The following is a 57,671-nucleotide window of genomic DNA, read 5'->3' as shown; positions in this document are numbered from 1 at the left end:
TGCGGAGACTAGACTCCTGCGGGAAATGGGAGATCGGTAAGACCTTAGCAGTGCGAAGGCGCGAGGAGGCTTACCACTCCCCCGCGGAAAGCGAGCGGACTGGAGCGAAATCGCGCACCGTCCTCATGACCAGAAATTTTATATTTTCTTTTCTTTTTAAAAAAGGAGCCATAAAAGCAAACCGCTTTTATGGCTCTTTGGCTCTTCCCTGTCATCCCTTAAAAAGGGCGATGTGGTGGACAGGGCGGACAGGGCGGGCAAGGAATAGGGGTACAATTGACATCAGAACAGCTTGATGTTTCAACAAAAGATTCTGTGTGTGGATAATAGTGCTCATGAGTATAATGCGTATGCTTGACATGTGTTGTGTGTGAGCGATGAACATGAGGAATAACAATGTTTTCATAATAATTTTTTTGCCATTCCTGAGCAGGATCATACATAGCCGGCATGGTTTTGTTTACAGGTGGATCGGCACAAACCACTGTTGGTGGGCAGGGCATAGGATGATGTTTAAAATGCTCATGATGCATTGGATGATGTTTAAAGGGATCGTGATGCATATGATGCATTTTATGTGGCTTGTTCTCCTTGTTCATGGTGTTCATGTTATTCATACTGTTCATCATGTTCATAGGGTTCATCGCATTCATGTTATTCATATTATTAACCATATCAGACATCTAAAGGATACCTCCTCAACTATTTAACTATACTTTCGTAAATATCCTATGATATATCCCTAATGTCTGAAATGGACAATGACCTAATTCCCAATAAAATCTTACTTAACCGGAAAGACATTGCTGATAACTCGACTTGTCTATGGACACTAAATGAGGAAGCCCCTACACGCCTACTCCCCATTACCTTCCAACACTTTCTGCAAGCAGACGCTCATGAAGCTTCTGCCTTACTCTCGATTTTGGATTCCAACAATCAAATTGATAGGAAGGGTGAGTATCAAAGCCCAGACGCTTGCATATGGGTATCTTTTTTTCTTGTTCTTCACGAAAGGCGAAATGCTGACATGTTGCACAATGATGATAATGCTCGACAATTTCTCTGAAACTTTCCATCCTTGCTTTCACCTCGGCTTACCCTCATTTCTCCCTATCTTCCATTCTTCGCGCCATTTCCTCTTTTGTGTAGATAATACGCATGGGGTTCCCACCAACAAAACTGCCTTCTGGAACATCCTTATGCACGAGCGTTCCCGCTGAGACCACCGCCCGTTTTCCAATACTCACACCAGGTAAAATGGTGCAATTGGCCCCGATCATCACCTCATCGGCAATGCTGATGTCTCCCAGACGGTATTCATCAACCAAATATTCATGTGCTAACAACGTCGTATTATAACCAATCACACAGTTTCGGCCAACCGAGATTTTCTCAGGAAACATAATATCCAGCATCACCATGAGTGCAAACGACGTATTCTCCCCGACCTTCATTTTAAGGCAGCGTCTATACAGCATATTTTTAACACTTAAAAAGGGCATGTAACGCGCAGCTTGAATGACTACAAAATTCTTGACAACTTTAAGAAAAGGCACGGTTTTATACACATGCCAAAGAGCATTTGCACCTTCTACACGATACCTCGTCGTTCGCCTGGCCATGCCTGCTGCCCCTTCCTTTTTCAAACCCTTCTCACTTGCAAATGGTTAAAATATCTCTGATATCCTCTAGAATAAAATCAGGCTGTGCCTGCTTTAACAATTCCACACCTTTAAGACTCCATGCCACCCCAGCAGTTTTTGTTTCGGCATTTTTTCCTGCTTCAATATCTGAAACACTATCTCCAACCATCACCGCTTCTGAAGGCTTGGCATGTAACGCCTTGAGCGCTCTCAAGACAGGCTCCGCATCTGGCTTCGGTTTTTCAATATCATCAATAGCAACCACCACGTCAAAAAAAGCATCCAGCCTAGATAGCTTTAAACCCATTTTAACCGTTTTCCAGCGTTTCGAAGTCACAATGGCCAATTTGTATCCATCGCGATGCAGGGCTTCTATCGTTGTATAGACGTTTGGAAATTCAGTGACAAGCTGATCATGCATACGGACATTGTATTCTCGATACCGCTTCACCATATCCTCTACACGCTCAGAGTCGACCTTAGAAAAGCTGATCTCTAAAGGCTCCCCTATAAAATCAATGATATCCGCACGGGTGTATTTATTAGGATAGTAATGTTCAAGCGTATGTAAAAAGGATGCAATAATAAGTTCATTGGTATTGATCAAGGTTCCATCCAAATCAAATAATAATGTATTAATCACAGTGTTGTTTGCCTCTTTCTTTCTATAGTTTTTCGTACGGCTATTCGCCAAACCATGCCCACCAGCCAAGTCATAAAAATGGCAACACATAGACGCAGACATAATAGGGGCCAAAGTGAGATGCCCAATGGAGCAAAGATAATGGTATCTTCAACAACCGCATGGCATCCGACTAAAAAAATAAAAGCAAGGTAAAGGCTGCGACGATCAAGATCATCATCTTTAACAGCCTGAATCATAACCCCTGCACCATAAGTTAACCCTAATATTAATCCAGATGCTAAAGTCGTTGAGCCCTTGGGACTGATGCCTAGAAAACGGGTCACGGGTGTCATCCATTTTGCAAAGACAGCCATCCATTGAAGATCCTTAAGAACTTGGATAATGACCATGAGAGGAATAACGATAATTGCCAATTGACCAATACCTAGCAAAGCTTTTTCAAACCCATCTTCTACAATGCCGAGCCATGAATGAGGCTGAGAGGTTTGTGCCTGTAAAAAGCCGTACACCGCCTGTGCATCCCCTCCGTGCCACAAGTGGCCAATGGCCACTGCTGAAAGCAATGCTAATCCGAGTCGAACAACGATCATCACCCATACTTTCACACCGACTCGCGAAGCGACACCACATTCAATCAGGAGATTATGAGAAAAGGACATCATGACAGCCAAGATAAAGACACTTTTCACAGTTAAATCCATGGATAGGATAGCCCCAATCCCAGCATATAAGTTGAGAAGATTACCAAAGACAAGGGGAACTGCTGCCTCTCCTGGCAAGCCGAGCCACCCCATAACAGGAGCAATCCAGTGGATCAACGTATCGAAAACAGTCGTGTAGCTCAATACAGTTACGATTAAGGTAACAGGAAAAATAACTTTGCCTAATGACCACGTCGTACTTAAGCCATTTATAAAGCCCTTCCTTAACGTTGTCAACATGCCAGAACCTCCATTGCGCGGTCATTCAAAGAAAACGAAACTCTCACTCAGCTTTTCAAGTTGTCATCTAATCGCTTAGAAAATTCTTGAGCTGCATTAATCCCCATGCGTTTAAGTCTGAAATTCATCGCAGCAACCTCAACAATAACGGCCAGGTTTCTTCCTGGTCTGACAGGAATCGTGAGCTTGGGGATCGTTGTACCAAGAAGCTGTGTGCGATCCTCGTCTAGGCCCAAGCGATCATACATTTTTTTGGGATCCCATGACTCAAGATGAATGGTAAAGGAGATCTTTTTATAATTGCGCACCGCACCAGCTCCAAATAGTGTCATGACATCAATAATCCCTAATCCGCGAATTTCTAAAAGATGCTGGATAAGCTCAGGCGGGTTGCCAACAAGCTCATCTTCACCAGTTTGACGAATCTCGACCGAATCATCGGCAACGAGACGATGCCCCCGCTTGACGAGCTCCAGCGCCGTTTCGCTCTTACCGACACCACTGTCACCTGTTAACAGCACACCGATACCATAAATATCAACCAAAACACCATGGACTGAAATCATTCTGGCTAATAGCGTTTCTAAAAAATTTGTAATTTTACTGCTTGCATGTGTGGTTTTTAAAGGGGTCTTGAGAACAGGAATACCGCTCTTCATCGCGGCATCAATCAATTCCTCTGGTACTTCTAAACCACGAGATACCAAGACACAAGGGGTTTCAACTGAACAAAGCTTCTCCATACGAATCATGCGTTCCTCTTTGGGTAACGAATGAAAAAACGAAAGCTCTGTACGTCCTAATAACTGCAAGCGTTCCGCTGGATAATATGTAAAAAAGCCGGCCATTTCAAGCCCCGGTCGTGAGATGTCACTCGTCGTAATGCCTCGATCAATGAACGCCTCGCCAGCAACGAGCTCTAAATTAAATTGTTTAATCAATTGTCTTACGGTTACTTGTACCAATGTACTGCACCTACCTTTTTCTTTAACAAACCTTCACTTATCTCTCTATAGTTTTGACGACCTAGGAGACTTAGAAACACTGAAATATCAAAACATTTTTCATATAAATCCATTTCACAATAGAAAATTGTGAGGCTTAATCCGAATACTATTGCATTGAAATTCGTTGCAGGTGGCCACTTTCCGCGGCCACGTCCTTTGACGCGCAGAAGGCACTAGCTTCGGCGTTGTCATATGAATGTGACGGACTTAGAGCCGAAGTGCCTTAATGGATGTGACAGCTTTAACCGAAGCCCCTCGAAGATGTGACGGTTTTAGCCACTCGTCTTTAGGGGTCTGGGTCTCTGCTCAGTTTGGAATGAATGATGCGTGTGCCCAGTTCCCTGTTCCTGCAGGACTCTCATATCACATCGTGACTCCTACGGGAAATGGGAGATGGGTAAAACCCCGCAAAAGCAAGCAGCCTGGAGCGGAAACGTGCACTTTCCACTCCATTAGTACCCAAACTTTTATACTTCTTATTATTTTAAAAATAACCATCAACAGATGATTATTTTTTTGTCAATGGTCTTACGATAAAGTTTTGGATCAGCATATTTAAAATGGATATGATCAGTGATGCAAATAGCGCTGTTCCGAAGTTTGAAATATTGAAGGCATCACCCATAAATTGCGCAGTCAACGACAAGGTCATCGCATTGATCACGACTAAAAAAAAGCCAAGGGTCAATACCGTAACCGGCAATGTCAAAATGATAAGTATGGGTTTCACAATAGCATTCAATAAGGACAGGATGATGCTGGCTTCGATGGCCGCTCCAACTCCTGCCAGCTGAAAGCTATCTATATAGCCTGCAACTGTCATTAAAACAATCGTAATAACCACAATATTAATAATCCAATTTTTTAAAACAGAACTCAATAGTTATCTTCTCCCGGAATGATGAAATATAGAATGAAATAGAGTAATACCAATGGAAAAAAGGCACTGATCACAAGTAATACAACATAGATTACGCGAATGATCGTCGCATCAATATTTAACATTTCCGCAATGCCACCAAGGATGCCGGCCAGCATTCTATTCTTTCGTGAACGATAGAGACGTTTCACTACGTCACCTCCATGAATAAAGCTTTTAATGCGTATTAGAAGACTGTTTAAGTGCTTAGTATGCTAGTTTCCCCAATACATTCATTAAAAACATGACTTTTAAAGTTCACCATTAATCAATACTTCCATCATACACTACGGTTTATACTGGGTAAAGGAAGAAAAAGATGACGGGGCATCACTTCATTCCCCATCCTATTCGTCCTTTTTTAAATGCCTATTTTAAGTCACTCGCAAGTATGAATGGTTAGTGGAATTCATCTTGTTATTCCAATCTCCATACCAGCTTTCCTTCTGTTAGTTATTACTAGAAGGTCCTGGCCTGCACGATTCGTTGAGTCCGCCTAACGCGTAACATATAAATCATACATTAAGAGTATCAACGCATCCTTAAACACTAGATCAAAGCATGAGCATAGCATTCTCCTTACTCAAAAAGAGAAAAAGCCCCCTATGTATGCAATCCTGCTCCCATAAGAGGCTTTCTATGATTAAGAGACGGTCTCTGCTTGTTTTTGAATCCGACTTTCCATTCGTTTTTTATCTCTTTCCAAAATTGGCTTGAGATACTTGCCAGTATAAGACGTCTTTACCTCACAGATCTCTTCTGGCGTTCCGGTCGCGACAATTGTTCCCCCACCATTGCCTCCTTCAGGCCCAAGATCAATCATATAATCCGCAGTCTTAATCACATCCAAATTGTGCTCGATGACGAGGACAGAATCCCCATTATCTACAAGCTGCTGAAGAACATCAAGGAGCCGAGCGATATCATCCACATGTAAGCCTGTCGTTGGCTCATCTAGAATGTAAAGGGCTCTCCCTTTTGTTCGCCGGTAAAGCTGCGAAGCGAGCTTCACACGCTGGGCTTCACCACCGGATAACGTCGTTGCGGGCTGACCTAATTTGATATAGCTCAAGCCGACTGAATGTAAAGGCTCCAGTCTCCGTTTTATCCTTGGAATATTTTCAAAGAACTTCAATGCTTCTTCAACAGTCATCTCTAAGACATCAGCGATGGTTTTGCCTTTATAGGTAACCTCTAATGTTTCACGATTGTACCGCTTGCCGTGACACACTTCACAAGGGACATAAACATCAGGTAAAAAATGCATTTCAATTTTAATAATCCCATCTCCACGACATGCTTCACAGCGGCCACCCTTTACATTAAAGCTGAAACGTCCCTTTTTGTAACCACGCATCTTGGCCTCATTGGTTTGTGCATAGACCTCACGAATCATATCAAATACCCCTGTATAGGTTGCCGGGTTAGAGCGCGGCGTTCTTCCAATAGGAGATTGATCAATATCAATGACACGGTCGAGCTCTTCGATGCCCTGAATCGACTTAAATTGCCCGGGCTTTTCCTTACGCCCATGTAATTTTTGTGAAAGCGCCTTGAAGAGAATCTCATTTACTAGCGTACTTTTTCCTGATCCGGAGACCCCTGTCACACAGGTTAGCGTTCCTAATGGGAATTTGACTGTCACATTTTTTAAATTATTCTCTGATGCGCCCTTAATGGTAATGAAGCGATTGTCAGGTTGACGCCGTTCCACAGGAATAGGAATGAACTTCTTCCCAGATAAATACTGTCCAGTTAAAGAGTTAGGGTCCTTCATTAACTCCTCAGGCGTTCCTTGAGCCGTAATGGTTCCCCCATGGGCGCCGGCTCCTGGACCAATATCGATAATGCGATCCGCTGCCAGCATGGTATCCTCATCGTGTTCAACAACAAGAAGCGTATTGCCCAAATCACGCATGCTTAATAGCGTTTCAATTAAGCGATCATTATCACGCTGATGTAGGCCGATTGATGGTTCATCTAATATATACAAAACACCCATTAAACGCGAGCCTACTTGCGTAGCCAGACGAATGCGCTGGGCTTCACCACCGGATAATGTTCCCGCAGCGCGACTTAAGGTTAAATAATCCAAGCCAACATTGACAAGAAAGCCCGTTCGCTCAATAATCTCTCGGAGAATCAGCCTTGCGATGGTTTGTTCCTTCTCTGTCAGCTCCAGATGATCAAAAAATTTCCGCGCCTCACGTATCGAATAAGCGGTCACGTCACCGATGTTTTTCCCATTGATTAGAACGGCTAATGCTTCCTTTTTAAGACGTTTCCCCTCACAGGTTGGACAGGCCTTTTGGATCATGTACTCTTCCATTTGCTCACGTATGAAGTCCGATCCCGTTTCTTTATAACGACGCGAGATATTATTGATAACCCCTTCGAAATAGATCATGTTTTCTTTCATGACGCCATTGTCAGTGGCATATCTGAATAAAATGCGCTCCTTGCCACTGCCATATAAAATCTTGTCCATCTGTGCTTTAGGGATATTTTTAACTGGAACATCCATATCAATACCATAATGCTCACAAACGCTTTGCAGGAGCTGAGGATAATACTGTGAGCTCGTCGGTTCCCAGGCGGCGATAGCATTATCACGCAAAGTGCGGTCCCAATCGGGAATAACGAGATCCACATCGACTTCCAGCTTTGAACCAATTCCGTCACACGCTGGACAAGCGCCAAATGGACTATTGAAGGAAAATAATCTCGGTTCCAATTCATCAATGGAAAACCCGCAATATGGACAGGCATGATGCTCGCTAAACAACAATTCTTCCCCATCAATCACATCGACAAGGACACGACCATCAGAAAGGCGGGCAGCCGTTTCCATCGAATCTGCTAGTCGTGAACGAATGCCATCCTTGATGACAACACGATCAATCACCACTTCGATCGTATGCTTTTTATTTTTCTCTAATTTTATCTCCTCAGAAACCTCACGCATCTCGCCATTGATACGGACACGGACGTAGCCCTGCTTTTTGATGCTTTCAAGTGTTTTAACGTGCTCGCCTTTACGCCCTGAAACGATAGGAGAGAGGATCTGCATTTTTGTCCGCTCTGGATACGCCAAAAGACGGTCGACCATTTCCTCAATCGTTTGCGAAGTAATTTCCACACCATGGATAGGGCATACAGGACGACCAATACGGGCAAACAACAGCCGAAGATAATCATAGATCTCTGTAACCGTTCCAACGGTTGAACGCGGATTGCGACTCGTCGTCTTCTGGTCAATTGAAATGGCAGGGGATAAGCCTTCTATCATATCGACATCTGGCTTATCCATCTGTCCAAGAAATTGTCTCGCGTAAGCCGATAAAGACTCTACGTAGCGCCGCTGGCCTTCAGCATAGATCGTATCAAAGGCTAACGATGATTTCCCGGAGCCAGATAAGCCCGTCAATACAATGAGTTTATCTCTTGGTATGGTTACATCAACATTTTTAAGATTATGTTCTCGAGCACCTTTTACAACTATATTTTCAAGAGCCATGCACCGTCATCCTTCCGCTTTGAGTTCCAAAATAATATCGCGTAATTCCGCCGCTCTTTCGAAATCAAGATCCTTGGCAGCCTGCTTCATTTCTTTTTCCATATTTGCAATGGTTTGTTCGCGTTCCTTCTTGCTCATTTGATTAAAGACCGGTTGGGTCTCTGTATACTCTTCAACCTCTTCTGCCGCATGCGTTGCCTTGATGATGTCATAAATATCCTTTTGAATCGTCTGAGGTGTAATCCCATGCTTTTTGTTATATGCTTCCTGAATTTCACGGCGTCGTTTTGTCTCATCAATGGCGAGCTCCATTGATGCTGTGATGCGATCAGCATACATAATCACATGACCATTGGCATTCCGTGCAGCCCGACCAATCGTCTGAATGAGCGAGCGCTCTGAACGCAGAAAGCCTTCCTTATCCGCATCTAATATTGTGACAAGTGAAACCTCTGGAATGTCCAGGCCTTCCCTCAGTAGGTTAATCCCCACCAGAACATCGAATACGCCTCTGCGCAGGTCGCGAATGATTTCAATGCGTTCAAGTGTCTTAATTTCAGAGTGTAAATAGCGCACTTTTACCCCTGCTTCTTCCAAATAGTCCGTCAAATCCTCTGCCATTTTCTTCGTCAAAGTTGTGACAAGCACGCGTTCTTTCTTTTCGACACGGTCATGGATTTCTTCAAGTAGATCATCGATTTGTCCTTTGGTTGGACGAACATCAATGGTTGGGTCCAACAGCCCGGTTGGTCGAATGATTTGCTCAATAGCCTCAGGACAGTGCTCTTCTTCGTAGGGACCTGGGGTCGCAGAAACGTAAAGAATCTGGTTGATATGCTTTTCAAATTCCTCGAATTGTAATGGCCGATTATCCTTGGCCGATGGTAAACGAAAACCATGCTCAACAAGCACATTTTTACGTGCTTGATCCCCATTATACATCGCACGAATTTGTGGCACGGTGACATGAGATTCATCCACTATGATAAGAAAATCCTTTGGAAAATAATCTAATAGAGTATAAGGTGTTGCCCCTGCCTCTCTCAATGTCAAGTGCCGTGAATAGTTCTCGATACCAGAGCAAAACCCCATCTCTTCCATCATTTCCAAATCATAGCGTGTCCGTTGCTCTAAACGTTGAGCTTCAAGCAGTTTGTCTTGAGCGCGCAATTCCTTTAACCGTTCTTCTAGTTCTTCCTGAATCCGTTTGATCGCTATCTTCATCTTTTCTTCACCTGTGACAAAGTGAGAAGCTGGAAAAATGGCGACATGTTCACGCGTTCCAATGATTTCTCCTGTTAAAGCATCGATCTCCGTAATACGATCAATTTCATCGCCAAAAAATTCAACACGTAAGCAATGCTCATCGCGAGAGGCTGGAAAGATTTCAACAATATCGCCATGCACGCGAAATTTACCACGTACAAAGTTAATATCATTGCGTTCATATTGGTTGTCAACAAGCTCGTGAAGCAATTGGTCTCTATCCTTTTCCATGCCTGTACGTAAGGAAATAACATGGGCACCATATTCCTCTGGTGAACCCAATCCATAAATGCAAGAAACACTGGCAACGATAATTACATCATCACGCTCAAACAAGGAACTTGTTGCCGAATGTCTTAGCTTATCGATCTCATCATTAATACTGGCATCCTTTTCAATGAAGGTGTCAGTTTGTGGAATATACGCTTCAGGTTGATAATAATCGTAATAACTCACAAAGTATTCCACGGCATTGTTTGGAAAAAATTCCTTGAATTCACTGTATAACTGTCCAGCAAGTGTTTTATTATGGGCGATGATCAATGTTGGCTTATTGACCTGTTGAATGACATTGGACATCGTAAAGGTCTTTCCTGTACCGGTTGCTCCCAATAGGGTCTGATGCTTTTTCCCTTGATTCAGGCCGGCAACAATCTCTTTGATAGCCTGTGGTTGATCGCCAGCAGGTTGATATTTTGAAACGAGCTTAAACGCCATCGATAGTCCCTCCTACCGCTGCTCGATAAATTTTAAAATGCATTGAATTTCTGAATTTCGCAAGTCAAAATCGCTAATTTCTGCTCAATCCCGACATTTTTACCCTAAATATTGGTAAAAAACATCTCAGATTTTCGAATTTCTACAAATGCATGAGACTTTGACTTTATTTATAGTAAACATTATAGCATATGAGCAGAGGAATAACAGCAAAAATGCAAACAAATATTCGTTTATGTTCATAGCTATTTTAATGGACCTTGCGATTCTCCATTTGTGAGGTCCCCTCATCCTTAGGTCATGATTGATTCCTCATCATCATGGACCTCCAACACTTTCTTGATCCATTTGATTCCCCATCAAATGGATCAGGCCCCTCTATTTCTCCGAGCTTGGCCATCACCCCTTGATGACCAAGCTCCCTTATCTGTCGCCTATTCATAGTATTGACACATTTACCACTAATGAGAAGTCCATTCTATCATTATCTCTTATCTAATCCTTTAAAAGACCACTGCCCCTTTATAACGCGCAAGAGTCTCTCTCCCCCCTATAAAAGTGAAAAACCCACAAAAATGTGGGTTTCATCTTTACGAACCGCTCTTAATGCTTTATTATTTTGCCTTTTCCATAACACGCCTTGAGGGCTCTAAAAAAAGGAAGCCAATATTATGAAAGTCATTTTCATAAACAGGACCTTTGACAAAACGGACCTCTTCTTCATAATTAAGAATATCCAGCTTGCAATAGGCCGCATTAATTTGTAGCGCCTGATAGAATTCTTCCTCCGAACGCACCTGACGTCCATTGGCTTTATCAACAATTTCACCGATTTTTATGTTCATATGATCGGCTGGTGAGTTCGGTATAATACCAACAACCATCAGCCCATTCCCCTTATTGGTAAAAAAGAACGGATAAACATGGTGTGCTCTATAGTGTCGTAAAATAAGTGCAAGCCGACTAAGGACGGCAATAGCTGCAGCGGCCAACAAGCACCCATTCGTAAAGTAGAAAAAGCTAACCCCTGTTAGTATTCCTACCAATATGGCGGTTCCTAATAACCATCTCCCCGATTGGCGTATTGCGGGAAGTGGGAGAGAATGGCTAATGAGCTGCTGAAAACCAATGCCCATCGGCAACAAATAGAGGCCAAAACTCTGACCTGATGAAAAGGGCCACCAACTGATAGCGTCGAATCCATTTGTAGCCGGGATTAACAGAAAGATCGGAGCTATCCAAAGCTGGTAGGCTTCATGAGCACCTACTTTTTTACCTCTATTACTATTAATCAACCTCGGTGACGTTTGGCGCCCACCCCAAATAAGAACACTGACAGCCTCCAATAAGGTGACTAATGTTAGAACGATTCCAATGTCCCGCAAAGACGCATTTCTTATATCCGCCAGCCATTGATTTAAAAAGCCAATTGGCGTTGAAAAATCAGGTAGAAAATAAGCAATAATCAAGGTGAGTCCAACGGCAATAATCGGAGAAAGAAACCGCAATTGCACCGTACAAAAGGTAAGAAAATAACAGATAGTAATCAAAGCAATGATACCAATGGGCAACGCGATACCCACTCCAACCAAAATGATGGTGCCAATCAAACCCATGAGTAAACTTGGCACAACCATCGCCATGACACTATTAAAAACACCGTACACCTTCAAACCAAATGAACGGCGTTCTCGGCGCACACGCTGCCAACCAAATAAAAAAAAGCCAGCAATTAAAAAATAAAGAACAGGGTTACAAAAAAAGTAGAGTATCCCCTTTAAAATAACTATTATACTATCGTGTACCATCACTTATCCTCCAAAACTACCAACTTGTTTACCAAGGTATATGGATATCGCCTCTATTTATAACGTTTCGTAAAACCTCGTACTCTTTAGTTTACGCTTAAAGTTCTAGTTTCGACAAGCCCTAAAAATCTTCCTGCTTTCAAAACAATAAATTCATTTTATATTTATATAATTAGGCAGCTAAAGCATTGGCGTGATGGATAGGCCTCCTTTTAGCTGCCTTAGACCTTTTGTTATTTTATGGTTGTTTTTTGTTAAAATGGGCAGGCCTCTTGTTATTTTGAAATCGGCTTTTGTTATTTTGACTCTCCCTTTTGTCGCCCTCACCCGCGGATTCGGAAACTCCCCTCGTGGATTTGTTCTCTTTTCGGAAACTTCGCGGTTGATTTGTTATTTTGGCTGGAGCTTTTGTTAACATGGACTTGCCTTTTGTTGCTTTGAAGCCGGCTTTTGTTCTTTTGACTCTCCCTTTTGTCGCGCTCACCCACGGATTCGGAAACTCCCCTCGCGGATTTGTTCTCTTTTCGGAAACTTCGAGCTTTACTTGTTATTTTGGACGAGCCTTTTGTTAAAGTGACTTCGTCATTTGTTACGCTCGTCCTTTGATTTGGAACGTATAGCAATCTTGGAGTTTTATGCATCCTCTTATTTTATATAAAAGCCAATTTTAATGTAAAAAGCCACAACCTGATTTTTCATAGGGCTGTGGCTTCTTTAAACGTGCGGATTTTCTCTTTTTATTTATCTAATTTCTTATCGATGAGATGGAATGCCGCTTGCAATTGAAGGTCATTTTTAGGATTTTCTACTGCTGCAACGACTTTGTCTTCAATCTTTGCTGCGGTTGGGGCATCAATCTCACCATTAACTTCCAACTTGTTTGCCTTTTGGAAGGCGCGAACAGCAGTCTGAGTATCTTGGTCAAAGTACCCATCGGTGCGGCCCGGATTGTAGCCAATACCTTGAAGCATCTTCTGAGCATTGGCAATTTGCTCATTGTTCATATCAAATTTTAATGGTTTATTCTTCTCTACAGTCATAGGTGATGTAAAGAAATAATCCGGTTGTTCAACTTTAACGGTGGGCTGAATTCCTTTTTTGTGAATCCAATGTCCATCAGGTGTCAACCATTTATACATTGTTAATTTTAACTCACTTTTACCTTCCTTACCTTTGATATCAACAGCCTGTTGGACGGTGCCTTTACCGAAGGATTTAACACCAACCAATGGGTAGCCGCCCGCTTCCTTCAAAGCGCCGGATAAGATTTCCGCAGCAGAGGCACTTCCACTATCAATTAAACCAACAATAGGATAAGGTTTTTTCTTTTTCAAATCCGAATGGAAGGCTTCAACGACCTTGCCGTTGCGATCTTGAATCTGGACAAGTGGTTTTTTACTTGAAATAATGGCATCTGCCATCTTTTCTACTTGATCCAAGAAACCACCTGGATTCCCACGCACGTCAATCACCAAGCCAGCAATATTTTTACCTTCCACCTTACTCATAGCATCAGTGAATTCTTTACTCGTATTTTCATTAAACGACTTAATATCAATATAACCGATGGTATGGCCATCTTGTTGATAGGTTTTCGAATCGACTGTTTTAAGAGGAATTTCTTTTCGTGTAATATTAAATTTCAAAGGACTGCCCACGCCTTTTCTTTTGACGGTAAGATGTGCAACGGTCCCTTCTTTTCCTTTGATTTTCGCAACAGCTTCATCAAGTCCCATGCCCTCTAGAGACGTTCCATTCACTTCTAAAATTTGATCGTGTGGGCGCAAGCCAGCCTTTTCTGCTGGAGAGCCTTTGATTGGAGATACAACTGTGACGATGTTATTCTCTAGCTGGACCTCAGCGCCAATGCCTTGGAAGGAAGAGGATAAAGACTGTGTAAATTGCTTCGCCGTATTTGGATCCATATATGAGGAGAACGGATCGTTTAGCGATTCAATCATGCCCTGTATCGCCCCATTCGTCAATTTATCATCGCTTACCTTCTGAAAATAATTTTTCTCAATAAATTGATAGACAGACTCAATCTTTTCATAATTGCTATTGCTGAGATTGCCATTTCCTGAACTTAAGGGAAGCGCCTGCTCCTTTGAACCAAATACCGCTGTTGCTCCATAGGTTCCCGCTGCGCCTACAATTAAGGCCGCGATGACAAGAAGCGCCACCATTTTACCGCTAAACTTCATTCATACCCACCTCTTCTAATCAATCTGTGTCTCATGAGAAAGGACTTCTTAAACCTCTTTGCTGCTCTTTATAGTCACATTATTTTAGGCCGCTCGCAAGAAATTAGACTTGCTAAAATGCCTACTGTCAACATTTTTCTGTCCTTCGCCTCTTTCGAACGCCTAATAAAAGCGCCTCTTCTTCTCACCTTTAATCCTTGAGTCACGAGCCCTCTCAAATCGTTGAAAAAGCATCACACCAAATCGATGCGATGCTTTGTAACCACATCATCCTCAAGCCCCTTAGGTCTCTACGGATTATTATACTATATGTTACAGTGTCCAAGCATATGCCTGAAACTCTCTCACCTTATAACCTTGAGATTAATTAAGATAGTTTAATGGATTTACAGACCCTGGATGACGTGTGCTGCCATCATCAGGCTGCCATGGACCATTATAAAGTTCAAAATGCAGATGCACACCTTCAGCTTCGCCTGACGCTCCCATATAACCAATGACATCACCGCGATGCACCACTTGATTTTGTGACACGATATATTGTGCCATATGTGCATAGACGCTTGTCATCATTTTACCATTGACATAGCTTGTCAGAAAAACACAGTTTCCATAGCTTGTAGAATGATAGGCCCGCGCGATGACACCATCTGCAACGGCATGAATGGGTGTCCCTGCCCCCTTGCCAATATCTATGCCATCGTGAAATTCCTGACTGCCACCAAGGTTTCTCCAACCATATCCCGACGTCACATAGCCACCTTCTACAGGCCAGCCAATGACACCACTACCACCAGAGCTAGTTTGTTGTGAATAGTGTGATGGAGTGCCTGAAGCGCTTGAGGATGATGAGCTTTGCTGTTGTGCCTTTTTCTCAGCCGCTTTTCTTGCCGCTTCTTCCTCTTTACGTTTCTTTTCTTCTTCCTGCCAAAGTTGGTAGGCTTTTTCCGCCGCCTGCTTCTGAGCAGTTAAGACTTCTGCTTGCTCTTTTTTATCCATGACTTTGTCCTCAAGCTCAGCACCTTGCTTTTCGAGCTCAGCCATCATGCTTTTTTGCTTCGCCTTTTTGTCGCTTAATTGCTGTTTCAACGTTTGTAAATCTGAAAGATTCGCCTTGACCTCGTCAAGCTTTTGATTTTGTTCAGCCTTTTCTTGATCAAGCTTCACCTTATCGGCCTTTTGTTCGTTAAGAATATCGGTATCATGGTCTGCTAGCGTCTTCAAGGCGACAACACGATTGATAAAGTTACCAAAGCTTTTTGAGCCTAGCAGAACCTCTATGTAATCGATCGATCCTCCGTGAAGATACATCGTTTGAATCCGTTTTTTCAGAACCTCATCTCGGGCCTTGATGCGTTTTAATGTATCAGCAATCGATGCTTTTAGCTTGTCAATTTCCGCATGGGTCTGATCCACTTGCTTTTGCTTACTGTTTATTTTTGTTGTCAACGTCTTGATTTCCGAATCCACTTGCTCAATCTGTTTGGAAAGATCCTCTTGCTGATCTTTGTTCTGGTCAAGTTGACCTTGAGTCTTGTTCAGATCATTCTTATTATTTTTTTGCTTCTCTTCAATATGATTAATCTTGTCCTTCAATTCATTCCCAGACGCCGCCAGTGCACTGCTTGAGAAACCGAATGACAAAGCAATCGCACCGCTTAAACCTATAGCCACTATAGAATAGGTTTTTCTTCCCTTCATTTTCCTCCCCCTAATAAGAAACTTGGCTAGGATCATATAATGAAATGATGCTAGCCAAAGTCAACATGTTCGGAACCAATGAGCGTCCGTAAAAAGTCTATTAGACTCTCAAATACTTGCGAATAGAAGTCAAACTTCCCCATACGCCAATCACAGCGCCAATAATGATTAGAAGCGCACTGAGATAAAGCGACATTTTGCTAAATGGAATGAGCCGGATAAATAAATAAGTTTGATAACTATTGCGAATAAAGTAGTTATACAATTCATGATAGGCGGTGAGCAATAATATCACAGGTATTAAAGCACCAATCACACCTAAGAAGAGACCCTCGAGAAAATATGGCCATCGAACAAACGAATTGGTGGCCCCAACAAGCTTCATGATCTCAATTTCCGTACTTCGTGCAACAATTGTTAATTTAATCGTGTTCGCAATTAAGAAAATGGCGGTAAACAACAAGCCTAAGATGAGCACAATACCTACATTGCGTGCAATGTCAACAACCTTGAAGAGCTTTTTAACATAACCCTTTCCATAGCTGACATCTGATACATTATCAAGCTTGGAAACTTTGTTAGCGACCGCCTCGGTCTGCTTTGGTTTTTGCGTTTTGATCTCGAAGGCATCATTCAGCGGATTCTGATCCCCTTGGTAAGGCTTGATAACATCCGCATCCTTACCAAAATCCTTCATGAGCTCTTTTAAGCCCTCTGCTCGCGAAATATACTTGATGCTTTTCACATCTTTAATTTGTTGAATTTGCTTCTTCAAGGCATCCTGTTCCTGGCTGTTAGCTGTGCGATCAATATAAACGCGAACCTCAACATCATTTTCAATGTGATTCGCAATTTGATTCAAGTTAAGCATGACGGTTAAAAACAGCCCAACGATCATCAAAGCCACTGCGACGGCACTGATAGAGGCAACGGTCATCCAACCATTCCGTCCGAGATTCTTGATGCTTTCCTTAAAATGACGGAAAAGTGTTCTAGCCTTCATATCCAAAGTCACCCCTCTTGTCGTCACGGACAATCATGCCACTTTCAATGGCAATGACCCGCCTTTTCATGCGATCCACAATATCTTTGTTATGTGTCGCCATGACAACGGTTGTCCCATTATCATTAATGCGTTCAAAAACCTCCATAATCCCCCAAGCATTTTCAGGATCGAGGTTCCCTGTTGGTTCATCAGCAACCACAACACTGGGATTATTCACAATGGATCGGGCAATAGAAACGCGTTGCTGTTCTCCCCCAGATAGCTCCGATGGTAAAAACCGTGCTCTGTGTTTGAGCTTAACAAGATCCAATACCTGCATGACTTTTTTGCGGATCTGCCTTGGTGATTCCTCAATAACTTCCAGCGCAAAGGCCACATTTTCATAGACTGTAAGCTTCGGTAATAGTTTGAAGTCCTGGAACACCACGCCCATTTTCCGTCTTAAAAAGGGAATTTCTTTATTTTTCAAATCAGCAATATTCGTACCATCTACTAATATTTTACCTCTTGTAGGTCTTTCTTCACGATACATGAGTTTGATAAAGGTTGATTTTCCAGAACCACTTTGGCCAACCACATAGACAAACTCACCTTTTTCTATCTTCACGCTTATACCATTAACAGCCATTACGCCATTGGCATAAGATTTCCATACATCCTGCATTTCGATCACAAAAGATCACATCCTACCTCAAGCTCGTCATTTTGCTGTAAGTACACATTTAAACTACAAAATTTGGAAAGTCGAGTGATTCTTCAACTTGACTCTCTTCGATTTGATTTTATACATTCAAATCTAACCAATAGCACACACACTACACTACCGCTGAAAGTTTTGGATGATTGTGGCACAGAAGTCTTCCCAGCTTTCTGTATATATTAAGCAGTCTTTACCTAAACGAAGAATCATCCGTCAATGTCACTGTGGAAAATTAGAGGAGTTTGACACCATTCGACAAGAAGGCTATCAAATTCACGCACTAACTGAGAGATTTTTATCTACTAAAACATTACTAGTGCTATTATAACACCTGAATCCGACAAGTTAAGACACATTTTTATTACAATTTCATTTCAAAGGTAAATTTTTGAAATTGACAATGGACACAATCAAGCCTCATTCCTTTTCCTTAAACTATGTTTTATCATTATCCAATGCAAAAACTGAGTTGAATAGAAACTTTCCAGTTGTGCACATTAAAGGTAATAGTACCAATAAGAGCGATAAGGAATGTATAACATTGCCAAAAAAAGCAAAGTCCAAGCAAAATCAAAACGGCAAAAAAGATACCATTTCAATTCCAGAAAAACCGACAGATTTTGAGCTTGAAATTTTTAAGACGCTCGATAAAAACATTAAAAATTTCAAAAAAATGATGGATTCTCCTGCGGATCTTGTTTGTAAAGAAATACAAGTCGGGGGGACATCCTCTCATTGTGCGATAGTGTTTATTGATGGACTCTCCAACGGGCAATACATCGCTGAACAGGTGATCAACACTATCTTAACCTTTGATTTAAAAAGCAATCAAATTAACCCTAGCCCTCAGCAGATCCTTACCGAGCTTCAGTACAAGGTATTGCCTACGGCGGATGACATCAGTGTCAAAGCAAGTTTGGATGAAGTTTCCCTCGATGTCTTAAGTGGCAATACCGCCATATTCATCGATGGCTCTGATCAAGCTCTTGTTATCAGTTCTAAAGAAGTCAATCAACGCAGCCTGGAAGAGCCCATTACCGAGGCGTTGATTCGCGGCCCACGCATCGGGTTTATCGAGGATATTCGGACAAATACCACACTCGTCCGCCGCGGCATACGCGATCCCAATTTAAGAATCAAATCATTAAAGCTAGGAAGACGTTCAAAATCAGATGCTGCCATTATGTACATAGAAGGAATCGCCAATACTGAGCTTGTTAAAGAAGTGGTTCGCCGTCTGGAATCCATTGATACGGATGATGTGCCAGAAACAGGATTTATCGAACAATGGATAGAAGACAGCTTTCTTTCCCCTTTTCCACAGGTTCAACATACAGAAAGGCCGGACCGCGTGCGTGCTGCTCTTATCCAAGGCCGTGTAGCCATTCTATTGGATAACACGCCTTTCGTTTTAATTGTGCCGGTAACCATCGGACAGCACTTTCATACGCCTGAAGACTACTATGAGCGCTGGCTCTTATCTACTCTCGTCCGTGTTTTGAGATACGTTGCTGCATTTATTTCTGTATTTTTGCCAGGACTCTATGTTGCACTTGTCTCCTATCAACCTGGCATGATCCCAACCGCCCTTGCCCTGTCGATTGCTGGGAGTCGCGAAGGCGTACCCTTTCCGGCTACATTAGAAGCCATTCTCATGGGGATGACGATGGAAATCCTGCAAGAGGCTGGATTACGTCTCCCTAAGCCCATTGGACAAACAGTAGGCGTTGTTGGTGGTCTTGTTATCGGTGATGCTGCTGTCGCCGCTGGCATTGTTAGTCCGATCATGGTGATTGTCATCGCCTTGACGGCTATCGCTTCTTTTGCGCTTCCTTCGTACAGTATTGCAATTTCCTTACGCATCCTTCGTTTTGCTAATATGTTTGCTGCCTCCTTATTTGGCATCTACGGGCTGATCATGGTGTACATCATGATTAATGTCCACTTTGTCAATCTCAAAAGCTTCGGTGTGCCTTATTCAACACCTTATGGCCCATTGATTCCTAAAGACATGAAGGATCTCGTGCTTAAAGTGCCAATGACCTTTATGAAATATCGCCCGCATATGTTCCAACCAGGTGATAAAAAACGCATGGGTAATCCAAAACGCAAAGGGAGCCAATAATCAATGAAATCATTTGAATATGGAGACTGGGAAATTGGATTAAAAGAAATAGGCTTCGCTGTAAGTGCCATGGTGATTGGAGTCGGCCTGTTAAGCTTGCCTCGCGACGTTGATTTGGTGACCTATGTCGCTGATGGCTGGATCTCGATCTTAATTGGTGGCGCTGCTGCAGCCCTATTTGCCTATATTTGTGCGAAGTTAGCCTCGCGTTTTCCTAAGCAAACCTTTTATACGTATGCCTCACGACTTGTCCCTAAGCCTATTGCCTTAGGGATTACCGTCATTCTTATCTGTCATTTTCTATTTATTTGTATCTATGAAGTTCGCGTGATCTCCGATGTCGCCAAGCTCTATATTTTTTTTAAAACACCTGTTGAAATCATTTCATTGATTTTTTTACTTGTGGTGGTATATGCCGTTAGAGGACAAAGTGTGGGTATTCTACGCCTGAACATGATGTTTCTGCCGATCATCTTATTCATTGTGCTCTTTGTCTACACATTAAGTGTCAATACATTCGATATCAATAACTTATTACCGTTTTTTGTCACGCCCCCCCTTAACCTTCTTAAAGGCGCGCAAAAGGCCTATTTATCCTTTGCTGGGTTTGAGATTGTGCTGTTCTATATAAGCTTCATGAATAAACCGGACAAAGCCCCTCGTGCAGTGGTGATCGGTATGCTTTTCCCTATTGTTTTAGCACTGTTAATTTTTATCTTTTCAATCGCTGTCTTTTCCGTGACAACTCGGGAAATTCTCTACCCCACCATCGAAATGGCTAAGGAAATCTTTGCAGATATTGGCTTCTTCGAACGCATTGAAGCAGTCTTTTTTACCATTTGGATTATGACGATTTACAATACGGCTGCCATGGCCTTTGATGTAGCGGTAATCGCGACAAAAAGCATTTATCCTAAGCTGAAAAAGATGCACTATGTCCTCATCTTTACTCCGCTCATTTATTTGGTTGCCATGATTCCCCAAAGCTATGATGCCATTGAAAAGTATGGAAGGGTTTTGAACATTTCATGTCTCGTCTTTGAATCCATCATTCCTACTGTCCTTCTCTTTACCTCTATTGTAAGGAGGATTAAAGGTGAAAATAAGAAAGATAAGACGCTACCAAAAGAAGCTTAAGCTTGCCCTTCTCAGTCTTTGCGCTTTATTTACCTTGACCGGTTGCTGGGATCGCGTTGATATTGAGGATCGCGGCTTTGTCATTGCCATGGCAATCGATATGGATGAGAATGGAAGATATGTACTCACTGAACAAATCGCCATTCCAGGCAGTCAATCGACAAGTGGAAACGGGAATACTGGTGGCGGCTCTCAAAATGAGGCCTTCTTTAATGTGGTCGGTAAAGGACATTCCATCATGGATATCATTCGGGAATCGACAGCTAAAACAAGTCGCACCCCTTATTATGAACACGTGAAGGTCATCATTGTCTCCAAAAAGGTCGCTCAATCTCCTGCATTTGATGATTCTATTGATTATTTCATCCGCTCCCCGGAAATGCGTCGTGGGACTAAAGTGATGATTACGAATAAAATTGCTGGAAAAATTCTCAACAATACACCTCCGGGAGCCACCATCCCTGGCTTATATATTGACCAAATCACTCAAAATCCTTATCGGAATGAACGTGTCATCCCAGCAACTCGGATCGGCGATGTGAATGAATCACTCTACCGTGAAAATAGTTTTATGATTCAATATATCAGCGCCGATCAAAATATTTTAAATATCGAAGGCGCCGCCGTATTTCATGGAAACACCACAGAGCTAGCCAGCCTTTTAACACCCAGACAAACCGCTGGAATAAATTATCTAAAAGGTGAGGCACGTGGGGGAACGATTTCTAGTAAATATCAGGGACACGAGGTTTCTTTACTCGTAAAGAATTCAGAAAGAAAAATCCAATTATTGGATGCAAAGGATCCCACTCACATGTCATTTAAAATTACCATGAACATTGATGGTCTTTTACTTGAGACGGGAACATCTTTAAATTTTATCAACGGTCATTCGCGAGACAATATTCAAAGGCGTCTGGAACGAACCGTAGATGCTAATAATAGAAGAACCCTCCATGTTTTGCAGCAGGATCTCAACGCCGATGTCATCGGTCTATCCGATTATTTACGGATCCACAACTGGGACTTATGGCAAAAGATTCAAAACCACTGGGATAGTGGGGGGACATATTTTAAAAATGCGGATATTCAATTAGAAACCCATCTCTTCATCCGCAATACGGGCACAATTAATCGAACAAAAAAGCAAAACTAAGCAAATTAAAGCGGAGTTGATGATATGGAGCACACACAAGTATTTGGTGGGATCACTTCTTCACTGGTGATCTATTGTACTGTTATTTCCTTTTTAACGCCTCTAACGCTATGGAGAATCAATGAGATTCTTCATCAAAAAGGAGATCCACCTTGGAAAAAGGAAGACAAGGCATTAGAAAGAAAACAAAGTCACACGAAAGAACGTTCTTAAAATCATGGGCACATATTCAAGCGGGTGAGAATATACTAAAAATAGGGAAACTGTACAATACTGTGAATAATGGAGGGATACTATGAAAAAACCCAACCGAAAGACTTACGGACATATAGAGGCGGAACTGCCCTTTGATACCGCCCTCAACCCAGCCAGCACGTTCATCAACCTTCCCCCTATTTCTGAGGACCAAGACATAAAATCAATCACTAACGAAGTCACGCCAGATGAAGAGTCACTTACTTAAACAACTGATAGGGACATCAAACTAAGCGAGCGTAAAAGAAATGCCGCTTCTCAATCAACCGTATAATACAGATTAAAGCTGAAATTTCAGTGCATTTTTAGGCTGATTCAGCGATTTTGCCTATCGCTTTGGGCCCTAACACCTATTCTCTAAACACCAAAAAGGGTAGCCCTCTCATCCCTTTTTAAATTGGGTGACCGTTTTATTAATAGTGGCCAGCCTTTTGTTATTTTAGAGCTGGCTTTTTATAAAATGGTCACGACATTGTTATTTTGTGACCCACTTTTGTTAGTTTTCTGCTTTTTGTTCCCCTTACAGCCTCATTTGAATTTTATCTTCTTCGCTTTTATATGACATCAACTAACCTCAAGATATGTTAAGCTTAGGACTAAAAAACGCCTTAAGTCAAATCATGTTCATTGACTCAAGACGTTATTAATGAGGCAGTAGCTTTTTAACGGTTATGTTTAAAGCCTTCTCCTAATACTTCTGTTGCATTCGTTACGATCACAAAGGCTGTGGGGTCAATCACTTTTACGAGTTGCTTCAATTTCGTTATTTCATTTTGTGAAACGACGCATAATAGCGTCGGTCGGTTGTCATCTGTGTATCCGCCCTTGGCTTCTAATCGGGTGACACCTCGATCAACTTCTTTTAAAATCGTTGTCCGCAGTTTTTCTTGTTCATTCGAGATAATAATCGCCATTTTAGAATTACTAAATCCCATTTGAACGACATCGATCATCTTACCCGTTAGATACATACCAATTAACGCATACAAAGCACTTTCTAAGGAGAGGGCTACAGCTGAGCTAAGGACAATCAATCCATCAATAATGGCAACGCATGTCCCTAACGATGCCCCGGTATACTTATGTATAATTTGAGCAGCCAGGTCTGTTCCTCCCGTTGAAGCATTCCCTCTAAAAACAATACCCAAGCCCAAACCAACACCTATTCCACCAAATAGCGCTGCCAGCAATGGATTAGTGGTTGCCGGCGACCAGTCGTTTGTCAAAAATACAACAAATGGCAAAAATATTGTTCCAACTAATGTCTTGAGAGCATATTGTAAGTAACCAAGACTGGAACCTAAAAAGAGCACCCCTGCAATAAATAAAGGGATGTTAAGTGCCCATTGGACATAAGAAGGCTCTATCCCAATAGTCCAGTGAAGAATGGTGCTTATGCCACTGACACCACCAGAAGCGATTTTATTCGGCAATAAAAACACATTAAAAGTAATCCCCACAATACTGGACCCAATGAGGACATAGAGGTAATCAAGAATAAGATGTGATTTTAAGTAATACGGAGTACTCCGTCGTTTTCTAACCAACTTAACACCAGCTTTCTAGTAAAAAAATCCTGCCATTCAACACCTATCATTACTTTTCCAAAATCCCCTACTTATTATAAGGATGATGGCTCCATTCGACAACAGCATCCCTTCAAAGCAAAACGACATTAAATGAATATCAAGTTAATACGTTAAAGCGACATGCATCTATGTTCTCCTTTTATTAATTCCAAGCTCTATTTGTTATTTTGTGGCTGGCTTTTGTTAAAATGGCCAGGCCTTTTGTTCCTTTGCAACCGGCTTTTGTTCTCTTACCTCCGCCTTTTGTTGCGCTCACCCTCGGATTCGGAAACTTCCCCCTTGGTTTTGTTCTCTTTTTGGAAACTTCGGCTTAGTTTTGTTCCGTTGCGACATGTATTTGTTAAAATGACCACTCTATTTGTTGCGCTTGCATCGACATTTGTTGCGTGCGGTCGCACCTTGATTCGGGGGCTTCCTTTATATTGCTCTTTTCAAATAAGGAGAACTTGGATATTGAAGGGTATTGACCTATTTGCGACCATTATACTAAAAACCCCTAGCTCACTATTTGTAAGTTAGGGGTCAGTTTATTAGTGTGTAAGTTGTAGGCGGAGGTAGGCGTCAATAAAGGAGTCGATATCGCCGTCCATCACGCTTTGTACATTGCCTGTTTCGACATTCGTGCGGTGGTCTTTCACCATGGAATAAGGATGGAAGACATAGGAGCGAATTTGACTGCCCCAGCCGATTTCTTTTTGCTCCCCGCGAATTTCATCGAGCTCGGCTTGCTGTTTTTCTAATTCTAATTGATAAAGCTTGGCCTTGAGCATTTTCATCGCTTGTTCACGATTTTTGATTTGGGAACGCTCTGACTGACAAGTAACAACTGTATTGGTTGGTAAATGGGTGATCCGAACCGCTGAATCGGTTGTGTTGACATGCTGTCCGCCTGCACCGCTTGAGCGATACGTATCAATTTTTAAATCCTCTGAACGGATCTCAATATCGACATCGTCGTCCATTTCTGGTACAACTTCACAAGAGACGAAGGACGTGTGGCGCCGTCCCGAAGCATCAAAAGGCGATATTCGCACTAAACGATGCACACCTTTTTCCGTTTTTAAATAGCCATAGGCATTATGTCCCTTGATTAATAAAGTAACACTTTTAACGCCGGCCTCATCACCTGCTAAATAATCTAAGGTTTCAACGGAATAGCCCTTATCCTCAGCCCAGCGCGTATACATGCGCAAGAGCATTGAAGCCCAGTCCTGAGATTCCGTGCCACCCGCACCAGGATGAAGCTCCAGAATTGCATTGTTTTTATCCAAAGGATCATTCAATAGCATTTCCAATTCAAATTCTTCAAACTGTTTACGGACTTCAACGAAACTAGTTTCTAAATCCTTCCTTAGATCGTCGTCGTCTTCTTCTTTTAAAAGTTCATAGGAGAGCGAAAGACTCTCATACCCCTCTTCCATACTCTTAAAACCATTCACCTTGTCTTTTAAAGCATTGACTTCATTGATGACCGTCTGAGCTTTCTCTTGGTTATCCCAAAATCCTGGCATCGCCATTTGTTCTTCTAAAACTTGAATGCGTTCCTCTTTGGAAGCTAAGTCAAAGAGACCCCCTATATTCATCTAGTTTTTCAACCATGTATTCAAGTCCTGATTTAATTTCTGTTAAATCCATTGCTTCATTCCTACTTTCATCACAAGTGTTTGTTTTATACTTATACGTGCCACGAGCCTTAGGGTTGCGTTTTTCTCATAGAGAAATCCGAAATTGATTCAAATTCTATTTGAATCATTCGGATTTCCATGTTACATAAAGGAGCAACAAAACGCTCCATCAAAATTTTTCGCTTCTCACACAACCCGCCGCGCAAGATATGCTAGCTTCGGCGGTGTTATCTCATGGAGGTGACGGTTTTAATCGACGTTTCTTTTGTAGCTTCCTAGTGGAGGCTTCGGATCAGTGCTATTCCTTGAAGATCTCCGTATTTTAGAGACGCTGCACGTCTTCTAATCTCTTCTTATCGTTTGTTCATGTCATCCTAGCCCGCTTGTCACCAAAATAAGCTATTCATTTTTGCCGTGACAATTTTTATATTTTTTACCGCTGCCGCATGGACAGGGATCATTACGTCCTACCTTTTCTCCTTTGCGGATGGGTTGTTTTTTCTTTGGTTGTTCTTCATCACTGCCTCCAGGATGAACAGCTTCACCTTCTGCTACTTTTTCACGCTCCATGTTTTGTTCCACTTGTGCCCTCATAATATAGGTCACAACTTCTTCTTCAATGGAGGCGACCATTTCCTCAAACATTTGGAAGCCTTCCAGCTGATATTCACGGAAAGGATCAACTTGACCATAGGCACGAAGATGAATACCTTCGCGCAATTGTTCCATCGCATCAATGTGATCCATCCACTTCATATCCACCGCGCGCAGCATGATCACCCGTTCAAACTCACTCATTTGCTCTGGAGTAAATTCCTGCTCTTTGGCATCTAAAGCCGCCACCGCTTTTTCATGAATCAGCTCAACCATTTCCTCAGGATCTTTTCCTTTAAGCTCATTCTCCGATACCGCTGGCTTATCGAACAACGTATTATTCACATAGTCCGTAATAGCTTTAAGATCCCAGTCCTCTTCGACCTCATCATCCGGTGTATGCGCCTGAACATGACGTTCAATGACTGTTTTCATCATCTCTTTGATTTCGTCGTGAAGGTTTTCAGATTTTAATACTTCAGAGCGCTGTTTATAAATGATTTCCCGTTGCTGACGCATGACGTCATCAAATTGTAGGAGCTGTTTACGGGCATCAAAGTTATTGCCCTCTACCCGTTTTTGAGCAGACTCTACAGAACGTGAAACGAGCTTGCTTTCAATCGGTTGATCATCCGCCATCCCGAGGCGTTCCATCATGGATTGCATGCGTTCGGAGCCGAAACGACGCATCAGCTCGTCCTCCATTGAAAGGTAGAACTGTGATACCCCAGGATCCCCCTGACGCCCAGACCGTCCACGCAGCTGATTATCTATCCGCCTTGATTCATGACGTTCCGTTCCGATGATATATAATCCACCTAATTCCTTGACGCCTTCACCAAGTTTAATATCCGTACCACGTCCAGCCATGTTCGTTGCGATCGTCACAGCGCCATATTGGCCAGCATTTTCAATGATTTCCGCTTCACGCGCATGGTTTTTAGCATTTAATACGTTGTGTGGAATCCCTTTTTTCTTAAGCAGTTTTGAGATTAGCTCAGAAGTTTCAACGGCAACTGTCCCTACTAGCACAGGCTGACCCGTTTGATGAGCACGGCTGATCTCATTCACAACAGCATTAAACTTACCATTCATGGTTTTATAAATGAGATCGGGCTTATCGTCACGCACAACAGGACGGTTTGTCGGAATCACAATAACATCCATGTTGTAAATGCTTTGGAATTCCTCTTCCTCCGTCTTCGCCGTCCCTGTCATACCGGAAAGCTTGTTATACATCCGAAAATAGTTTTGAAAGGTGATCGTCGCTAACGTTTTGGACTCACGCTGAATTTGAAGACCTTCTTTCGCCTCAATCGCTTGGTGCAAGCCTTCACTATAACGACGTCCAGCCATCAAACGCCCCGTAAATTGATCGACGATGACAATCTCGCCATCCTTTACGACATAATCCGTATCAAGATGCATGATTGCATGAGCCTTTAAAGCTTGATGGACATGGTGATTGAGCTGGACATTTTTATTATCAAAGAGATTGTCTATTTTAAAGAAGTTCTCAGCCTTTGTAATTCCTTCTTCAGTCAATTGGGCTGACTTTGTCTTCAAATCAATGGTATAATCTTCTTCTTCCTTCAACAAGCGGGCAAACTGATTGGCTTGCGTATAGAGAATGGTTGATTTTTCAGCTGAACCAGAAATAATCAAAGGAGTTCGTGCTTCATCAATGAGCACAGAGTCAACTTCATCGATGATCGCAAAGTTAAGACCACGCTGCACCATTTCTTCCTCATAAAGCACCATGTTATCACGAAGATAATCGAAACCAAATTCATTATTCGTTCCATAAGTAATATCTGCGCGATAAGCTTCTTGCTTCTCATCATGAGACATACCTGCCACATTCAAGCCGACAGAAAGACCGAGAAAATTGAATAATTCGCCCATTGTCTCAGCATCACGAGCAGCCAAGTATTCGTTGACCGTTACAAGATGAACGCCCTTGCCTTCAAGTGCATTTAAATAAAGCGGCATTGTTGCCACAAGGGTTTTACCTTCACCCGTTTTCATTTCTGCAATATTGCCCTCGTGAAGAGCAATTGCACCAAGAAGCTGCACATAATACGGTGTCATTCCTAAGACACGTGTTGAGGCTTCGCGAACGACAGCAAACGCTTCAGGAAGGATATCATCTAAAGTTTCCCCTTCACTCAGGCGCTTTTTAAAGGCATCTGTCTTTTCCCTCAGCTCTGCATCACTCAATGATTTAAAATCATCTGCAAGTGCATCAATTTCCTTAGCCACTTTTTCCATCTTGCTCAGTTGGCGTTGGCTAGGGTCACCTACAATTTTCTTCAGTATTCCCATCATATTCTAAACACCTCATTTATGATAAAAGAAAAAGCATTTGCTTCATTCAAAGCAATGCAACACATCAAAAACCGTCAAGCGCTTAGAGCAATTTCATTGTTGTTAAGTCCTGAGGGCTATGATTAAAGTGAGCTCCTACGCACATCACTTCGCCAAAAATACTTTCCCTACTATTTTAACAAAATTATGAAACCGCCGCAATCAAGTCCCCATTCCCGTCCTTTCGAGAAGCTTTTTGTGTCTCTAACGCCTGCTGGCAAAACGCGTCAAAATCGCAAGCTTTTATTTAAGCAATGGGCCATTTTCCTAATTATGTAAATTTATATTTGCAGACATTTCCTAGGAAATAGTGAACAGACCTTTTTTATTTTCCCCATTCCCATTGAGTGCATTCATTGAGCATCAAGTCTCCCCTTTGACATCACTCTAATCCATCATCATAGCGCATGACCTAAAAAGCGTTCAATAAGATGTATAGTGCTATGGCTATAGGTCTTCAGTAGGCGGATAATGCTTGTATGACTAAAGGACGGTATTTTTTTCTAGTTGCATTCGCTAAACTATCGATCCCCTTTATTACTTTTCTACCAGCATTGGCTCAGCCTCGGATGCATGAATCCACCTCTGCCATTTGCTCTGCTCGCCCTCAATTTAGCAGCTTCTTCTTTGTACACAGAGCAGGACTACGCGGTGGGTCAGAAGCTTATGTTAAAAGGCATCTTCTAACATTTCATCCAGCACATGTTCTGTCATGGTGAGTTCTTCACCCCTTTGTATTTTAATGGATAGGGCTTGGCATACAGGCCGCATAATGTGTTCGACCTCTTCACTCTCTACAATCACCTCACGAGGGATTTGCTCTAGCCTATTGATCATGGTTAAAAAAGCCTTCTGCAGCTCAGCTTCAAGAGCATCGGGTTTTATCAGATCATTATAAAGAATCATGCCTTGCTTTTGCTCAATAGCAAGAAGCATTCTTGGGAAATAGGGACGCTCATATGTCTGATCTTGTGTAGGCACAGGTAGGAATTTTGCTGAAAATTCAACAGGGATATTAAAATGAGATAAGGTCTTTTTAGCCTGCCGCAATTCTAATTCTGAGATAACCAGTGGAGCTTGCTGGGCGCTTGTATTTTTTTGCTCTGTCATCTCAGGGCTCATAAAGTCATTCTCCCACTTCAGCCGCTTCCCTACTTTCACAGAAGAGCGAGTATACCATTTTTCCGCAGAGGCCACAGGTATCTCTAGGGCCTTCGCCTTCACTTGATTCACCGCCTCTATAACTTGTTTTAAAATGAGAGTAAGTGGTTTAATGTCTTCCTGATCCAAAAGCCATGGCACATAGCCTGGTTTGAAGCTCCGAAGCATGGGCCATTGATTTCTGCCATGATAGCGAAATCCAAGACCCTTAATAAGTTGGTAATCGTCATCCGCAAGCTCTTCTCGATCGACAAAGGAGAGATGCAGCCCGTGATAGGTTGTTATAAGATCACGATTGATGTCTGTTCCATGTAAAAGTTGCTGAAGCAGACGCAAACCACTATTCCCTAAATATATCCCGAGGCCAAAGTCCTCACCGGCAGCACCGAGAACTGAGCAATAGGCTGTGCCCAGAATATCGGGAAGCTGAATCACAAGGATTTGATCGTCAGCGAGTACCTCCCATGGTTTTATCTTCTTGTATGTATTAATCGCATTGAAAAGCTCTTCCCAAAGGGTTTGATCTTCCAATAGACGATTTCTCTGATCATCTTCTAGTGTAAAATCCACCTTAGAAAGCGTAGCGCCCCAGATCTCCTCAAATTGTGCATTAATCTCAGCGATTAGTGCCTGTGAGTCAACAGGAATTTCTGATTCATCCCACACGCCTCTTACTCCTTCTAAACAGTGCGGGACAAGTGTTCCGTCATAAGGAAGGATTTTCTCAAGCACGATACGATGGCGCCAATCATCTCCAAAATCATATGTATAAACTGCACTGTCCTTTTCAGCAAAGAAGAACTGGTCCAATCGCACTTCGGATTCATCAATTATGGCGTCATTGGACATCAACTCAGTTTCTTCAATAATAGGACCTATGACAAATTGCTCGCTTGTAGCAGATTGAAAGCCTAAAAGGCTGCGCAGCCTCTTTCATTATCTTCTTATACACATCGCGATTTTTCACGTGGACACGGATGCGAAAGTCATGGAGATGTACATCCATCCATTGAAAAGCGATCTGTATCACTTCATGTAATTCTTCAAAAGAAGCACGACTATCTATTTGAACGGTTCGCCAAATCGGCGGTTCAGCATGCATTAAGGTTATTTTAAACTGATAAATCATTGAAGCATTACTCCTTTATAAAAAATTCTACGTCCTTTGTTCGGGAAAGCCCAATCTCACAGCACTCACTTTCATCTAAAAATCATTTTCTCTATAGCTTGCCTACCAGCAAATCCCTTAGCCTGCAGGGGAAATGGATTGAATTGGCGCACAGAGGCTTAAAAGCAGCGAGCGCCTTAACATCATTGTAAAAACCGGTCAGCGCCTCATGCTGACCGGTAGAATGATTTTTATGTGTGACTAGCTTTCTTGCTCAATGAGACCGTACTTCCCATCCTTTCGTTTATAAACGACGTTAGTTGAGCCGGTTTCTGAGTCTGAGAAGACGAAGAAGTTATGCCCGAGCATATCCATTTGTAAAATGGCTTCTTCTGCATCCATAGGTTTTAAATTAAAGCGTTTGGTTCTTACAATGTCGAATTCACTTTCCTCTTCATCGACATCTGTATACGTGACCGTGTTGCCTTGTACTGTTGTAGAATGAGCCATTCGTTTGACTTCACTTACCTGCCTATTCTTGCGATTTACCTTTGTCTTATACTTGCGAATTTGCCGTTCTAGCTTTTCAATGACAAGGTCAATTGCTGCATACATGTCAGAGTGAGATTCTTCTGCTCTTAAGAGAAGTTCTTGCATCGGTACCGTCACCTCAATGACCTGTTCATTGTTGTGAACATGTAAATTGACGTGCACCTCTGAATCAATTTGTGAATCAAAGTACCGTTCAAGCTTGGAGATCTTCCGTTCGATGTACTCTCGTAAAGAAGTCGTCACCGTCAAGTTTTCACCACGAATGTTAAAATTCATTGGAACTCCTCCTTATGCATTTGCAGGGTCTACACACTATTTACAGTTTATAAATAATAGTATTCGACACATCACGTACATATCCCTTTTATACAAACTAAATTTTTAAAAAATTTAAAAGGGAATACCGTAGAAAGCGCCAAACCCTTGAGAATATAATAATTAATAGCTCTATTAACTATTATTTCTCTTACTCTATTATTGCACATTTTAGGCAAAAGTTAAACATAAAAAGAGGAAGGAATGTGTCCAAAAAATAACAACCCACCTTAAATGATGAGTTGTTTTGACATTTTTCGACCTTGATATTTTAATCGATGTTTTATCACTTACGCTTGTCTAAAAAGGCGCCATCAAAAGGCATTGAAGCATAAGGATTTCGATATTTTTCTCGAGAATAAATTTTACTTTTAATTAATTGTCGGCTCGCTTTTATATCTGCAAAAATCTTTTGCAAGCAGACCTTTATTTTTGGTTCCATGGCCAGAATCTCAGCGTTGAGCGTAGGATGGCTTTTCAGCTCAGCCTCTGAATAATGCTGAAGCTGCTGAATCAGCCCCTCCCGCTCATCTAAGTGCCTTTGAAGCTCGGCAATCAAATCCTCCCGCTCACTCGTTTTGCCATCATAAGCTTCCAGAAGAGCCAATAGTGCTTGAGACAGACGCGATAAGGCCTGTAAATCTTGCATACAGTTCGTCGGCGTATTCATGATCTATACACGCCCAACAGCTTGTTTTTGCGTGTTATTATTCTGCCGAGTGATTTGTAGCGCTTGCTTCCAGGAATCGCGTATCCCCGACAGCATCTCTTCGACTTCATCAAGCATTTCCACACTTTGTTTGATATTCGCTTCAATCAGTCGGCGATTGATATAGTCATAAAGAGGCAGCAATTGTTTGGACAACTCAATGTCCATATTCAAGGTTGTCATCAATTCCATGATGATTTTTTGCGCCTTTTGTAGATTGGTATTTTTGTCTTGAATGTTTTTAGACATGATGGCAGCTTTTCCCTGTTTGATGAATTTTAAACAGCCGTTATATAACATCAACGTTAATTCACCAGGGCTTGCCGTCGTCACCGAGTTCTGCTGATAGGCCTGATAGGGATTTGCCATAAAAATGGCCTCCTTTTTAAATCTTAGTTACCGCTTATAGTCATCATCCACCACTCAGCATATTGGTCAATGCTGAGGATTGAGTATTCGCTTGTTCAATCGCTTGCTCCATTGCAGTAAACTGTGAATAATAGCGTTGCTGGACGTCTGCTAAATGATCCTTCATCGCATCGATTTGGTCATCGTAATCCTGAATATTTTTTCCTAAGAAAAACTGATCATTTGAGCTGCCAGCTGACCCCGCTTTTTGAGTCACCTTACTCATCGTATTAGAAATTGTATCATTGAGACGCTTCATGATCCCTTCACTGTTATAATCATCACCCGATTGTGTAAAGAGCTTCATGACAGCTTCTGGATTCGCAGCAATGGCTTGCTTTAGCTTCGTTTCATCAACAACAAGCTTCCCATTATCGGTATAATCAGAGGATGTTGTAATCCCGATCTCTGACAATTGATCGAAGTCACTATCCACGCCATCAACCTTTGTATAGAGCGCTGTGCGCATCTGAGTGAGCCCCTCGGGTAAAATGGTATCTTCTGATAGCATCCCGCTCTGAGCTTTTTCGTTCCAAAGCTGGATTTGATTATCCGTCATCTGTTGCTGCTGTTGGTCAGTGAGTGGTGCATAATCACGGTTGCGCTTCTCGCTAACTTTATCATTTATAGCTTTGATCGTATCATTGTATTTATCGATCCAGCTTGTAATTTTATCAAAAATTTGATTATCATCGTCATCAATATTGACGCTCACATCTGACGTAATATCTTTTTTAATGTTAAAGGTCACACCATTAAGCGTTACCGTATTCGAATGACTGGTTACCGTCGTGCCATTAATCGTCATACTAGCATCTGTTCCTGAAGCGCTATCGGGCATGCCAAATAAAGAAGAAAAAAGCTCTCCGCTCATTTCTAAATCATTATCACTGCCTGAAGCTAAATGCCCCGTTTGCGTTCCAGATATTGAAACCTCTTGACTTCCATTCCCATAGAATGCCGAGACATTGGCTTTAGAGGCACTAATTTTACTCATAATAGTATTAATACTTTGAGTAGCATCAAAACTAAAAGAGTAGCTCTTCATATTTCCATCGGCGTCAGGCGTTTTGATGGTTCCAGATAATAGATCCTTATCTACGGTACCGTACGAATAGGTTGCCGATGCACTTTTGACTGTCTTATTAAAAGTCAGCTGCCCTGTATCAGGATTAACGAGCACTTTATTTTCCGCTTTAGAATTGTCAAAGCTTTTTTGGTCAAAAAAGATATTGCTGGAGTCATAGGTCACGGTATCGCCAGAGTCCGTAGTTGCGGTGATCGATATGGCAGATTTGTCATCGATCAGCTTATGACTCAAACTCGCTGTCTTACCGTCCGAATTGATCTTCACGTTGTCTGCATTGCTTGAATCTATAGCAGTGGTTTGATAGTCAAACCCAGCGAGGTAATCCCTGTTCGCCCATAAGCTTTTTGTTGGATCAATTTCAGAACCGTCAACACCTGATTTGGCAATACTATCAGTGCTTTTTGCACTGGCCGCTTTTGCAGTGGTAGCCCCAGTAATTGTATATGAAGCTTTTGCCGCATTAGAAGAGGCCGTCGCCGTGATTGCTGATTCATCAGAGGACGTTGCCGTTCGAGCAAGATAAGTTCCCTGTAACGCCATCGTTTGCGTCAGACTACTCAAATCTAGCAGTTTGCTATTCATATCACGATAATCATCCTGCTGCCATTCTAAAAGCTGCTTTTGCTGTTCTAATTGTGTTAACGGGACTTGCTCAGCTTCCATGAGTTTATTGACCATGGAATCGATATCCAAACCACTCGCTAAACCAAACATACGGTTGGAGCCATCATTGATTAAAAAGCTATTTGAACTTGAACCTCCACTACTGCCACTACTGCTTAATGGATCAACCATTGTAAAAGCCTCCTCTTACAAAAATTGAGATGCGACTAAATTTTATCATCAACCAACAACCCCATGTGTTGAAGCATTGATGCATAAATATCTAATATTTTTTTAGGTGGAATTTCTCTTAACACCTGTTGCGAATCCTCATCGACCACTTGTACATAATAAGTATCTAATTTGTCATGCAAAACAAAATGCAGCTCTGTATGATGTATTTGGATCATTTGATTTAATTGATCGACAGCTTTCCCCAACAGATGCTTCTGTTGCTGTCCCTGTGTATGATCCGTCTCTTGTAATCCAGCAGCTTGGTGATGACCACCCACATATTCCAGATTACTAGATGATGACTGAACTAGAGCGCCTGAAGCCACAGTTAACTCCATACTCATTATCGTCCGCCTCCGTTATTAAGTTGTCTTTATTCTATTTATCGACGGAATAACGACATTTGTTTAGGCTATAAAGACCCTTTTGATTTTTAATAATGAATTCAATCTTAAAATGTTTTGTTATTTCCTCTTTAAAAACTCAATATTACAATAGATCAGGAGTTAGAGGTGTTCCTTTTTCCACAGCCTTTTTTACCTTTTTACCTAAAATAAATTCTTTATATTTAGGAGGCATTCCATATCCTGGCCTTATCACCTTTAAATTTCTTTCTGTAAATGTATCTCCTTCATTCATATCCTCTGCGATATATAATGACCTTTTAAATTTCAAGGAATTCAATTCTGCTGAAGATGGGCCATAGGTCACTTTTCCTAGTGATAACCAAGCTCTTTCAGTCTCTTGAACAAGATTTTTCATCTCCTCTGGTTCCATAGAGAATGCAGAATCAACACCTCCATCTGTTCTTCTTAAAGTAAAATGTTTTTCAATTACCGTTGCTCCAAGGGCTACACTTGCTACAGCTACACCTGTTCCCATTGTATGATCCGACAGGCCAACTTGTACATTAAACAATTCCTTCATATGTGGGATTGTGGAAACATTCGTATTTTCCGGAGAAGCTGGATAAGTACTTGTACACTTTAATAAAATAATATCTTTACACCCAGCTTTCCTTGCTGCCGAAACAGCATCATCTAGTTCAGCAATGGATGCCATTCCCGTCGAAATTATCATTGGCTTTCCAGTAGAAGCAACTTTCTTAATGAGAGGGATATCATTATTTTCAAACGAAGCAATTTTATACATTGGCACATTTAATTCTTCTAGAAAATCAACAGCAGTAGCATCAAATGGTGTGCTAAATGCTATCATCCCTAACTCTCTTGCTCGATCAAAGATAGGCTTATGCCATTCCCAAGGGGTATACGCTTCATTGTATAGATCATATAGATTCCGTCCTCTCCATAAGTTCTCATCATCAGAAATCATAAAATCCGGATTATCTACATTAACTGTCATTGTATCAGCTGTATAAGTCTGCAATTTTAACGCATGGACTCCTGATTTCGCAGCCTCCTCTACAATTTTCAATGCTCTTTCTAATGATTGGTTATGGTTTCCAGACATTTCTGCTATTATAAATGGAGAATAGGTATTTCCAATATATCGATCTGTAACTTTTATTTCTTTCAAAATTAATTCAACCCTTTTATAAAAAATTTTAGTTTTCCAAAATCCACAATTTATATTTGAAGATTATAACCTTTTAAATAGACTATATTATCCAATCCACTTATTAAAGATCATATTTCAAAAGATGAATGTATTTGTATTCCCTTTGAAGTGAATAATTCTAAAAAATCCTTCCTTTTATGACGCCATTCTTCATTAAATAATGCATATCTAATAACATCACAAAATTCCCCTTGTTTATTTATATGATTTTTAAAATATCCTTCTTGATTAAACCCAAAGCTCTCATGAAATTTTATACTTTTCTCGTTACCTGTTAAAACTTCACCGTAAACTTTATTTAGTTTTAATTGATTAAATGCATATTCGAGCCCCAAATATCCCAGTATTTTACCAAAACCTTTTGAAGACTGTGTCCCAATGTAAAAACCCCAAAATGTAAAAGCATTTACATAACTGGTCTGATTAAATGACATAACACCTAAAGGCATTTGATCACAAAAAAACAAAAAAATGGAAAAATCCGATTTTAAATTAACCGTTTCAAACCATTTCTTGTGTTCATCCATAGATATAATATCTTCTGTAAACATAGCCCTTCTGATTCTTAAAGAATTACGCCACTCTAATATCGTTGTTAAATACTTTTCTTCTATAGGTTTTAAGTAGCATATCAATTTATACACTCCTATTTTCTATTTCCTTTATTATATCTTTACGCCTATTTTTTCCTATTAATCTTATAGAGGATTGACTCAAGCACTTTACTTTCTCCCGATTTAGTAAGAAATTTTTTAACTCAAAATAAATTTGATTTGATGTGATTTTTTCTTTTGGACCAAGATATTTAATTACTCCTAGTTTATCCAGAGCGTGTGCTATTTTCTCTTGATTTGATGCAATTGAAATAACAATCGTAGGGAGTCCCAAATAACATCTCTCCCAAGTAGTTATTCCTCCTGCTCCAATCGATAAATCAGCATAATTCATTAAAGAAGCTATATTATCAACCTGATAATAATAATTAAAAAAAGAGTATTTTTCACACATCCTATGTATCATTTGTTTATTCAGGTTTGAAGCCCCTACAACTACATTGACTGAGAAATTAATGTGTCTAAATTTTAATATTGCTTCCATAGCCTTTTTAGTTTCATTGGTAGGATCTGATCCTCCAAAAAAGATCAATATATTTTTTATATTTCCATCTCTAACATACTGATCCTGTAAAAAAAACTCATCTCTTAAAAGTACATAATCAGGTCCCAATAACTTTTTGCTATTAAAAGGTATTAAAGAGTCATAGCGTTTTTGATAATTAGAACTTAAATTCTGATCTAAAATAATATCACACATATGCTGTCTATTTGCTAAGTCATCAATAACCATTAGAACTTTAACCTTAGGCTTTAAAACTTTTTCCCATTTTGCATCTAAATAATAATGATCTACAATCAAACAATCGACTTCTTTATAATGTTCTTCAATGATTATTTTCGTAGCAATAGCGTCCTCAAGTTGAGAGAATTTAAGCGGTTCATTTTTGTTATATGGTAGACTATGAACAATATATCCCTGTTTTTTTATTATTTCACATAAATCTCCTGGTCCCTTTCTACAAATAAACAAAATGGAATGGCCACATTTTTTTAATAGCCCCGCCAAGGTTAAACAACGCATCACATGTCCTGTCCCTATATTTACTGAAGCATCCACTCTAATAAAAATTTCCACTTTTTATCACTCATTCAACTTTTTTGTTCAATATGAGAGTTAATCTTTAGCCATCTCGGATATTCCTTCAAAATATTAATTATATCTATTAGTTTAAATCCTTGGTTAATAGGATATAATCTTTCAATTATTAATTTGATTAATTCAAAGTCTTCAATTGTATCAACAGTTAAACGATATTGACTCAAATTTATATTATTTTCAACATTTCCTAATTTGAACTCATTTGTTGTTCTATAAATATATGTTGTAACATGTTCTCTATAAAATCTCTCAGCAGCTGATTCATATACTTTTTTTAAAGCTTGAATTGAGAATACTTCAGTATCCAAACCTCTTGGATATGTTCGTTTCATAGTATTGGATACATAGTCATAATCTATATAATTATTTAAATAAAAGTTTATAACCTTATCAATAACTTCAGGATCAATAACAGGACAATCTGATGTTAGACGAACAACAATATCAGCATTAAATTGTTTTGCAGCCTCATAATACCTAGAGAGAACATCATCTTCTGATCCACGATAAAAAGGAATAGATAAAGAATTACATAATTCTACTATCGGATCGTCGCTAGTATTTCTAGTTGTTGCAATTATGATTTCATCAATATTAGTTGCCCTTTTTACCCTTTCAATCTGATATTCAAGTAACGTCTTATTTAAAACTTTTTTCAGCACTTTACCAGGCAGCCGAGTCGAGTTCATCCGTGCTTGAATAATTGCTGTAGTTTTCATCAGATTGCCTCCCTCTTATAAAAGTCAATTACTTTATAAACGCCTTTGATAACATCATTTACATCTGAATCTGACATTGTTGGAAAGAGGGGAATGGTGATAATGTCTTCATATAATTTCTCAGCTAAAGGACAGGTTCCCTTTTTATAGCCTAGATTTCGGTAGTAAGGCATTAAATAAACAGGAATATAATGCACATTAACGCCTATATTTTCAGCTTGTAATGTCTCAAATATTTCTCTTCTATTTCCAGTTAATTGTTCCGCATTTAACTTTAAAACATAGAGATGCCAAGAAGACTCACTTTGCTTACTTTGATAAGGAATTGTTAGTTGTTTGATATCCTGAAACGCTTTATTGTAGATATTTGCTATCTCTCTTCTTCTTTTTACAAATTTATCTATTTTTAATAATTGGCTTGACCCTAAAGCGGCTTGTATATCTGTCATTCGATAATTAAAGCCTAAGTCTTTCATTTCATAATACCAAGGCCCTTCATACTGCTCCAATTGGTTCTGATCACGAGTGATTCCGTGTGACCTAAAAAGAAGTAACTTCTCATAATACTTCGCATTATTAGTTGTAATAATTCCACCTTCACCCGTAGTAATATGTTTGACTGGATGAAAACTAAACATAGTCATATCACTGATAGAACCAATCTTCTTATCTTTAAAAGTTGAACCCAAGGCATGGGCTGCATCTTCAATTACGATAAGATTATATTTATTAGCAATCGCCATTATTGCATCCAAATCAGCCGGCTGCCCTGTGTAATCAACAGGAATAATAGCTTTTGTTTTACTAGTAACCAACTTTTCAATAGAATTTGGATCAACATTATAAGTTTTTTCATTTATATCAGCAAAAACAGGTTTTCCACCTTGATATAGTATGCAATTTGCACTTGCAGCAAAAGTAAGTGGTGTTGTAATGACTTCGTCACCTTGACCAATATTTGCAGCAAAGCAAGCTCCATGTAAAGCGGCAGTTCCATTTGAAAAGGCAACAGCATATTTGACTCCAACATATTCTGCCATCTTTTTTTCAAATTCTTTTATTTTTGGTCCTGTAGTAAGAAAATCACTTTTTAATACGCTAATTACAGCTTGAATATCTTCATCATCAAGATACTGCTTTCCATAAGGTAGATAAGTATCGCGTACAGGCAGGTCAACTCGAAATTTGCTCACTTTAAAACCACTTTCCATCTTAATTATATATTTACAGTTGTTTTATCCCCAACTAATTCCAGTAAATCACTAACAGATAACCATTCACTGTTAGTATCGCTTGTATACTTAAAGCCCTCAGGTAAGGATTTGCCCTTATTTAACCCGTCCCTTTTCCACCATGAAAATTCTGGCTGTATAACATAATAAGACTCATATTCTAATGTCCTTCTGGCATCGTCTTCAGTAATCATGGCCTCATGTAATTTTTCTCCTGGTCTAATCCCGACAAATTTCATTTTGCATTCAGGAGCAATGGCCTTAGCCAAATCGGTTACCTTCATGCTTGGAATTTTTGGAACAAAAATTTCTCCCCCATGCATTCTGTCTAAGTTATCAATAACAAACTGTACACCTTGATCTAGAGTAATCCAAAATCTAGTCATTCTCTCATCAGTAATAGGAATAGTACCTGTCTTCTTAATTTTTTTAAAGAAAGGTACCACACTTCCCCTACTCCCCACTACATTTCCATATCTTACAACTGCAAATCTTGTCTCTTTATCACCTACATAAGAATTCGCGGCAACAAATAATTTATCAGAAGCGAGTTTTGTTGCGCCATATAAGTTAATGGGGCTTGCAGCTTTATCCGTACTTAAAGCAATCACTCGTTTGACCCCTTTATCAATTGCTGCTTCAATAATATTCTGAGCACCGTGAATATTAGTTTTAACTGCTTCAAAAGGATTATATTCACAAGCACCAACATGTTTTAATGCAGCCGCATGGATAACCACATCTACACCTTCAAATGCGCGATATAAACGGTCTTTATCACGAACATCACCAATAAAAAAGCGAATGCGTTCATCTGTAAATTCCTGTGCCATTTCATACTGTTTTAACTCATCGCGACTAAATACAATGACTTTTTTTATTTTGTAGTTTAAAATTTTGTTTATAAACTTTTTTCCAAAAGAACCCGTTCCACCTGTAATTAAAATCGTTTTATTAGTAAAATCAAACATTATAAAAATTTCTCCTTTAGACCGTTTTTAAGCTATTAACTTATCTTACTTAAGTTTTAACACTCACAAATTTGTCTTATTTGTTCTCTCATTTGGATATAATATTTCATAATACTCATAAAACAATTATCACATTCACTCAAGAACTTGCTAAAACTTTTAACGACAGTATTATTTTTTTGTTTTAAATTTTTATTAAATCTTACACTTTGGATTTTTTTACTATTGATTTCCATATAAACTCTTACCATTGGCTGTATAAAAGTTGAAAAAAAATCGTTATTTTTAATATTTTTGAAGGTCTTATCTAAATTCACATAGAGTTGTTCAGCCTGATCCTTTTCTATGTTTAATCGATATAATTCAATTTTTTTTAACGTTTTTATAAGTTGTTCCCTTAGCTGTTGATATTGAATAAGACTTGCATCCATTGTTTGTTGCCTATTCTTTATCTCACTTAAATTATATTTGTTTTCTTTAAGAGACCAATCTGAAATCTTTTGACCATGAAGATAAGCATTTATGACATCTTTTAATCTTTGGTAATCCGTACCTTTTATCCGTGCCCCACCTATAGTAGTATTAATTATCTTAGTACCATTTGCCAAAGATATATATCTTTCCATATCCTCTTTCATCCTTAAGAAGGATTGATTGGTATAAATTTTTTCACCATCATTATCAATAGTCATTATTGCACTTTGTAAATCTTTTTCCGATAATTGATTTTTCCTTCTCTTATATTCAATTCCACTTGCATAAAATTTATCTTCCTTGAATCCTAAATTTTGCCCAACTAATATAATAGGATTGGCTCCTAATTTAAATAAAAGTTGCAGTGTCATTACTGCAATAGATGGTGCATCATTAACAACTAATGAATTAAAAGATTTACCACCTTTTAAATAGTATCTTGCAATAGTATCTTGACTGGTTATAAAATGAAATTTGTCACCTGGAAATTGTTTGACTGTTTCATAACCTACACTGCTTCCAAAAATAAGTGGGACCTCTTTATTATTACTTTCAATAATTTCTTTATAAACCAGTGTATTATGCCCCTGTGGATCATACGAACAAACGGCATCTGGTACTATATGATTATTAATCAATGCTTTATTTGCCGAACCAACAGCTAAAATATAGGCTAATTTATTTTCCTTTATAAAACGTAGATTCTCTATCTCATCATTAAGAGAGGGACCAGCTGAAACGATAATAGCTGGTTTATCCTTGAATGGATTAGACTCAATTTGATTCAATATATTGGGCGTCTTGAGTACTTCTGGAAAGTTCATTAAACTATTTAAAGTCCAACGCTTTTCAAAGGATAAATTAGTATGGAAGGACGATCTTTTTCCATTTACTTTCTCCTTAAACTCCTTTACAAAAACCTTGCATTCTTCCTTAAAAATCCTTTCATAGCTTGGTAATATGACAAGAAGAACTTTTTCCACATTAAATTGATTAGCAAATCCTCTTAAAAATTCCGATCTCACCGCTGTCGATGTTTCTACTAATAAATGCTTCAATCTACCAACTGGGAAATCTTCTAATCTTCTCTTTTTAAGAAAATAATTAAACGCAGCTGGTATTGGCTCATATATTGTAAACGTGAGATGTTTATGTTGTTCAAAAAGCGCGTGAAGATGGTATCCTAAACCAATCCCGTAGAAAATAACATGTTGGTATTGATTCATTTTATCGGCATATTTTCGAACCAAACTTTCCGCTTCTCTAACAGGGTCGTATTTGCTGTGAATAAAAAATTCTCCATCAGCATTTTCTATTTTTAAAGTTGGGTGCCCGCTTTTTGATTCAACAACTGAAACAGGTTCATTTTCTAATTCTTCTTCATGATCCTTAAAATATTCTCTTAAAGGGCGGTAGTTCTTTCGTAGAAAATTAATATTATCAATTAACATCTGAACGAACTCCTTCATTATCGATAGAGAAAGCTACACTCTCTTTAATCTGCCCGATACTCTCAATAAATTCATACTGAAGAATATCGGCTATTAATACAGTATCATTTGCAACGACTGCCTCTTCTAAATCCTTCAATTTAGATTCCATCGCAGCTCGTTGAAAAATAAAATCATTCCAATTTTCTGGTTGGTATGAGCAGCGCTCCACATTTTCTATCATTTGATTGATCCATTGCAACCCTTGTAAAAACAAATTAAAGCTATTCCAAGTTTCCTGAGTTGAGCCTTGATAAAATTGCTCAACAATCTTTTCTAATTCAGGAATCATACTCATGAGATAATTTTCAGTCGAAAGTAATAGCTGATGCACATGTTCTTTAATGGTATAAATCACTGCTTCAATTTTCTCAACAGTTGTCACATGCTCCTTGAGATAATCTTCAAACTCATTATAAACTTCAATATCATCAATAACTAAATGACTAAATACTTTATCTTTCAGTGCCTTTGCCTCATCTATAATTGTCATAATTTTATCTACAGAAAAATAATCGTTGTCTAAAGCATATTCCTTATCATTTATAATAAAAAACAAGATGTGCACCCCATTTGCAATTCATTCTTACATTCTACCTATTATATCGACAGGTTTCATCATATTTTAATAGTGTTCGACTGCTAAATCCATCCAATTAAAAGCAAAAAGGCATGGTGATTATATAATCACCATGCCCGTAAAAATTAATTGTCTATAGATTAACGGAGTAATTGAAGAACACCTTGTGGAAGCTGGTTAGCTTGAGCTAACATAGCTTGAGCTGCTTGGTTAAGAATATTGTTCTTCGTGAATTCAGCCATTTCTGAAGCCATATCAACATCAGTAATACGTGAATTCGCTGCTGTTAGATTTTGGTCAGAAGTAGAAAGGTTATTGATCGTGTGATCTAAACGGTTTTGGTAAGCACCAAGTTTTGCACGTTCAGTTGACACAGTGTTAATCGCATCGTCGATTTTTGTAATCGCACTGCTAGCAGAGCCTTGAGATGAAATATCAAGACCTTTAACACGTGTTGAATCGATCCCCGAAGCACTAGGAGTAATCTCACTGAAAGTTATATCATGTGAAGCGCCATCTCCAGATGCAGCAAAATCAAATGCACCTAGATCTACACTTACCGAACCGCTACCATTACTTAATGTAACCTTTCCACCGTTACTAGAAACAGTTACACCTGAGCCACCATCTAACTTAGCTGTATAAGAGCCTGCACCTGAATCATAGGTCACACTAATAGTATGCGATCCGCTAGCTAAGCCATTAGTCTCTAATACATTTTCTCCATTAAAAGCGTCATCAGCGTCCTCAACACCACTAACCGTGATATTTTCACCAACACCTAAAGTAACGGCATCCATTTTACCAATGTTTAATGAGATACTTTGACCAGCATTCGCACCAATTTGGAATGTACCTGAAAATGATCCATCTAATAGGTTTTTACCGTTGAACTGTGTATCACCAGCGATACGGCTAACTTCTTGTGCTAATTGGTCCATTTCTTTTTGGAGTTGATCACGGTCATCATCCGTATTCGTATCGTTAGAAGATTGCACAGCCAATTCACGCATACGTTGAAGAATGCTTGTTGTTTCATTAAGTGCACCTTCACCTGTTTGAATTAAAGAAATGCCGTCTTGAGCGTTACGGCTAGCTTGTTCCAAACCACTGATTTGACCTTTCATTTTTTCAGAAATAGCAAGACCAGCAGCATCGTCAGCCGCGCTGTTGATACGAAGACCTGAAGATAATTGTTCTAGTGCTTTGTTTGTTGCATTGCTGTTTTTGTTCAACTGGTTAATCGTGTTTAACGCAGCTAGGTTGTGATTGATAATCATTATGTTTTCCTCCTTGAAATGTCGTCCCACATCCTTGTGGTCGATGGTTATGTAAGTGGCCACTTATCATTAACCTTACACTCTATATATCGGACGCTTTAACAGATTGTTTAATAGTTTTTTTATTAAATTCCGTCATGAAAAAATTTCCATTTACTCTCCATTGGAATAGCCTATTTACTTTGTTTTTTATAGTATAAAGAAAAAACCAACCAAGGTCTTTCCTTGATTGGTTTTACTGATGCTTTAAGTTTTTCAAGAAAGCCAATGTTTCGTCTAAAACGTCCACAGAGGCGGCTTCGTTATTAGCCTCTTGGATGCTCAAATAGATTTCCTTACGATGGATTTCAACCTGCTTTGGGGCCTCTATTCCTACTTTAACTTGATCTCCATCCACGCTGAGGATATGGATTTCAATGTCATCACCAATGGTTATTGCTTCATTTGGCTTTCTTTTTAGAATAAGCATGGCGATCCTCCTCTTCCACATCAGATGGTTGGAAAATCGGATGCTTTGTATGATAAGACGTACCATCAAGGACCACCTGTTTTCCCTGTTTCTCACGAAGATTGACAATCACCGGGGCCACAAGGTTAGCAGTAGATGCTTTGAATGGCTTTTTTAGCGTTAAAATCACTGAAATATAAACATCTTGTTCCTTTTCAATATTTAAGGCTTCGATGACTGTCTCACTCAATTCAACGCTGTAATCTTTAAAGAACATAAAAGGCGAGACCGTTACAAAGGCAAGAGCAGGTGTCTGTGTCGATTGCATGATTTGATAAACAGAATCTGCTTCAAGTGGTAAGAAAATAAATGCCTTTTCTTCAGGAAAACCAGGCACCCCATTGGCAAAGCGAATGACATTCTCCTGATCAACATCGAGCGGGCCAAAATATTTTGTCTGTATTTGCATCACATTCAACTCCGTTAGATCACTTCATTAATTTGCTTCCCTGCTACTGACATTGTAACAGAGGGGTATTGTGCCATGGAAATATCGACGTGACCATGTACAGGCTGAAAGGTCGGCGCATGACTTTGAACATCTACTACTGGATCTTTTGTTTGCCAGTTAACGCTTAACTGCGAAGGCGTATAGCTTTCCTTTACTGCTAAAAAAGGTGGCGTGTGCCCTGTATCATACGTATAATCAGGCTTCGCGTTTTGAACAGCATGATCTTTGATTGGATTGCCGCCTCTTTCTATATGCAATAGGTCGTCGCCCTCTTCCGCACGTCGAGCAATGCCTTCCAAAACTGCCTGTCGTCCATTCTCTGCCGCTTCACTGATGCGCACAAAGGCTGATTTTAAATTAAGATTATTCCAAGCCTCTTTTTGATCAATAGTCAGTTTCGAGGGGGTTCTTGACGTCGACATTTCAGCCTTTGGCTGTTCAATAGTCTGATCAGCGGGATGCTGCTGAATTTCCACCTCAGGGGGTGTCGACTGAACATGGATTTGTCCCATTGTTGAATGTATCGTCAACGAGGGGATTTGCATACAACACTCACCTCTTATTCAAAATCGCTCTATGCACCTAAACTGTTTTAATTCGCTTTCTCTTCTTAGAGAAAAAGCGATCTGCAAATGAGATCGCTCTATCTTAGAAAGTCTACTAATGTTGGCTGCATGATTTTCGATCCTACGGCTAATGCAGCATTGTGGATCGTTTGTTGTGTCTGATAATTCACTAAGGTCGATTCAAAATCCGCACCCTCATTATTCGTCATAATGGTTTCCGTGGTTTGCTTCTGATTCGAGAGGCGATTGTCAATTAAATCGACGCGATTTTCACGAGCCCCTAAGTCGGCTTGAGCGGCTGTCACGTCATCCATATGCCCTTGGATCACCGAAATGTATTTACTAATGTCTGCTCCTTTAGAATCGCTGTCCTTCAGAGCATCCTGTAATTTGCCAATATCATCAAAAAGACTTTGAGAAAAGACATCATTAGGATTGACATTTGCCTTGATTTGAATACCATTATTCACCGTGATATTCACATCTTTCACGTTATCAGGATCATAATTCAATGTATAGTCATCATTGACGGGCTTCTTAGAAGTTTGTGTTCCGTTAAAAATATATTTCCCAGCCACTTGAGTGTTCGCCACAGTAACCAGCTGCTGTTTGAGTTGTTCGACTTCCTTCTCTATATCCGCACGCTGATCTGATGTATAAGAATCACTACTTGCTTCTGTTGTTAATTCATTCAAACGGGTCAACACTTGGTTGGTTTCGTCTAAGGCTGAATCAGAGGCATCCATCCATTGGTGGACTGTATCCATATTTCGTGAGAATTGATCAACATGAGCCACATCACTCCGATAAGCAATGCCTAGTGTGGCAACAACAGGGTCCTGAGAAGGCTTGGAAATTTTATTTCCTGTCATGAGCTGTTGTTGCAGGGTGGCTAAACTACTAGAACTATTATTTAGCTGTCTCAAAAAATCCTGTGAGATCATGCCTTGAGTCACACGCATGACACGTTCACCTCATCTTTTTTCAATTATTATTATCTACCCATACTATTGACGATGGTATCAAGCATATCATTGATCACTGAAATCATCTTCGCTGCTGCATTATAGCCTTGCTGATATTGAATTAAATTCGTCATTTCTTCATCTATGGACACACCGCTAACAGATTGGCGCTGATCAGCCGCATTATCTTGAAGCGTTTGACTATTTTTTGTCATGGTGTTTGCTTTATTCGCATTCACACCCATCTCACCAATAGTGCTTTGCAGGTAGCCCTTTAACGTTGTATTTGTTGTTTCACCATCAGAAGTGGTAAAGTTCATCTTTAAATCTGTTAACACATCGGATAAAGCATTGGCATTGGTGTTATCGCCATCTCCTAAAGAACCACCATCATCACCATCTGAACCCGCAGCTGCAATATTATCAATGGACTTTTTGATGGCGTCGCTAATATCGATAGCTTGCGCAGCCCCTTTAGCACTATCTAGCTCAATGGATTCACCCGTCTCAGGGTCTGTCCAACCAAAGAAGTCTTGCCCATGCGGTGTATCCGCATCTGGATCATCTGGCTTTAAGCCATAGCCCTGCTCATGTTGAGCATTAAAAGCATTGGCAAGATTATAGGCCATTTGATCGAGAGAATCCATCATATTTGGGAAGTCTACTGTCGCACTTTCGATCAAGCCTTGTATTTTCCCGCCCACACCATTGACTTTTTGTCCGCCAACGGTAACCGTTGCCGTATTTGTCTCATCATCTACAGAGGCTGAGAACTGATTCGTTTTAAAGTTTTGCCCGTCAACTAATGTGTAGGATTTATTATCACTACCGACGATCTTAACGGTATAAATACCATCTGCCGAGGAATTGGCATCGCCGCCTGATGATGTTTTCGTCACCTGAACATTGGCGAGTTGTGACAATTGATCGACGAGTTTATCACGCTGATCATACAAATCGTTGGCCACATAACCACTCGGCTCAACTTTCGCAATTTGCTTATTCAACTCATTGATCTGCGACGCCAATGAATTGATCTGTGTTGCGTTGACATTGATTTGATCCTTCAAATTACTCTGTACAGTTTGTAGTGAGCTAGATAGATAATGGAAGGTATCATTTAACGTTTGCGCATCCTGTTTTACAACGGAACGCGCTCCAGAATCGGTCGGGTTATCCGCTAGATCTTGAAGAGATTGCCAAAAGTTATCGATGGCCGAGGATAGTCCTTGGTCCGTTGGTTCATTCATGATGTCTTCCATCTGTGACAACGCATCGCTTTTAGCCTGCCAATACCCTGTCGCGGTAGCTTGCTGCCGAACTTGATTATCAATAAATTGATCACGAATGCGTTCAACAGATCCGACTTCAACACCCGTTCCAATTTGACCAGGGATAACAGGACTATTCATTCCCACCGATGGGAAAGGCGTCGATGCTTGCAGGTTAACACGTTGCCGGGAATACCCGTCGGTGTCTGCATTCGATATATTGTGTCCAGTCGTTTGAATGGCCGCCTGTGTTGCAAATAAAGCCCGCCGAACGGTTTCTAAACTTGAAAAAGTGGATGTCATGGTTTAGCGCCTCATTTCTTCATCGATATCCTATGCCTTAGAGTCAAAGCGTGAACGTGCAGTAGGTTGTTGTGGTTTTGCTGTTGTTCCAGGATGTCCATAGGTCGCCGGCTTTGAGCCAGGATCTAGTAGATTAAGGTTCATATTGACCCAAGCGAGCGACTGCTTTAACAGCTCTTGATTGAGATCATTCTGCTGCTTCAATAAAAAAACTTCCTTGGTCAGCTGCTCTTGGAGTGCTTGCAATGTGGGTTGAACATCTTCAGGAGCCTGCTCAATAAGTGCAGAAAAACCAACATCGGTTTGCTCAGAGCCTTGAAAGTCTGAAATGATCTGCAAGCGTTGTTTCTCCAACTGTTCCAGCTGTCTTGCGAGTCCTTCTTCTTTATTAATGATTTTATCTAATCGTTTGATATTGCCATCTTTAATGACGTCAGTCTTCTCAATGGCGAGTTGATTAAATTGCCGATGGAGAGCAATCATATTTTCGATGATTGGAATGAGTGTGTTAATCATGCTTATTTATGCTCCCTAAGCTTTGCCAGTAAGAAAGAAATTTTTCCGCCACTGCTTTGTGGTTAACCTGATATTCTCCAGCTTCCACCTGTTTGCGCAGTGCCTCTACCTTTTCCGTCCGAGCTGCTGTCACTGGGCTCTCAACTTGCATCTGTTTCGCTGCTTTGGAAATATCAACACGATCCTTTGCTTTGGCAGGTTGTTGTTCCGTTTGTTTTTGGTAACGCTCCTGCTGCATCTTATATGGATTCATCGCCTGTACTCTATTCGTATGGTCAATTTTCACTGCTCTTCACCTCACATTACAGCGTCCTTAAACACTCTATTCATAAAAATATAGGCAAAAAGACCTGTAATTCTAGATACTATCTCTAGTATAGCATGTCCCGAATATATGTGCTTCTACACTATATATCGGCTGGGTGCGCGTTAACTTTAATAGGACTTTTTAACGATCTAATTTATATGTTTTGTAGTGGTCATGATCGTCTTGGTTTTTTGAAGCATCTGCTTCATAGGTTTCGAGGTCCCTTTTTATTTTGCTGGCACAATTTTCACATAATCTTCCACTTTGGATCGGCTCGCCACATGAGCTACAAGGATAAAAGAGGTTCGGAAAGTTTTTCACTAAAAGACGCCCTTCTTCAATCCATCTGAAAATTAACTTTTCCTCAACACCAGTCGTATCGTGGAGCTCTTGAACCGTCGCTTCTCTATTCTCACGTTTGCTAATAAATTTATAGACTTTCTGAAACTTCTTTTCATCTTCTTTATGACAAGCAGGACATATATCTGAGGTTGTTCGGACAAACAACTTCCCACAATTTTTACAATTTGCTAATTCAGCCATTCGTATTGACTCCTCTATTCTTAAAATGAGCAATAACTCTATGGTATTTATCGGCGAGATTGTGACATTCTTTTATACCTGATTTATTCATCCTTCAAAGAAAAACGAGATTTCAGTTCAAGACCAAACTATATTAGGAATAATATTGAGAAAGTCACTGCGATGAAGCAATAAAATGATCGTGCACTAAAAAGTTATCTGTTTTTGGGCATACTTCTCCCTTGATGCCAAAATAAATGTTGAAATTGGGTATAGCACGGGCAGGTGATTTCCGCTCCAGGATGCTCGCTTTCCACGGGCACGGCCTCAGCCTCCTCGGAAGAAAGACACTTCCTGCGGGGTCTTCGGACACGTGCTGTTCCCGTAGGAGTCTCCCGCCATACGCTCCAATCACTCGAGTTTGAGCCTTTGAATACGCTGTAGACATTCCCCGGACGCAGCTGAGCCTTTAGAAAATCACCTGTCATGCCGTCAAAGGCTACCAAAGGGTGAAAGCCAACCGTACCGTAATGGCTATTGTAAGTGGCCTCTTCTGTATCAGCATGGGTGGAATCCAAATCAAAATGAGTGCCTCTGGCGCTCTATGTTGATGGACTTTGTCTAAAAGCTCTTGATTGGCTTGATTTAACCCTTCAATTGATTGGTCATCAAATCGCCGAAAGAAGCGAGGTAAACTCGGTTGAGAGGCCAACGCCTCTGTTCCAATAACTTGTGTAAAAACAGGATCATTCGTCAAATGATCAGCCGCATCATCTTCGGAATACCCGGCGATCATTTAACAATTTAATTTGGCGATTGAAATCAAGCGTTATTTGCGGTAAAGGAGCCATTATAAGAATCCTTTCTGATGGTTATTTCTTCGTCGTTTTAACCTTATCAGAAACGGACTTTTTCATTTAGTTGATGCGTTGAAATTCAGAATAAATCACTTGATAGATAAGCCTTTTTACTGTGTTTTGGGAACTTCTATGAATAGTCTAGGTTATAGTTTGTTCTCTGAAATTTTATCTAAGAAGTGTAAGTGAAGTGATATTGGCGGGCTTGAGTGGCTGTAAAGCTAGAGCGGCTTGACGCAGGGTCGCACCAGTTGTATAAATATCATCGATGAGTACAATGGAGGGGTTTAACAACGCTGTGGGAAGTGGTTGGATAAGCTCAAAAGGATTTTCTTGGAAAAGCGTGCGTTCCCGTCGTGTCTTTTGACTTTGTTTTCGATATTGACTTACACGCTTCAATAGCTCTAACGGGGATTTGGGGAGAAGCTGGGCTAGGAGTTCCGCTTGATTAAAGGCCCGTTCTTGCATGCGCTGAGGACTAATAGGTATAGGAACAGGGAGATAATGGTTAAAATGCTGCTGATAAGCCTTGCGAAAGGCTCTCTTAAACGGCATAACTAAGACCGCATCTCCCTGAAATTTCAGCCGAGTAATATAAGCCTTCATAAAAGGATTGTAGTGATAAAGCGAGTAATTTCGACGTAAGAGGCCTTGAAAGCTTCCTTTCTCCCAGCGATAACAATCCAGGCAGTAATCCTTGACGATAAAATGCGCCTCAAGACCTGCCAAAGCTCTTCCACAGAGAGAACAAAGTGGAGGATGTGCCTCTAGCCTCTCTATTTTATTCCAACAGCGACGACAAAGATTTTTTGGTGCTTCTAAGTCAAAGAGCCGTTCCCAGTTCAAGGAAGGGCTGTAAGTCCTATTACACCAAAGACACTGTGCCATCTCCTCGCCTCCTATTTATGATTTTTAATCATCGATAAGCAAGCTCAGCTCAAAGTGATGCGCTTCATCTAATTGGACTTGAAGCTGAATCCCTTTTTTATAACCAGAAAGGACTGAATCTCCTTCGATGATTGTTGGAGAAGTAATATCAATCTCAACACCTTGATTCCCAATATCTGTTGAAATCCCTCCCGCAATCATGTTTCCAAGTTCTCCAGTAAAGGATTTGAGCATTTCCCCTTCAAGTGGCATGCCAAACAGCTTTTCGCCAATCATTGAAAAGACCTCTAGCTCTCCGGTAATAATCAATTTTCCTTTTATTTCTCCAACAAAGCCAATGAGCACACCATAATTCAAATGAAGAGTGTGTTCTACTATTGCCGGCTTTGAGATGGTATTGCCCATTGTGATGACATTATTAATGGACTTAATAGTCGCGTTGAGCAATTCTGTAATATGTGTAGATTCTTTTACTGACATGCGTTAGTCTCCTTTACACCTCTCCCTTGTCATCCCTACTGGTTCGTTTGACAAAAGTTCAGTTATCTCTAGTACTATATTTATCGGACTCCTTTACTATATTTTTTATATTGTTTAGGGAAATTTCTTGTTTTTTGATGCTTTCACGCTATTTTTGTCGAATGCTAAACGGTTCATGTTCTCAATATGCTGCTTAGCGCGTTGCATCTGGCGAGTGATCCCGTGATGAAAAAGAATGACCGATCCATCCGGATAATCGGCGGCTCGTCCCACCCGCCCAGCAATCTGTACGAGCGCACGTTCATCAAAGATAACAGCATCTGCACCAAGAATAGCAACATCTAAGGCTGGAATGGTCACCCCTCTTTCTAAGATCGTCGTAGTCACAAGGAGGCGTATCTCTCCTTGACGAAACGCTTCTACCTTCTGATGACGTTCAGGATCATCGGCGTGAACGGAGACGATCAAGTGATTCATTTTACTGACCAGAGGATCAAGCTGCTCTAATGTTTCAATAGAAGGTACAAATAAAAACGCTTGGCGTCCGCTTTTGAGCTGTTGGTTCATCCAATCCTTTAATCTCTTGGGAAGGCGTTTACTATTAAGCTGCTTTTTCCAAGAGCCAATCCACTTGAAGCGAAGCGTTGGCAATGGATGACCATGAAAGCGAATCGGAATCCTCACCCCCTTTATTTTTCCATGACGATAATCGCTTTTTAACGTTTTTGAAGGTGTGGCTGTTAAATAAAAGTGAGGGGCAGGGGTCTTGGCTGCCTGATGCAAGGCATAGTGAAGCATGTCATTATTATGAAAAGGAAAAGCATCCACTTCATCAATAAACACACAATCAAAATAATCGTAGAAATGGAGGAGCTGATGGGTTGTGGCTAATGTGATGGGAGCAGGGTGGAAATGTTCGGGACTCTCTCCATATAAAAGATTGATGGGAACCTCAGCGAAGACACGCTTTAACCGTTTGGATAATTCAATGACAACGTCGGTACGAGGGGCGACGATGGCGATCCTCAAGCCTTCTCTTATTGCTTCCGTAATTGCTGGATAGAGCACTTCTGTTTTCCCGGATCCGCAAACTGCCCAAAGTAAAAAGTTTTCTTTTTTGCGAACAGCGGCAACCAATTGCTCTGCTGCATGCTGTTGGAGTGACGTCAGTTCCCCCTTCCATTGCGGACGTATCACTTTACCTTTTATTGGAACCGGAGGCCCACTCCATGATACAAGGGGCGAGCACTGTTTCAAGATACCAAGTGTTAAACAGTACCGACAATAATAGCACCATTCGCCACAACGCCCACATTTGTAGCTAGACAGCTCCTTAGTTACAGGTTGTCCACAGCGTCTACATACCCAGGCTCCTTGCTTTTGGAAAAAGGCGGATTCAACGGTTAAATACCCGTGCTGGAAATGATCATCTAACAAAGCAGGCGGAAAGTCTTTTAATGCTTCTAATCGCAAACGCCGTCCTGATAAAAAGGCCTGTAGATTGACATCAAATCTATACTTAGAATTTAGTGGATGATAGTAGCTAGCGGTGGTGTTCTGAAAAGGTTGAGTAAAGGAAAAGGCTGAGGGGATTGGAGGAGGAGCTGTAGGAGGAAAAGGAAGCTTGGGAAAAAGGGCACGTCCTTTCTCCCAGACTCTCCATTTTAACTTTTGTAGGTTCATTTTTCGTACCAAACAATGGCCACTGTCCCGGTCCCCACATGTGTACCAATGACCGGTCCAATTGAAGTCGTTATAATATCCACTTCTGGGTAAACGTCATTCACCCATGCTTTAAAGGCCTCAGCATCCTCTGGGGAATGGGCATGTAACGCCGCCATTCGAATCGGTTTATCTTTTGTATATTTTTCAGCAAAGATTTCCTTAAGGCGCTGAATCGCCTTTTTCTTTGTACGAATTTTTTCCTTCGGATGTATCCCACTATTCTCAAAGCTTAAAAGGGGCTTCATTCTTAAAAGGCTGCCGATAAAGGCTTGGGCACCAGTGAGACGACCGCCACGATGCAAATGATTTAAATCATCGACCATAAAATACGCCTCAATACCTCGAGTGCGAATCGACTCTAACCGCTCCAATATCGCCGGCACATCCTGTCCTTGCTCAATCATTTGCGCCGCTTCTAGAACATAAAACCCTTCTGGATATGTAGCAATTTGTGAATCAAAAACATGCACGCGGATGCCGTCAACCATTGTTGCAGCAGTCTGTGCTGTCTGATTGGTTCCACTAATGGTTGCAGCAAGAGTAACGAAGATGACATCTTCATAGCCTTCTTCAGCTAACTGTTCATACAAAGCGACAAATTCTCCAAGCGGTGGTTGCGAGGTTGTCGGCAGCGTTTCTTCTGCTTGCACTCTTTCGTAAAAGGCTTCAACACTGATATCCACCCCTTCCTTCAACGCTTCCTCACCAAAAATCACCGTAAGAGGAAGGACATGAATATTGTGGGCAGCAACCGCTTCTTTCGGTATGTCAGCCGCACTATCGCATGCTAACGCTATTTTAGCCATCATTAAACTCCTTTCGTCACTTTCTTCTATTCTACATGAAGTAGCGGACAGATGCATTACTATCTTGTACTGTCAGCTTATACAGCTTTTCACTGCCACTCTCTAGCGAGGGGATAATAGTATAAAGACAATTCTGACTTTCAACTTGCGGGAGTGGATGCACCTAATGCGTGATTTGAAGGATCATGTCAGGGAGCTAACGCCGGGGCGCGCATCTTAATGGGTGGTTTTAAAATTCATATTAGGAGGGCTAAGCGTTACAGTGTGTAACCTTAGTGTGTGATTTAGAAAATCATATCAAAAGGGGGCCTGGGTACTCGCTTTTATTAAAATGGTCGCGCTTTTTTGTTACTTTGCGACCGGCATTTGTTAACTTACCCCTGACTTTTGTTGCGCTCACTCCTGAATTCGGAAGCTTAAGCCTCGGATTTGTTCCCTTTTTGGAAACTTCGGGGGTTATTTGTTCCGTTGGGCTTGGGATTTGTTAAAAGGCTCCTGTCTTTTGTTAATTTAGAACCAGCATTTGCTAACTTACCTCTGACTTTTGTTGCGCCCACTCCTGGATTCGGAGGCTTAAGCCTCGGATTTGTTCCCTTTTTGGAAACTTCGGGGGTTATTTGTTCCGTTGGGCTTGGGATTTGTTAAAAGGCTCCTGTCTTTTGTTAATTTAGAACCAGCATTTGCTAACTTACCCCTGACTTTTGTTACGCTCACTCCTGGATTCGGAGGCTTAAGCCTCGGATTCGTTCCCTTTTTGGAAACTTCGGGGGTTATTTGTTATTTCGCTCGTGGTTTTTGTTAAAATGTTCGTGCCATTTGTTCCTTTGAAACTGGCTTTTGTATTTTGTAAGGGTTTTTTGTTACGCTCATACTTTAATTAAGAAACTCGTATTTTAAATTCACATAGGAATTTTTTACTAAAATCATTGCACGATTGCCAACATCTCACATCTATTTACTTCACATTCATTGAAGCAGGAGGAACATATACCCTATTTCTTGTATTCCCTTTTGCTACTAATTTCATTGAATAGAATAGTTTTCTTATAACATGCCTTGAAGAAATATTTAACCATTCTCCCCCATCTTGAATTGAAATCTGTGAATTAACTATGCTGAAGTAATCGTTTATTTTTTGAACATGCGCATTTTTTGATTTGTGCCCACAATGATCACAATACCAAATTAATCTGCTTATTCTCATGAGCGACTTCTTACATTTGGGACAACGTACACCTTTTTCGAAGTCTTGAATTGAAATATTATAATCGTTAAGAATATCTGTTGTTGGTGGTTTGTGCTCTGATAATATAAACTGGTGCATTTTGTTGAGCTCATTTTTGGAGAGTGATTTTTTTTGAAAAGTAGAAGCGAGGGAACGAATAGTATCAGTTAATGATTCTGCATGAAGAATATTATGAACAATCTCATAATCATTAGATTCATTTCTAATAGTCATTGTTGGGTTGGTAAAAGCAATAAACCATTTAATGGGGATATGGGGAATTCCGTGTGACAATATCCATTTCTGAAGTCTGAAAACTTGCCGGTGAACTTGATGAAGAGGACTACTTATTTTAGTTTCTTTTCCTTCAATAATCTGAAAAAATTGATTGGTTTTATCGATATGGACAATCCCATTTAAATTTTTGGATTCTATAATGAGAAGAAAATATGGAGTTAATATTAATAAATCAATTTGAAAAGTATAACTATCAGAAACTAAACGAACATCACGATAAATATCATAACCATCTGTAGGTAAATCTGCTAATTCATAATCAATACTCCTCTCTCCCTGCAATCCCTTCCAATATTTACTATAGTCTGATTGGATAAGGAAGCGTTTTCTATGGTTTTCCGGAAGACATCTAAGTAAAGCATCCAAAGCTTGAACCTTTTGAGATTTAAAACGCTGCTTTTTGATCAATAGCATTACTCCTTCCTATAAGCAATATAAATAAAATTTCTACAAATTTATTAATAATCCTTCATTTTTTTCTATTTTGTTAAAATGGCTTAGCTTTTGTTAAAACTGCTAGCATGTTTTGATCCTTTGAACAGCATTTGTTAACTTACCCCTGACTTTTGTTGCGCTCACTCCTGGATTCGGAGGCTTAAGCCTCGGGTTTGTTCCCCTTTTTGGAAACTTCGGGGGTTATTTGTTCCTTTGGGCTTGGGATTTGTTAAAAGGCTCCTGTCTTTTGTTAATTTAGAACCCGCATTTGTTAACTTACCTCTGACTTTTGTTGCGCTCACTCCTGGATTCGGAGGCTTAAGCCTCGGATTTGTTCCCTTTTTGGAAACTTCGGGGGTTATTTGTTCCGTTGGGCTTGGGATTTGTTAAAAGGCTCCTG

At 40.5% G+C, this 57,671-nt stretch carries 52 protein-coding genes and 1 pseudogene; 5 read left to right on the top strand and 48 right to left on the bottom strand.

All coding sequences use genetic code 11. The features are described from left to right. Positions 1–218 precede the first annotated feature (218 nt). From IEW82_RS06925 to ftsE, 15 genes are all read right to left on the bottom strand, one after another. Positions 219–683: a CotD family spore coat protein gene (locus IEW82_RS06925; RefSeq protein WP_229672411.1), complete on the bottom strand. Its 465-nt coding sequence runs from the start codon at positions 681–683 to the stop codon at positions 219–221. A gap of 183 nt (positions 684–866) precedes the next feature. Next, a complete protein-coding gene (locus IEW82_RS06920) occupies positions 867–1,079 on the bottom strand; it encodes a hypothetical protein (RefSeq protein WP_188691313.1) in 213 nt (70 codons plus the stop codon). Between the two features lie 24 nt (positions 1,080–1,103). Then, positions 1,104–1,625: an acyltransferase gene (locus IEW82_RS06915; RefSeq protein ID WP_188691698.1), complete on the bottom strand. Its 522-nt coding sequence runs from the start codon at positions 1,623–1,625 to the stop codon at positions 1,104–1,106. A gap of 31 nt (positions 1,626–1,656) precedes the next feature. After that, on the bottom strand, positions 1,657–2,289 hold the full coding sequence (gene ppaX / locus IEW82_RS06910; RefSeq protein WP_229672409.1) for a pyrophosphatase PpaX: 633 nt from the start codon (positions 2,287–2,289) through the stop codon (positions 1,657–1,659). Further along, complete coding sequence (locus IEW82_RS06905; RefSeq protein ID WP_188691309.1) at positions 2,286–3,233, bottom strand: nucleoside recognition domain-containing protein; 948 nt, start codon at positions 3,231–3,233, stop codon at positions 2,286–2,288. The genes ppaX and IEW82_RS06905 overlap by 4 nt, the downstream gene beginning before the upstream one ends. A 47-nt stretch (positions 3,234–3,280) precedes the next feature. Beyond that, positions 3,281–4,198: an HPr(Ser) kinase/phosphatase gene (gene hprK / locus IEW82_RS06900; protein ID WP_188691306.1), complete on the bottom strand. Its 918-nt coding sequence runs from the start codon at positions 4,196–4,198 to the stop codon at positions 3,281–3,283. Positions 4,199–4,748: 550 nt separating this feature from the next. After that, entirely contained in the window at positions 4,749–5,120 is a 372-nt protein-coding gene (locus tag IEW82_RS06895) for a phage holin family protein (protein WP_268237343.1), read from the bottom strand. After that, the gene (locus IEW82_RS06890) at positions 5,117–5,311 is read right to left on the bottom strand and encodes a PspC domain-containing protein (RefSeq protein WP_188691303.1); all 195 of its coding nucleotides are present in this window, start codon (positions 5,309–5,311) and stop codon (positions 5,117–5,119) included. The genes IEW82_RS06895 and IEW82_RS06890 overlap by 4 nt, the downstream gene beginning before the upstream one ends. 491 nt (positions 5,312–5,802) lie before the next feature. Continuing rightward, positions 5,803–8,676, bottom strand: a complete 2,874-nt coding sequence (gene uvrA, locus IEW82_RS06885; protein WP_188691299.1) for an excinuclease ABC subunit UvrA — start codon at positions 8,674–8,676, stop codon at positions 5,803–5,805. A 6-nt stretch (positions 8,677–8,682) separates the two neighbouring features. Then, positions 8,683–10,659, bottom strand: coding sequence for an excinuclease ABC subunit UvrB (gene uvrB / locus IEW82_RS06880; RefSeq protein WP_188691295.1), 1,977 nt, complete (start codon positions 10,657–10,659; stop codon positions 8,683–8,685). A 614-nt stretch (positions 10,660–11,273) separates the two neighbouring features. After that, positions 11,274–12,467: a PDZ domain-containing protein gene (locus tag IEW82_RS06875; RefSeq protein WP_188691293.1), complete on the bottom strand. Its 1,194-nt coding sequence runs from the start codon at positions 12,465–12,467 to the stop codon at positions 11,274–11,276. A 737-nt stretch (positions 12,468–13,204) separates the two neighbouring features. Further along, positions 13,205–14,671 (bottom strand): S41 family peptidase, encoded by a 1,467-nt coding sequence (locus IEW82_RS06870; protein WP_188691290.1) that lies wholly within the window; start codon positions 14,669–14,671, stop codon positions 13,205–13,207. Positions 14,672–15,034: 363 nt separating this feature from the next. Further along, entirely contained in the window at positions 15,035–16,372 is a 1,338-nt protein-coding gene (locus IEW82_RS06865; protein WP_188691288.1) for a murein hydrolase activator EnvC family protein, read from the bottom strand. Between the two features lie 100 nt (positions 16,373–16,472). Beyond that, positions 16,473–17,375, bottom strand: a complete 903-nt coding sequence (gene ftsX / locus IEW82_RS06860) for a permease-like cell division protein FtsX (RefSeq protein WP_188691285.1) — start codon at positions 17,373–17,375, stop codon at positions 16,473–16,475. Further along, positions 17,365–18,051, bottom strand: a complete 687-nt coding sequence (gene ftsE, locus IEW82_RS06855; RefSeq protein WP_188691282.1) for a cell division ATP-binding protein FtsE — start codon at positions 18,049–18,051, stop codon at positions 17,365–17,367. The genes ftsX and ftsE overlap by 11 nt, the downstream gene beginning before the upstream one ends. 568 nt (positions 18,052–18,619) lie before the next feature. Between ftsE and IEW82_RS06850 the strand changes: the two genes are divergently transcribed. The 5 genes from IEW82_RS06850 to IEW82_RS06830 all read left to right on the top strand — a co-directional run bounded on the left by IEW82_RS06850 (position 18,620) and on the right by IEW82_RS06830 (position 22,959). Next, positions 18,620–20,203 (top strand): spore germination protein, encoded by a 1,584-nt coding sequence (locus IEW82_RS06850; protein WP_229672407.1) that lies wholly within the window; start codon positions 18,620–18,622, stop codon positions 20,201–20,203. Between the two features lie 3 nt (positions 20,204–20,206). Then, complete coding sequence (locus tag IEW82_RS06845) at positions 20,207–21,340, top strand: GerAB/ArcD/ProY family transporter (RefSeq protein ID WP_188691279.1); 1,134 nt, start codon at positions 20,207–20,209, stop codon at positions 21,338–21,340. Further along, positions 21,300–22,496, top strand: coding sequence for a Ger(x)C family spore germination protein (locus tag IEW82_RS06840; RefSeq protein ID WP_188691277.1), 1,197 nt, complete (start codon positions 21,300–21,302; stop codon positions 22,494–22,496). The genes IEW82_RS06845 and IEW82_RS06840 overlap by 41 nt, the downstream gene beginning before the upstream one ends. Before the next feature lie 24 nt (positions 22,497–22,520). Then, complete coding sequence (locus IEW82_RS06835) at positions 22,521–22,709, top strand: hypothetical protein (RefSeq protein ID WP_188691274.1); 189 nt, start codon at positions 22,521–22,523, stop codon at positions 22,707–22,709. Between the two features lie 82 nt (positions 22,710–22,791). Further along, complete coding sequence (locus IEW82_RS06830; RefSeq protein ID WP_188691271.1) at positions 22,792–22,959, top strand: hypothetical protein; 168 nt, start codon at positions 22,792–22,794, stop codon at positions 22,957–22,959. A 454-nt stretch (positions 22,960–23,413) separates the two neighbouring features. Here IEW82_RS06830 and IEW82_RS06825 read toward each other — a convergent pair whose 3' ends face one another. The 33 genes and pseudogenes from IEW82_RS06825 to IEW82_RS06665 all read right to left on the bottom strand — a co-directional run bounded on the left by IEW82_RS06825 (position 23,414) and on the right by IEW82_RS06665 (position 57,244). Then, a complete protein-coding gene (locus tag IEW82_RS06825) occupies positions 23,414–24,298 on the bottom strand; it encodes a YitT family protein (protein ID WP_188691269.1) in 885 nt (294 codons plus the stop codon). Between the two features lie 572 nt (positions 24,299–24,870). Next, a protein-coding gene (gene prfB, locus IEW82_RS06820) for a peptide chain release factor 2 (protein WP_188691266.1) occupies positions 24,871–25,975 on the bottom strand; the annotation gives its coding sequence in 2 pieces (ribosomal slippage) (positions 24,871–25,902 and positions 25,904–25,975; 1,104 coding nt in all). A gap of 389 nt (positions 25,976–26,364) precedes the next feature. Continuing rightward, positions 26,365–28,887 (bottom strand): preprotein translocase subunit SecA, encoded by a 2,523-nt coding sequence (secA, locus tag IEW82_RS06815; RefSeq protein ID WP_188691262.1) that lies wholly within the window; start codon positions 28,885–28,887, stop codon positions 26,365–26,367. Positions 28,888–29,595: 708 nt separating this feature from the next. Further along, positions 29,596–30,939 carry a DUF7309 domain-containing protein gene (locus IEW82_RS06810; protein ID WP_268237342.1) on the bottom strand — a complete coding sequence of 448 codons (1,344 nt, stop codon included), beginning with the start codon at positions 30,937–30,939 and terminating at the stop codon, positions 29,596–29,598. 10 nt (positions 30,940–30,949) lie between these two features. Beyond that, the gene (locus IEW82_RS20190; protein ID WP_188691250.1) at positions 30,950–31,216 is read right to left on the bottom strand and encodes an IS1096 element passenger TnpR family protein; all 267 of its coding nucleotides are present in this window, start codon (positions 31,214–31,216) and stop codon (positions 30,950–30,952) included. 240 nt (positions 31,217–31,456) lie between these two features. Continuing rightward, positions 31,457–32,023, bottom strand: coding sequence for a ribosome hibernation-promoting factor, HPF/YfiA family (gene hpf, locus IEW82_RS06800; RefSeq protein ID WP_188691248.1), 567 nt, complete (start codon positions 32,021–32,023; stop codon positions 31,457–31,459). A gap of 325 nt (positions 32,024–32,348) precedes the next feature. Next, a complete protein-coding gene (fliT, locus tag IEW82_RS06795) occupies positions 32,349–32,732 on the bottom strand; it encodes a flagellar protein FliT (RefSeq protein ID WP_188691245.1) in 384 nt (127 codons plus the stop codon). A gap of 3 nt (positions 32,733–32,735) precedes the next feature. Next, the gene (gene fliS / locus IEW82_RS06790) at positions 32,736–33,146 is read right to left on the bottom strand and encodes a flagellar export chaperone FliS (protein ID WP_188691684.1); all 411 of its coding nucleotides are present in this window, start codon (positions 33,144–33,146) and stop codon (positions 32,736–32,738) included. A 37-nt stretch (positions 33,147–33,183) separates the two neighbouring features. Beyond that, positions 33,184–35,064 carry a flagellar filament capping protein FliD gene (gene fliD / locus IEW82_RS06785; protein ID WP_188691243.1) on the bottom strand — a complete coding sequence of 627 codons (1,881 nt, stop codon included), beginning with the start codon at positions 35,062–35,064 and terminating at the stop codon, positions 33,184–33,186. Positions 35,065–35,099: 35 nt separating this feature from the next. Further along, the gene (locus tag IEW82_RS06780; protein WP_188691239.1) at positions 35,100–35,450 is read right to left on the bottom strand and encodes a flagellar protein FlaG; all 351 of its coding nucleotides are present in this window, start codon (positions 35,448–35,450) and stop codon (positions 35,100–35,102) included. 145 nt (positions 35,451–35,595) lie between these two features. Beyond that, complete coding sequence (pseI, locus tag IEW82_RS06775) at positions 35,596–36,645, bottom strand: pseudaminic acid synthase (protein WP_188691235.1); 1,050 nt, start codon at positions 36,643–36,645, stop codon at positions 35,596–35,598. 110 nt (positions 36,646–36,755) lie between these two features. Beyond that, positions 36,756–37,322: a UDP-4-amino-4,6-dideoxy-N-acetyl-beta-L-altrosamine N-acetyltransferase gene (gene pseH, locus IEW82_RS06770; protein WP_188691232.1), complete on the bottom strand. Its 567-nt coding sequence runs from the start codon at positions 37,320–37,322 to the stop codon at positions 36,756–36,758. A 1-nt stretch (position 37,323) separates the two neighbouring features. Then, positions 37,324–38,379, bottom strand: coding sequence for a UDP-2,4-diacetamido-2,4,6-trideoxy-beta-L-altropyranose hydrolase (gene pseG, locus IEW82_RS06765; RefSeq protein WP_188691229.1), 1,056 nt, complete (start codon positions 38,377–38,379; stop codon positions 37,324–37,326). Positions 38,380–38,393: 14 nt separating this feature from the next. Beyond that, positions 38,394–39,122 (bottom strand): cytidylyltransferase domain-containing protein, encoded by a 729-nt coding sequence (locus IEW82_RS06760; RefSeq protein WP_188691226.1) that lies wholly within the window; start codon positions 39,120–39,122, stop codon positions 38,394–38,396. Next, on the bottom strand, positions 39,122–40,315 hold the full coding sequence (gene pseC / locus IEW82_RS06755; RefSeq protein ID WP_229672405.1) for a UDP-4-amino-4,6-dideoxy-N-acetyl-beta-L-altrosamine transaminase: 1,194 nt from the start codon (positions 40,313–40,315) through the stop codon (positions 39,122–39,124). The genes IEW82_RS06760 and pseC overlap by 1 nt, the downstream gene beginning before the upstream one ends. Positions 40,316–40,338: 23 nt before the next feature. Beyond that, positions 40,339–41,325 carry a UDP-N-acetylglucosamine 4,6-dehydratase (inverting) gene (gene pseB / locus IEW82_RS06750; protein WP_188691205.1) on the bottom strand — a complete coding sequence of 329 codons (987 nt, stop codon included), beginning with the start codon at positions 41,323–41,325 and terminating at the stop codon, positions 40,339–40,341. A gap of 56 nt (positions 41,326–41,381) precedes the next feature. After that, positions 41,382–43,250 (bottom strand): motility associated factor glycosyltransferase family protein, encoded by a 1,869-nt coding sequence (locus IEW82_RS06745; RefSeq protein ID WP_188691191.1) that lies wholly within the window; start codon positions 43,248–43,250, stop codon positions 41,382–41,384. Continuing rightward, on the bottom strand, positions 43,240–43,848 hold the full coding sequence (locus IEW82_RS06740; protein ID WP_188691189.1) for a DUF8042 domain-containing protein: 609 nt from the start codon (positions 43,846–43,848) through the stop codon (positions 43,240–43,242). The genes IEW82_RS06745 and IEW82_RS06740 overlap by 11 nt, the downstream gene beginning before the upstream one ends. Positions 43,849–44,009: 161 nt before the next feature. After that, entirely contained in the window at positions 44,010–45,149 is a 1,140-nt protein-coding gene (locus tag IEW82_RS06735) for a flagellin N-terminal helical domain-containing protein (protein ID WP_188691186.1), read from the bottom strand. 235 nt (positions 45,150–45,384) lie between these two features. Beyond that, the gene (gene csrA, locus IEW82_RS06730; protein ID WP_188691183.1) at positions 45,385–45,618 is read right to left on the bottom strand and encodes a carbon storage regulator CsrA; all 234 of its coding nucleotides are present in this window, start codon (positions 45,616–45,618) and stop codon (positions 45,385–45,387) included. Next, entirely contained in the window at positions 45,590–46,066 is a 477-nt protein-coding gene (gene fliW, locus IEW82_RS06725) for a flagellar assembly protein FliW (protein WP_188691180.1), read from the bottom strand. Before fliW ends, csrA begins: the two co-directional genes overlap by 29 nt. A 14-nt stretch (positions 46,067–46,080) precedes the next feature. Next, positions 46,081–46,653, bottom strand: a complete 573-nt coding sequence (locus IEW82_RS06720) for a DUF6470 family protein (protein WP_188691178.1) — start codon at positions 46,651–46,653, stop codon at positions 46,081–46,083. 98 nt (positions 46,654–46,751) lie between these two features. Next, positions 46,752–47,636 (bottom strand): flagellar hook-associated protein FlgL, encoded by an 885-nt coding sequence (gene flgL, locus IEW82_RS06715; RefSeq protein WP_188691173.1) that lies wholly within the window; start codon positions 47,634–47,636, stop codon positions 46,752–46,754. A gap of 32 nt (positions 47,637–47,668) precedes the next feature. Continuing rightward, positions 47,669–49,213: a flagellar hook-associated protein FlgK gene (flgK, locus tag IEW82_RS06710; RefSeq protein WP_188691171.1), complete on the bottom strand. Its 1,545-nt coding sequence runs from the start codon at positions 49,211–49,213 to the stop codon at positions 47,669–47,671. A 30-nt stretch (positions 49,214–49,243) separates the two neighbouring features. Next, positions 49,244–49,729 carry a flagellar protein FlgN gene (locus IEW82_RS06705; protein ID WP_188691167.1) on the bottom strand — a complete coding sequence of 162 codons (486 nt, stop codon included), beginning with the start codon at positions 49,727–49,729 and terminating at the stop codon, positions 49,244–49,246. After that, positions 49,722–50,015, bottom strand: a complete 294-nt coding sequence (gene flgM, locus IEW82_RS06700; protein ID WP_188691163.1) for a flagellar biosynthesis anti-sigma factor FlgM — start codon at positions 50,013–50,015, stop codon at positions 49,722–49,724. Before flgM ends, IEW82_RS06705 begins: the two co-directional genes overlap by 8 nt. A 162-nt stretch (positions 50,016–50,177) precedes the next feature. After that, a complete protein-coding gene (locus IEW82_RS06695) occupies positions 50,178–50,579 on the bottom strand; it encodes a TIGR03826 family flagellar region protein (RefSeq protein ID WP_188691154.1) in 402 nt (133 codons plus the stop codon). 416 nt (positions 50,580–50,995) lie between these two features. Continuing rightward, a pseudogene (locus IEW82_RS06690) lies at positions 50,996–51,354 on the bottom strand (transposase); the annotation flags it as partial. 229 nt (positions 51,355–51,583) lie between these two features. Continuing rightward, entirely contained in the window at positions 51,584–52,303 is a 720-nt protein-coding gene (locus IEW82_RS06685; protein ID WP_188691152.1) for a ComF family protein, read from the bottom strand. A 24-nt stretch (positions 52,304–52,327) separates the two neighbouring features. Beyond that, a complete protein-coding gene (locus IEW82_RS06680) occupies positions 52,328–52,783 on the bottom strand; it encodes a chemotaxis protein CheX (protein WP_188691149.1) in 456 nt (151 codons plus the stop codon). Between the two features lie 114 nt (positions 52,784–52,897). Further along, a complete protein-coding gene (locus tag IEW82_RS06675; RefSeq protein WP_505891272.1) occupies positions 52,898–54,466 on the bottom strand; it encodes an ATP-dependent helicase ComFA in 1,569 nt (522 codons plus the stop codon). Then, positions 54,463–55,317, bottom strand: coding sequence for a DegV family protein (fakB, locus tag IEW82_RS06670; protein ID WP_229672402.1), 855 nt, complete (start codon positions 55,315–55,317; stop codon positions 54,463–54,465). The genes IEW82_RS06675 and fakB overlap by 4 nt, the downstream gene beginning before the upstream one ends. A 952-nt stretch (positions 55,318–56,269) precedes the next feature. Then, positions 56,270–57,244: an NERD domain-containing protein gene (locus tag IEW82_RS06665; protein ID WP_188691145.1), complete on the bottom strand. Its 975-nt coding sequence runs from the start codon at positions 57,242–57,244 to the stop codon at positions 56,270–56,272. Between the last annotated feature and the right edge of the window lie 427 nt (positions 57,245–57,671).

Origin of the sequence: Pullulanibacillus camelliae, assembly GCF_014642655.1 — a bacterium.
Taxonomy (GTDB): Bacteria; Bacillota; Bacilli; order Bacillales; family Sporolactobacillaceae; genus Pullulanibacillus; species Pullulanibacillus camelliae.
This window is presented reverse-complemented; position numbering and strand designations above follow the sequence as displayed.

What these genes read in the sequence shown, in the direction of transcription:
- IEW82_RS06925 (WP_229672411.1), bottom strand. Translation starts at nt 683, where the DNA reads ATGTCTGATATGGTTAATAATATGAATAACATGAATGCGATGAACCCT.
- IEW82_RS06920 (WP_188691313.1), bottom strand. Translation starts at nt 1,079, where the DNA reads ATGGAAAGTTTCAGAGAAATTGTCGAGCATTATCATCATTGTGCAACA.
- IEW82_RS06915 (WP_188691698.1), bottom strand. Translation starts at nt 1,625, where the DNA reads ATGGCCAGGCGAACGACGAGGTATCGTGTAGAAGGTGCAAATGCTCTT.
- IEW82_RS06905 (WP_188691309.1), bottom strand. Translation starts at nt 3,233, where the DNA reads ATGTTGACAACGTTAAGGAAGGGCTTTATAAATGGCTTAAGTACGACG.
- uvrA (WP_188691299.1), bottom strand. Translation starts at nt 8,676, where the DNA reads ATGGCTCTTGAAAATATAGTTGTAAAAGGTGCTCGAGAACATAATCTT.
- uvrB (WP_188691295.1), bottom strand. Translation starts at nt 10,659, where the DNA reads ATGGCGTTTAAGCTCGTTTCAAAATATCAACCTGCTGGCGATCAACCA.
- IEW82_RS06875 (WP_188691293.1), bottom strand. Translation starts at nt 12,467, where the DNA reads ATGGTACACGATAGTATAATAGTTATTTTAAAGGGGATACTCTACTTT.
- IEW82_RS06870 (WP_188691290.1), bottom strand. Translation starts at nt 14,671, where the DNA reads ATGAAGTTTAGCGGTAAAATGGTGGCGCTTCTTGTCATCGCGGCCTTA.
- IEW82_RS06865 (WP_188691288.1), bottom strand. Translation starts at nt 16,372, where the DNA reads ATGAAGGGAAGAAAAACCTATTCTATAGTGGCTATAGGTTTAAGCGGT.
- ftsX (WP_188691285.1), bottom strand. Translation starts at nt 17,375, where the DNA reads ATGAAGGCTAGAACACTTTTCCGTCATTTTAAGGAAAGCATCAAGAAT.
- IEW82_RS06845 (WP_188691279.1), top strand. Translation starts at nt 20,207, where the DNA reads ATGAAATCATTTGAATATGGAGACTGGGAAATTGGATTAAAAGAAATA.
- IEW82_RS06835 (WP_188691274.1), top strand. Translation starts at nt 22,521, where the DNA reads ATGGAGCACACACAAGTATTTGGTGGGATCACTTCTTCACTGGTGATC.
- IEW82_RS06830 (WP_188691271.1), top strand. Translation starts at nt 22,792, where the DNA reads ATGAAAAAACCCAACCGAAAGACTTACGGACATATAGAGGCGGAACTG.
- secA (WP_188691262.1), bottom strand. Translation starts at nt 28,887, where the DNA reads ATGATGGGAATACTGAAGAAAATTGTAGGTGACCCTAGCCAACGCCAA.
- IEW82_RS20190 (WP_188691250.1), bottom strand. Translation starts at nt 31,216, where the DNA reads ATGATTTATCAGTTTAAAATAACCTTAATGCATGCTGAACCGCCGATT.
- hpf (WP_188691248.1), bottom strand. Translation starts at nt 32,023, where the DNA reads ATGAATTTTAACATTCGTGGTGAAAACTTGACGGTGACGACTTCTTTA.
- fliT (WP_188691245.1), bottom strand. Translation starts at nt 32,732, where the DNA reads ATGAATACGCCGACGAACTGTATGCAAGATTTACAGGCCTTATCGCGT.
- fliD (WP_188691243.1), bottom strand. Translation starts at nt 35,064, where the DNA reads ATGGTTGATCCATTAAGCAGTAGTGGCAGTAGTGGAGGTTCAAGTTCA.
- IEW82_RS06780 (WP_188691239.1), bottom strand. Translation starts at nt 35,450, where the DNA reads ATGAGTATGGAGTTAACTGTGGCTTCAGGCGCTCTAGTTCAGTCATCA.
- IEW82_RS06760 (WP_188691226.1), bottom strand. Translation starts at nt 39,122, where the DNA reads ATGAAAACTACAGCAATTATTCAAGCACGGATGAACTCGACTCGGCTG.
- pseB (WP_188691205.1), bottom strand. Translation starts at nt 41,325, where the DNA reads ATGTTTGATTTTACTAATAAAACGATTTTAATTACAGGTGGAACGGGT.
- IEW82_RS06745 (WP_188691191.1), bottom strand. Translation starts at nt 43,250, where the DNA reads ATGTTAATTGATAATATTAATTTTCTACGAAAGAACTACCGCCCTTTA.
- IEW82_RS06735 (WP_188691186.1), bottom strand. Translation starts at nt 45,149, where the DNA reads ATGATTATCAATCACAACCTAGCTGCGTTAAACACGATTAACCAGTTG.
- csrA (WP_188691183.1), bottom strand. Translation starts at nt 45,618, where the DNA reads ATGCTTATTCTAAAAAGAAAGCCAAATGAAGCAATAACCATTGGTGAT.
- fliW (WP_188691180.1), bottom strand. Translation starts at nt 46,066, where the DNA reads ATGCAAATACAGACAAAATATTTTGGCCCGCTCGATGTTGATCAGGAG.
- IEW82_RS06720 (WP_188691178.1), bottom strand. Translation starts at nt 46,653, where the DNA reads ATGCAAATCCCCTCGTTGACGATACATTCAACAATGGGACAAATCCAT.
- flgL (WP_188691173.1), bottom strand. Translation starts at nt 47,636, where the DNA reads ATGCGTGTGACTCAAGGCATGATCTCACAGGATTTTTTGAGACAGCTA.
- flgK (WP_188691171.1), bottom strand. Translation starts at nt 49,213, where the DNA reads ATGACATCCACTTTTTCAAGTTTAGAAACCGTTCGGCGGGCTTTATTT.
- IEW82_RS06705 (WP_188691167.1), bottom strand. Translation starts at nt 49,729, where the DNA reads ATGATTAACACACTCATTCCAATCATCGAAAATATGATTGCTCTCCAT.
- IEW82_RS06695 (WP_188691154.1), bottom strand. Translation starts at nt 50,579, where the DNA reads ATGGCTGAATTAGCAAATTGTAAAAATTGTGGGAAGTTGTTTGTCCGA.
- IEW82_RS06685 (WP_188691152.1), bottom strand. Translation starts at nt 52,303, where the DNA reads ATGGCACAGTGTCTTTGGTGTAATAGGACTTACAGCCCTTCCTTGAAC.
- IEW82_RS06680 (WP_188691149.1), bottom strand. Translation starts at nt 52,783, where the DNA reads ATGTCAGTAAAAGAATCTACACATATTACAGAATTGCTCAACGCGACT.
- IEW82_RS06675 (WP_505891272.1), bottom strand. Translation starts at nt 54,466, where the DNA reads ATGAACCTACAAAAGTTAAAATGGAGAGTCTGGGAGAAAGGACGTGCC.
- fakB (WP_229672402.1), bottom strand. Translation starts at nt 55,317, where the DNA reads ATGATGGCTAAAATAGCGTTAGCATGCGATAGTGCGGCTGACATACCG.